Annotated in this window: 58 protein-coding genes (2 of these 58 only partly in view); 28 read left to right on the plus strand and 30 right to left on the minus strand. The window is 69.9% G+C overall.

The genetic code is table 11. The features are described from left to right. The 5 genes from AWC02_RS13050 to AWC02_RS13070 form a co-directional block, all read left to right on the plus strand. A protein-coding gene (locus tag AWC02_RS13050) for a neutral/alkaline non-lysosomal ceramidase N-terminal domain-containing protein (protein WP_085129178.1) crosses the window boundary here: on the plus strand, nt 1-1,349 show its 3' portion. 607 nt of this gene lie to the left of the window's left edge; the window shows 1,349 of its 1,956 coding nt (coding positions 608-1,956); the start codon falls outside the window, past its left edge; its stop codon occupies nt 1,347-1,349. Between the two features lie 97 nt (nt 1,350-1,446). Continuing rightward, nucleotides 1,447-1,893, plus strand: a complete 447-nt coding sequence (locus AWC02_RS13055; protein ID WP_085129179.1) for an STAS domain-containing protein — start codon at nt 1,447-1,449, stop codon at nt 1,891-1,893. Nucleotides 1,894-2,000: 107 nt separating this feature from the next. After that, nucleotides 2,001-2,552, plus strand: coding sequence for a phosphatase PAP2 family protein (locus tag AWC02_RS13060; protein WP_085129261.1), 552 nt, complete (start codon nt 2,001-2,003; stop codon nt 2,550-2,552). Beyond that, nucleotides 2,506-3,252, plus strand: coding sequence for a peroxide stress protein YaaA (yaaA, locus tag AWC02_RS13065; RefSeq protein ID WP_085129180.1), 747 nt, complete (start codon nt 2,506-2,508; stop codon nt 3,250-3,252). Before AWC02_RS13060 ends, yaaA begins: the two co-directional genes overlap by 47 nt. Before the next feature lie 17 nt (nt 3,253-3,269). Then, complete coding sequence (locus AWC02_RS13070; RefSeq protein WP_085129181.1) at nt 3,270-3,920, plus strand: M15 family metallopeptidase; 651 nt, start codon at nt 3,270-3,272, stop codon at nt 3,918-3,920. Here AWC02_RS13070 and AWC02_RS13075 read toward each other — a convergent pair. Continuing rightward, entirely contained in the window at nt 3,913-4,230 is a 318-nt protein-coding gene (locus AWC02_RS13075; RefSeq protein WP_085129262.1) for an MTH1187 family thiamine-binding protein, read from the minus strand. The genes AWC02_RS13070 and AWC02_RS13075 overlap by 8 nt on opposite strands. A 53-nt stretch (nt 4,231-4,283) precedes the next feature. Here AWC02_RS13075 and dtd point away from each other — a divergent pair, with 53 nt between their 5' ends. Beyond that, complete coding sequence (dtd, locus tag AWC02_RS13080; protein ID WP_085129182.1) at nt 4,284-4,715, plus strand: D-aminoacyl-tRNA deacylase; 432 nt, start codon at nt 4,284-4,286, stop codon at nt 4,713-4,715. Nucleotides 4,716-4,762: 47 nt separating this feature from the next. Continuing rightward, complete coding sequence (locus tag AWC02_RS13085) at nt 4,763-5,191, plus strand: DUF2834 domain-containing protein (protein WP_085129183.1); 429 nt, start codon at nt 4,763-4,765, stop codon at nt 5,189-5,191. Between the two features lie 26 nt (nt 5,192-5,217). On the opposite strand, the gene AWC02_RS13090 is transcribed toward AWC02_RS13085, so the two are convergent. From AWC02_RS13090 to AWC02_RS13105, 4 genes are all read right to left on the minus strand, one after another. Beyond that, nucleotides 5,218-6,606, minus strand: coding sequence for a lipase maturation factor family protein (locus tag AWC02_RS13090; RefSeq protein WP_085129263.1), 1,389 nt, complete (start codon nt 6,604-6,606; stop codon nt 5,218-5,220). A 90-nt stretch (nt 6,607-6,696) separates the two neighbouring features. After that, the gene (locus tag AWC02_RS13095; RefSeq protein WP_085129184.1) at nt 6,697-7,971 is read right to left on the minus strand and encodes a competence/damage-inducible protein A; all 1,275 of its coding nucleotides are present in this window, start codon (nt 7,969-7,971) and stop codon (nt 6,697-6,699) included. Nucleotides 7,972-7,993: 22 nt separating this feature from the next. Further along, the gene (locus AWC02_RS13100; protein ID WP_085129185.1) at nt 7,994-8,497 is read right to left on the minus strand and encodes a hypothetical protein; all 504 of its coding nucleotides are present in this window, start codon (nt 8,495-8,497) and stop codon (nt 7,994-7,996) included. Nucleotides 8,498-8,626: 129 nt separating this feature from the next. Then, complete coding sequence (locus tag AWC02_RS13105) at nt 8,627-8,863, minus strand: hypothetical protein (protein ID WP_085129186.1); 237 nt, start codon at nt 8,861-8,863, stop codon at nt 8,627-8,629. Nucleotides 8,864-8,980: 117 nt separating this feature from the next. Here AWC02_RS13105 and AWC02_RS13110 point away from each other — a divergent pair, with 117 nt between their 5' ends. Continuing rightward, a complete protein-coding gene (locus AWC02_RS13110) occupies nt 8,981-9,772 on the plus strand; it encodes an HAD family hydrolase (RefSeq protein WP_085129187.1) in 792 nt (263 codons plus the stop codon). Nucleotides 9,773-9,914: 142 nt separating this feature from the next. Next, nucleotides 9,915-11,045, plus strand: a complete 1,131-nt coding sequence (locus AWC02_RS13115) for a nitronate monooxygenase (protein WP_085129188.1) — start codon at nt 9,915-9,917, stop codon at nt 11,043-11,045. On the opposite strand, the gene AWC02_RS13120 is transcribed toward AWC02_RS13115, so the two are convergent. The 7 genes from AWC02_RS13120 to AWC02_RS13150 form a co-directional block, all read right to left on the minus strand. Then, complete coding sequence (locus AWC02_RS13120; RefSeq protein WP_085129189.1) at nt 11,023-11,496, minus strand: hypothetical protein; 474 nt, start codon at nt 11,494-11,496, stop codon at nt 11,023-11,025. The genes AWC02_RS13115 and AWC02_RS13120 overlap by 23 nt on opposite strands. Continuing rightward, nucleotides 11,493-12,770 (minus strand): DUF58 domain-containing protein, encoded by a 1,278-nt coding sequence (locus AWC02_RS13125; RefSeq protein ID WP_085129190.1) that lies wholly within the window; start codon nt 12,768-12,770, stop codon nt 11,493-11,495. Before AWC02_RS13125 ends, AWC02_RS13120 begins: the two co-directional genes overlap by 4 nt. Then, nucleotides 12,767-13,738, minus strand: a complete 972-nt coding sequence (locus AWC02_RS13130) for an AAA family ATPase (protein WP_085129264.1) — start codon at nt 13,736-13,738, stop codon at nt 12,767-12,769. The genes AWC02_RS13125 and AWC02_RS13130 overlap by 4 nt, the downstream gene beginning before the upstream one ends. Before the next feature lie 8 nt (nt 13,739-13,746). Further along, complete coding sequence (locus AWC02_RS13135) at nt 13,747-14,235, minus strand: hypothetical protein (protein WP_085129191.1); 489 nt, start codon at nt 14,233-14,235, stop codon at nt 13,747-13,749. After that, nucleotides 14,232-15,143, minus strand: coding sequence for a DUF4129 domain-containing protein (locus AWC02_RS13140; protein WP_237160461.1), 912 nt, complete (start codon nt 15,141-15,143; stop codon nt 14,232-14,234). The genes AWC02_RS13135 and AWC02_RS13140 overlap by 4 nt, the downstream gene beginning before the upstream one ends. 159 nt (nt 15,144-15,302) lie before the next feature. Further along, nucleotides 15,303-16,322, minus strand: a complete 1,020-nt coding sequence (gene gnd, locus AWC02_RS13145) for a phosphogluconate dehydrogenase (NAD(+)-dependent, decarboxylating) (RefSeq protein ID WP_085129193.1) — start codon at nt 16,320-16,322, stop codon at nt 15,303-15,305. An 87-nt stretch (nt 16,323-16,409) separates the two neighbouring features. Next, on the minus strand, nt 16,410-16,832 hold the full coding sequence (locus tag AWC02_RS13150; RefSeq protein WP_046317755.1) for a hypothetical protein: 423 nt from the start codon (nt 16,830-16,832) through the stop codon (nt 16,410-16,412). A 122-nt stretch (nt 16,833-16,954) separates the two neighbouring features. On the opposite strand from AWC02_RS13150, the gene AWC02_RS13155 reads away from it, so the two are divergent. Continuing rightward, nucleotides 16,955-17,515 carry a YceI family protein gene (locus AWC02_RS13155; RefSeq protein ID WP_085129194.1) on the plus strand — a complete coding sequence of 187 codons (561 nt, stop codon included), beginning with the start codon at nt 16,955-16,957 and terminating at the stop codon, nt 17,513-17,515. A gap of 1 nt (nt 17,516) precedes the next feature. Here the strand turns inward: AWC02_RS13155 and AWC02_RS13160 are convergent, their stop codons facing one another. Continuing rightward, nucleotides 17,517-18,584 carry a DUF7159 family protein gene (locus AWC02_RS13160; protein WP_085129195.1) on the minus strand — a complete coding sequence of 356 codons (1,068 nt, stop codon included), beginning with the start codon at nt 18,582-18,584 and terminating at the stop codon, nt 17,517-17,519. Between the two features lie 346 nt (nt 18,585-18,930). Between AWC02_RS13160 and AWC02_RS13165 the strand changes: the two genes are divergently transcribed. Both AWC02_RS13165 and AWC02_RS13170 read left to right on the plus strand, forming a co-directional pair. Then, the gene (locus AWC02_RS13165; RefSeq protein WP_085129196.1) at nt 18,931-19,914 is read left to right on the plus strand and encodes an esterase family protein; all 984 of its coding nucleotides are present in this window, start codon (nt 18,931-18,933) and stop codon (nt 19,912-19,914) included. 112 nt (nt 19,915-20,026) lie between these two features. Beyond that, complete coding sequence (locus AWC02_RS13170; RefSeq protein ID WP_419179253.1) at nt 20,027-20,485, plus strand: SRPBCC family protein; 459 nt, start codon at nt 20,027-20,029, stop codon at nt 20,483-20,485. A gap of 5 nt (nt 20,486-20,490) precedes the next feature. On the opposite strand, the gene AWC02_RS13175 is transcribed toward AWC02_RS13170, so the two are convergent. From AWC02_RS13175 to bfr, 3 genes are all read right to left on the minus strand, one after another. Beyond that, entirely contained in the window at nt 20,491-22,254 is a 1,764-nt protein-coding gene (locus tag AWC02_RS13175) for a CocE/NonD family hydrolase (RefSeq protein WP_085129265.1), read from the minus strand. A 191-nt stretch (nt 22,255-22,445) separates the two neighbouring features. Beyond that, nucleotides 22,446-22,940, minus strand: a complete 495-nt coding sequence (locus tag AWC02_RS13180; RefSeq protein WP_085129198.1) for a carboxymuconolactone decarboxylase family protein — start codon at nt 22,938-22,940, stop codon at nt 22,446-22,448. 64 nt (nt 22,941-23,004) lie between these two features. Further along, nucleotides 23,005-23,484, minus strand: a complete 480-nt coding sequence (gene bfr, locus AWC02_RS13185) for a bacterioferritin (protein ID WP_085129266.1) — start codon at nt 23,482-23,484, stop codon at nt 23,005-23,007. Nucleotides 23,485-23,891: 407 nt separating this feature from the next. Between bfr and AWC02_RS13190 the strand changes: the two genes are divergently transcribed. After that, a complete protein-coding gene (locus tag AWC02_RS13190) occupies nt 23,892-24,116 on the plus strand; it encodes a (2Fe-2S)-binding protein (RefSeq protein ID WP_085129199.1) in 225 nt (74 codons plus the stop codon). On the opposite strand, the gene AWC02_RS13195 is transcribed toward AWC02_RS13190, so the two are convergent. Next, nucleotides 24,108-24,875, minus strand: a complete 768-nt coding sequence (locus AWC02_RS13195) for an enoyl-CoA hydratase/isomerase family protein (RefSeq protein ID WP_085129200.1) — start codon at nt 24,873-24,875, stop codon at nt 24,108-24,110. The genes AWC02_RS13190 and AWC02_RS13195 overlap by 9 nt on opposite strands. Before the next feature lie 36 nt (nt 24,876-24,911). Beyond that, nucleotides 24,912-25,844 carry a hydrogen peroxide-inducible genes activator gene (locus tag AWC02_RS13200; RefSeq protein WP_085129201.1) on the minus strand — a complete coding sequence of 311 codons (933 nt, stop codon included), beginning with the start codon at nt 25,842-25,844 and terminating at the stop codon, nt 24,912-24,914. Nucleotides 25,845-25,958: 114 nt separating this feature from the next. Here AWC02_RS13200 and AWC02_RS13205 point away from each other — a divergent pair, with 114 nt between their 5' ends. Both AWC02_RS13205 and AWC02_RS13210 read left to right on the plus strand, forming a co-directional pair. Further along, entirely contained in the window at nt 25,959-26,540 is a 582-nt protein-coding gene (locus AWC02_RS13205; RefSeq protein WP_085129202.1) for a peroxiredoxin, read from the plus strand. Nucleotides 26,541-26,603: 63 nt separating this feature from the next. Beyond that, nucleotides 26,604-27,149, plus strand: coding sequence for an alkyl hydroperoxide reductase (locus AWC02_RS13210; protein WP_085129203.1), 546 nt, complete (start codon nt 26,604-26,606; stop codon nt 27,147-27,149). A 47-nt stretch (nt 27,150-27,196) separates the two neighbouring features. On the opposite strand, the gene AWC02_RS13215 is transcribed toward AWC02_RS13210, so the two are convergent. Next, nucleotides 27,197-27,655: a DUF1810 domain-containing protein gene (locus AWC02_RS13215; protein WP_085129204.1), complete on the minus strand. Its 459-nt coding sequence runs from the start codon at nt 27,653-27,655 to the stop codon at nt 27,197-27,199. A 46-nt stretch (nt 27,656-27,701) separates the two neighbouring features. Here AWC02_RS13215 and AWC02_RS13220 point away from each other — a divergent pair, with 46 nt between their 5' ends. Continuing rightward, a complete protein-coding gene (locus AWC02_RS13220) occupies nt 27,702-28,940 on the plus strand; it encodes an alpha-hydroxy acid oxidase (RefSeq protein ID WP_109560999.1) in 1,239 nt (412 codons plus the stop codon). Nucleotides 28,941-28,957: 17 nt separating this feature from the next. Here the strand turns inward: AWC02_RS13220 and AWC02_RS21660 are convergent, their stop codons facing one another. Next, nucleotides 28,958-30,439, minus strand: coding sequence for a sensor domain-containing protein (locus AWC02_RS21660; RefSeq protein WP_085129205.1), 1,482 nt, complete (start codon nt 30,437-30,439; stop codon nt 28,958-28,960). A 280-nt stretch (nt 30,440-30,719) separates the two neighbouring features. Here AWC02_RS21660 and AWC02_RS13230 point away from each other — a divergent pair, with 280 nt between their 5' ends. Then, a complete protein-coding gene (locus tag AWC02_RS13230; RefSeq protein ID WP_237160462.1) occupies nt 30,720-32,453 on the plus strand; it encodes an NAD-binding protein in 1,734 nt (577 codons plus the stop codon). A 77-nt stretch (nt 32,454-32,530) separates the two neighbouring features. Next, the gene (locus AWC02_RS13235) at nt 32,531-33,166 is read left to right on the plus strand and encodes an HhH-GDP family DNA glycosylase (RefSeq protein WP_085129207.1); all 636 of its coding nucleotides are present in this window, start codon (nt 32,531-32,533) and stop codon (nt 33,164-33,166) included. A 30-nt stretch (nt 33,167-33,196) separates the two neighbouring features. Here the strand turns inward: AWC02_RS13235 and AWC02_RS13240 are convergent, their stop codons facing one another. Further along, entirely contained in the window at nt 33,197-34,675 is a 1,479-nt protein-coding gene (locus tag AWC02_RS13240; protein WP_085129208.1) for an acetyl-CoA acetyltransferase, read from the minus strand. A 10-nt stretch (nt 34,676-34,685) separates the two neighbouring features. After that, entirely contained in the window at nt 34,686-37,052 is a 2,367-nt protein-coding gene (locus AWC02_RS13245; protein WP_085129209.1) for a CaiB/BaiF CoA-transferase family protein, read from the minus strand. A 57-nt stretch (nt 37,053-37,109) separates the two neighbouring features. Here AWC02_RS13245 and AWC02_RS13250 point away from each other — a divergent pair, with 57 nt between their 5' ends. From AWC02_RS13250 to AWC02_RS13260, 3 genes are read left to right on the plus strand one after another with little or no spacing between them, the layout of a single operon-like run. Further along, on the plus strand, nt 37,110-39,515 hold the full coding sequence (locus tag AWC02_RS13250; RefSeq protein WP_085129268.1) for a phosphoketolase family protein: 2,406 nt from the start codon (nt 37,110-37,112) through the stop codon (nt 39,513-39,515). 5 nt (nt 39,516-39,520) lie between these two features. Next, nucleotides 39,521-39,931 (plus strand): MmpS family transport accessory protein, encoded by a 411-nt coding sequence (locus tag AWC02_RS13255; RefSeq protein WP_237160463.1) that lies wholly within the window; start codon nt 39,521-39,523, stop codon nt 39,929-39,931. A 55-nt stretch (nt 39,932-39,986) separates the two neighbouring features. Then, nucleotides 39,987-40,754: a CPBP family intramembrane glutamic endopeptidase gene (locus AWC02_RS13260; protein WP_085129211.1), complete on the plus strand. Its 768-nt coding sequence runs from the start codon at nt 39,987-39,989 to the stop codon at nt 40,752-40,754. 10 nt (nt 40,755-40,764) lie between these two features. Here AWC02_RS13260 and AWC02_RS13265 read toward each other — a convergent pair whose 3' ends face one another. The 6 genes from AWC02_RS13265 to modA are packed head-to-tail and all read right to left on the minus strand — an operon-like array spanning nt 40,765 to nt 45,695. Beyond that, entirely contained in the window at nt 40,765-41,790 is a 1,026-nt protein-coding gene (locus AWC02_RS13265; protein WP_085129212.1) for a zinc-binding alcohol dehydrogenase family protein, read from the minus strand. Between the two features lie 33 nt (nt 41,791-41,823). Beyond that, on the minus strand, nt 41,824-42,117 hold the full coding sequence (locus tag AWC02_RS13270; RefSeq protein WP_085129213.1) for a GlsB/YeaQ/YmgE family stress response membrane protein: 294 nt from the start codon (nt 42,115-42,117) through the stop codon (nt 41,824-41,826). Between the two features lie 37 nt (nt 42,118-42,154). Continuing rightward, nucleotides 42,155-42,991 carry an APA family fibronectin-binding glycoprotein gene (locus AWC02_RS13275; protein ID WP_085129214.1) on the minus strand — a complete coding sequence of 279 codons (837 nt, stop codon included), beginning with the start codon at nt 42,989-42,991 and terminating at the stop codon, nt 42,155-42,157. 36 nt (nt 42,992-43,027) lie between these two features. Further along, nucleotides 43,028-44,146, minus strand: coding sequence for a sulfate/molybdate ABC transporter ATP-binding protein (locus tag AWC02_RS13280; RefSeq protein ID WP_085129269.1), 1,119 nt, complete (start codon nt 44,144-44,146; stop codon nt 43,028-43,030). Beyond that, nucleotides 44,143-44,934 (minus strand): ABC transporter permease, encoded by a 792-nt coding sequence (locus AWC02_RS13285; protein ID WP_085129215.1) that lies wholly within the window; start codon nt 44,932-44,934, stop codon nt 44,143-44,145. Before AWC02_RS13285 ends, AWC02_RS13280 begins: the two co-directional genes overlap by 4 nt. A 5-nt stretch (nt 44,935-44,939) precedes the next feature. Then, nucleotides 44,940-45,695 (minus strand): molybdate ABC transporter substrate-binding protein, encoded by a 756-nt coding sequence (gene modA / locus AWC02_RS13290; protein ID WP_085129216.1) that lies wholly within the window; start codon nt 45,693-45,695, stop codon nt 44,940-44,942. A 179-nt stretch (nt 45,696-45,874) separates the two neighbouring features. Here modA and AWC02_RS13295 point away from each other — a divergent pair, with 179 nt between their 5' ends. Beyond that, nucleotides 45,875-46,546 (plus strand): SDR family oxidoreductase, encoded by a 672-nt coding sequence (locus AWC02_RS13295; RefSeq protein ID WP_085129217.1) that lies wholly within the window; start codon nt 45,875-45,877, stop codon nt 46,544-46,546. Nucleotides 46,547-46,654: 108 nt separating this feature from the next. Beyond that, a complete protein-coding gene (locus AWC02_RS13300; RefSeq protein ID WP_085129218.1) occupies nt 46,655-48,040 on the plus strand; it encodes an NAD(P)/FAD-dependent oxidoreductase in 1,386 nt (461 codons plus the stop codon). 97 nt (nt 48,041-48,137) lie between these two features. Here the strand turns inward: AWC02_RS13300 and AWC02_RS13305 are convergent, their stop codons facing one another. Continuing rightward, nucleotides 48,138-48,551, minus strand: a complete 414-nt coding sequence (locus AWC02_RS13305; protein ID WP_085129270.1) for a PaaI family thioesterase — start codon at nt 48,549-48,551, stop codon at nt 48,138-48,140. Between the two features lie 137 nt (nt 48,552-48,688). On the opposite strand from AWC02_RS13305, the gene AWC02_RS13310 reads away from it, so the two are divergent. The 3 genes from AWC02_RS13310 to gndA are packed head-to-tail and all read left to right on the plus strand — an operon-like array spanning nt 48,689 to nt 51,563. Continuing rightward, entirely contained in the window at nt 48,689-49,105 is a 417-nt protein-coding gene (locus AWC02_RS13310; RefSeq protein WP_085129219.1) for a BlaI/MecI/CopY family transcriptional regulator, read from the plus strand. A 14-nt stretch (nt 49,106-49,119) separates the two neighbouring features. After that, nucleotides 49,120-50,058 carry a M56 family metallopeptidase gene (locus AWC02_RS13315; RefSeq protein WP_085129220.1) on the plus strand — a complete coding sequence of 313 codons (939 nt, stop codon included), beginning with the start codon at nt 49,120-49,122 and terminating at the stop codon, nt 50,056-50,058. Between the two features lie 56 nt (nt 50,059-50,114). Then, nucleotides 50,115-51,563: an NADP-dependent phosphogluconate dehydrogenase gene (gndA, locus tag AWC02_RS13320; protein ID WP_085129221.1), complete on the plus strand. Its 1,449-nt coding sequence runs from the start codon at nt 50,115-50,117 to the stop codon at nt 51,561-51,563. 4 nt (nt 51,564-51,567) lie between these two features. On the opposite strand, the gene AWC02_RS13325 is transcribed toward gndA, so the two are convergent. Next, nucleotides 51,568-52,452 carry an alpha/beta fold hydrolase gene (locus AWC02_RS13325; RefSeq protein ID WP_085129222.1) on the minus strand — a complete coding sequence of 295 codons (885 nt, stop codon included), beginning with the start codon at nt 52,450-52,452 and terminating at the stop codon, nt 51,568-51,570. Nucleotides 52,453-52,736: 284 nt separating this feature from the next. Here AWC02_RS13325 and AWC02_RS13330 point away from each other — a divergent pair, with 284 nt between their 5' ends. Both AWC02_RS13330 and AWC02_RS13335 read left to right on the plus strand, forming a co-directional pair. Next, complete coding sequence (locus tag AWC02_RS13330; RefSeq protein ID WP_085129223.1) at nt 52,737-54,173, plus strand: GuaB1 family IMP dehydrogenase-related protein; 1,437 nt, start codon at nt 52,737-52,739, stop codon at nt 54,171-54,173. Nucleotides 54,174-54,252: 79 nt separating this feature from the next. Continuing rightward, on the plus strand, nt 54,253-55,265 hold the 5' portion of the coding sequence (locus tag AWC02_RS13335) for a hemolysin family protein (protein ID WP_085129224.1). The gene runs 334 nt beyond the window's last position; the window shows 1,013 of its 1,347 coding nt (coding positions 1-1,013); it begins with the start codon at nt 54,253-54,255; the stop codon falls past the right edge of the window.

Raw genomic sequence — 55,265 nt, forward strand, 5'->3', positions numbered from 1 at the left:
CCACCCACGGCACGTCCATGACCAACCGCAACACCTTGATCAGCGGGGACAACAAGGGGTATGCGGCCTACCAGTGCGAGCGCCTCGACCACGGCGTCGACTACCTGTCGCCGGCCCCACCGGATTTCATCGCGGCCTTCGCCCAGACCAACTCCGGGGACATGTCGCCCAACCTCAACCACCGCCCCGGCAGCGGCCCCACCGAGGACGAATTCGAGAACACCCGCATCATCGGGGGCCGCCAGGCCACCGCGGCCACCGAACTGACCCGCGGGCACGGCACCGAGGTGACCGGCGGGATTGACTTCCGCGCCACCTATGTGGACCTGACCGACTTCGAGGTGCGGCCGGAATTCACCGGGGACGGCCGAGCCCACCGCACCGGTCCCGCGTTGGCGGGGACGTCGTGTCTGGCCGGCACCGACGAAGGCGCCGGGCCGCTGTATCCGCTGTTGAAGCAGGGCCGCAACCGTCTTTTCGACGGACTGGTGGCCAACACGGTTTTCCGCCTCTCGCCGCGACTGCGCGACGCGCACGCCCCCAAGGGCGCCGTGGGTCCCGGGATCCGGCTGAACAAGGCGTTGTCGCTGCTGATGCCCGAGGGCGGCCCGGTGCAGCTGCTGCGCATCGGTCAGCTGTATCTGATCGGCATTCCCGCCGAAGTCACCATTGTGGCGGGCCTGCGGCTGCGCCGCACCGTGGCCGAGATCGTGGGCGCCGAGCTGCGCGACGTGCTGGTGGCCGGCTACAGCAACGGCTACCTGCATTACGTCACGACGCCGGAGGAATACGACGAGCAACGTTACGAAGGCGGCAGCACCCTGTTCGGCCGCTGGGAGCTGCCGGCCCTGCAGCAGGTGGTGGCGGAACTGGCCACCGCGATGCGCGAGCAGCGACCCGCCCCCGACGGCAGGCGGCCCGCCGAGCCGTCCCGCCGCCGGCGCTCACGGCGCCGGCTTAAGCCCGATGCGCCGGCCCCCGGCCAGCGGTTCGGCGACGTCGTGGCGGCCCCGGAGCGCGAATACCGGCCCGGGGCCACGGTGTCGGCGGTGTTCACCGGCGCCTACCCGAACAACGACCTGCATCGCGGCGGCACCTACGTGCGGGTGGAGCGACAGACTGCCGGAGGCTGGGACACGGTGGCCGACGACAGCGACTGGTCGACGACGTTCCGCTGGCGCCGCAGCGGACGGCGCGGGTCGACCATCACGGTGACCTGGACGATCCCCGACGATGTCGCCGGTGGGCGGTACCGCCTGCGCTACGACGGCGACGCGCGGGACGCCGATGGGCACATCACCGCGTTCACCGGAGTCACCGACCCGTTCGATATCTCACCAAAGCGTTAATCGGTCGCCCAAGACGCCTTAACTTCGCCGCATACCGTCGGAAACATCGAGGTCGGCGCACCCGCCGACAGCGATCCACAGGAAGGTGGGGGCTGGTATGGCAATCGACATCACCACTCGGGGCGCGGCACGGATCAACCCGGTCGTCGAGTGCGGCGGAGCACAGATTCGAGCGCACTACCGTCACCTCGCGACGGTGATCACGGTCCGGGGCCGGATCGACGCCACCAACGTGGACCAACTCAGCGAACACGCCCGGCGATTCGTCCTTGCCAACGAAACTCTGGTGCTGGATCTGAGCGGCGTCACCTCGTTCGCCGCCGCCGGCATCTGGTTGCTGTGCGTGCTCGACGGCGACTGCCGCGCCGCCGGCGTCGAGTGGACTCTGATCGAGAGCTCTTCGGTGCACGAACTGCTCGGCGACTTCGACGAGGACGCCATGTTCCCGACGTCGCCCTCGGTGGACCAGGCGCTGCACGCCCTTGCCGACGGCAACGACCAGCGCCGTCAGGCGCTGCTGCCCCTGTTCGAGAAGTCGGCCTGATCCGACCCGCCTGAGCCGGCTCCCCGGAGCACGGGTCCCCCAGAGATAGGTCTGCAGAGATAGGTCGTCGTCTCGCCACCGCGCTGCGCTGGTGGCCGTTGGCCGGTGTGCTGGCGACCTTGGCACTGGGCGCGGCAGTGGGGCGCGGGTCGACGCCCTTCGACAGCTGGTTCAGCCGCGCCACCGGCGCACTGCTCGGCGCACAGCCCCGATGGATGTTGGTCTTCACCAGCGGATGGCTGGTCCTGGCGGTGTCGCTGGCCAGCGTCGCGGTGGCCCTGTATCGCCGGCAGTGGGTGCTGGCAGCGGCGGTGCTGGCCTGCCCGCTGGCCGCGACGGCCGTGACTGCGGCGCTCAAGCACGTCTTCGACCGGCGCAACGGGCCCTACCTCGAATACCCCAGCGGCCATACCGCGCTGTTGGTGTCGGTGCTGGGCATGATGGTCGTGGTGGCAGCCGTGCGGCAGTGGGCGCTGCTGACCGCCGCGGTGGTGAGCCTGCTGGGCATGCTGGGGCTGGTGGCCTGCGGTTACCACTTCTTCACCGACACGGTGGGGGCGGCGATGCTCGCCACCGCGCTGGTCGGCGCAACGGCTCGGTTAACGTCTGCCTGTGATCGTGCTGCTGCCCCCATCGGAGACCAAACGTGCCGGCGGTGACGGCCCACCGTTGCGCCTCGAGGCCCTGGCTGCTCCGCAACTGAACGACACGAGAGCCGAACTCCTCGAGGCGCTGGTCGGCCTGGCCGCCGACCCCGACGCCAGCCGCAGCGCCTTGGGGCTGTCGGCGTCGCAGGACGCCGAGATCGAACGCAACGCCGCGCTCCGGCTCGCTCCCACCGCGCCGGCGATCAACCGATACACCGGCGTGCTTTACGAAGCGCTCGACGTCGACTCGCTGCGCGGTGCGGCAGCCGCCCGGGCCGCCGCGCGGCTGGCTGTCGGCTCCGCCCTGTTCGGACTGCTGCGGGCCACCGACCCGGTGCCCGCCTACCGGCTGTCGGCGACGTCGAAGCTGCCCGGACGGCCGGGGCTGACCAAACTGTGGCGCCCCGTGCTGGAGCCGGTGCTGGCCGAGATCGCCGAAGCCCAGCTGGTGGTCGACCTGAGGTCCGGGTCCTATGCGGCGCTGGCCGCCATCCCCGGAGCCGTTCGTGTCGACGTGATCGCCGAGCACCCCGATGGCCGGCGGGTCTCGGTGAGCCACTTCAACAAGGCCCATAAAGGCCGGCTGGCGCGGGCCCTGGCCACCACCAGGACCGAACCGCAGGACGCTTCGGCGGTCGCGACGGTGGCACGCCGGGCCGGGATGCGGGTGGAACGCGAAGATCGGCGGTTGACGATTGTGGTGCCGGCCTGAGGCGCGACAATGGGCGCATGCGCAGTCTGCGGATGATGATCGTCATGGCGATGCTGCTGACCGGTGCCTCGGGTACCGCGACCGCCGATCCCGGGACCGAGGTGTCGCCGGCGGCCCGCGCGGCCGGATTCGTCGACGTGCGCAGCGCGGTGCCCGACGCGATCATCGATCTGCGTTACGCCACCGCGAACAACTTCGTCGGGGAACGCCTCTACCCGGCCAACGCCCGGTGTCTGGTGCACGAATCACTGGCCCCGGGACTGGCGACGGCGGCAGCCGCGCTGCGCAGCCGGGGCCGGACCCTGGTGTTCTGGGACTGTTACCGGCCGCACCAGGTGCAGGTGCGGATGTTCGAGGTGGTGCCGAACCCGAACTGGGTCGCCCGGCCCGGCACCTTGGCCCGCAGCCATGAGACCGGGCGCTCGGTCGACGTGACGACCGCCGACGCCCACCGTCGGCTCTCGGACATGGGCACCGGGTTCGACGACTTCTCCCCGAACTCCGCGGCTTTCGCCGAGGGCATCAGCGCGCGTGCCGCCGCCGAGCGTGCCCTGCTGCGGGATGCGATGCGCGCCGGTGGCCTGGACTACTACGCCGGCGAATGGTGGCACTTCAACGGACCCGGCGCCCAGGTGGGGCGGCCCATCCTCGACGTGGCGGTCAACTAGGTTCCGGCGGTGTCGCCAGGTGGCGCTCCACCGATTCGACCTTGGCGGTCATCGCATCCACCGCGCCGTCCCGCCAGTCGGCTTTGATGACGGTGCTCACCCGAGGTGAGCGCGCCGCCACCGCTTCAACGGCCCGCTGCACCACCGCCATCGCCTCGGCCCAGCTGTCGCTTTCGATCACGGTGAACATCGCATCGGTGTGGTTGGGCAGACCGGACTCCCGAACGACCCGGACCGCTTCGGCGACGATCTCGCCGACTCCCTCGCCCACTCCCAACGGCGTCACCGAGAACGCCACGAGCACCGACACCGCGATCACCCCTCCTTGCCCCCGCTGCAGCGAGCCTACCTAGCATCGAGGCCGTGCGAGTTCTGGTTCAGCGGGTCCTGTCAGCCCGGGTCAGCGTGGACGGTCGCACGGTCGGGGCGATCGATCCACCGGGCCAGGGCCTGCTCGCCCTGGTTGGCGTGACCCACACCGACGACGCCGCCATAGCGCAGCGCCTGGCCGAAAAGCTCTGGCAATTGCGCATTCTCGACGATCAGAAGTCCGCTGCCGATGTCGGCGCACCGATTCTGGTGGTCAGTCAGTTCACGCTGTACGCCGACACCGCCAAGGGCCGGCGCCCGTCGTGGAATGCGGCCGCGCCGGGCCCGGTCGCCCAACCGCTGGTCGCCGAGTTCGCCGCGGCGCTGCAACGTTTGGGCGCGCAGGTGGCGACCGGGCAGTTCGGGGCGCATATGCAGGTGGAGTCGGTCAACGACGGTCCGGTGACCGTCCTGCTCGAACTGTGAGCCACAAACCGCGATACGCCAGGCCCGGCGGACGCTAACGTGGCCGGATGACTACAGCAGCAAAGGTCCGTTGCGCCGTCTACGCGGTGATCGCCGTCGCCGCGTTGGTGGCCACCTGGACGCAGAACCTGGCCTACAACGGCGCCGACACGTCCTTCTCCCGGTTCCTGCCCGACACCGCGGTCACCGCCGCGTCGCGCTCGATCACCGCCGACATCCTGCTGCTGTTCCTGGCCGCGGCCATCTTGATGGTCACCGAAGCCCGCAAACACAACGTGCGGTATGTCTGGGCCTACATCGTCGGCGGATTCCTGGTGGCGATCAGCGTGACCTTCCCGCTGTTTCTGATCGCCCGCGAACGACGGCTGGCGGCCGAGGACGCGCAGGCGCCGCAACTGGGTGCGGTCGACAAGGCACTGCTGGCCGTGGTCACGCTGGTGCTGGTGGGAGCCACCGTATGGGTCGGGGCGCAATAGCCGGCTGATAGGTGTGCGGCAGCCGGTCAGCCCCTCAGCGATACCGGCGGCCGGTAGACGCCCACCAGGCTGCGATGCCACCATGCCCCGTCGCGTCGCCGCTCGGCCCAGGTGGTGAAGCGGTAGTCGTAGAGCAATATCCGCACGAAGTGCGGCGGGGTGTCGGGAAACGGGTTGCGTCCCAACAGGCGCAGGGTGTCGCGGTCATTGCGCAGCAGGCGTTGCAGCAACGCCTCGCACCACGGTTGCCCGTACCGGGGCGAGAGCGCGGCGAACCACATCAGCCAGTCCAGCCGGAGGTGGTACGGCGCCCACTGGCGTGGGCATCGCTGCACCGCACCGGGTTTTCCCTTGAACTGGTATTCCCGCCATGCGGTCCGTTCGGTGAGCGCGGCGTCGGTGGTCCCCTCGATCACCAGTTCTGCACGGAAGCGCCCCACGGTGCCGAACGCACCGTAGGTGTTGACCAGATGCAACGGATTGAAGCTGGCATTCATCCGCTGACTCCGCGACGCCATGTTGCGCACCGGCCAGTAACTCAGTATCAGCGTGGTCGCGGCGAACGCCATGACCAGGCCGGCGAACCACAGCGGGGCCTGCGGCATCGGCGGCGGCTGCAAGTCCGCAATCCGTTCGGTGAACCACGCCTGGTCGACGGCGCTGGCGGCAAGCACGATCGTGATCCAGTTCAGCCAGGCGAAGTTTCCCGAGGCCACCAGCCATAGCTGGGTGACGATGATGATCCCGGCGGCTACTCCGGCGATGGGCTGGGGGGCGAACAGCCCGAACGGGACCACGAGTTGAGCGACGTGGTTTCCCGCTGCCTCGATGCGGTGCAGCGGTTTGGGCAGGTGGTGGAAGAACCAGCTCAACGGCCCGGGCATCGGCTGGGTCTCGTGGTGGTAGTACAGGCAGGTCAGGTCGCGCCAGCAGGAGTCGCCGCGCAACTTGATCAGCCCCGCACCGAACTCGATCCGAAACAGCAGCCACCGCGCCAGCCACAGGACCAGCACCGGTGGCGCAACCCGGTCGTTGCCCAAGAACACGGCCAAGAGCCCGCATTCCAGCAGGATCGACTCCCAGCCGAACGCGTACCAGGTCTGCCCGACGTTCACGATCGACAGGTACAGCGCCCACAGCGCCAGCCAGATCACCATCACCGCCCACAGCGGGACCAGCTCCCCGGCGCCGGCCACCAAGGCTGCGGCCACGCCGGCCCCAAGCCAGCACAGGCCGGCGAAGAGGCGATCAGAGTAGTGCAGATGAAAGAGGCTGGGGGCCTGCCGGAATGAGCGCCGGCGCAGGTACCGCGGGACCGGCAGCATGCCGTGTTCCCCGATCAGGGCGCGAAACTGGCGGGCGGCGGCCACAAAGGCGATGACGTAGACGGCCGCGATGCCGCGTTCGAGCACCATGCGGCCCAGCCAATACCCCGAACCGTTCAGCCACGTGTTCACACCTGCAACTCCTCGGTGTGATGTTCATACCACCGGGGGCGGCAGGAGTCAGCCGTTTGACAGTGCGCGGTAGAGCAGATGCATGGCTACCGTCGTCGAGCGTTCCCGCACGTCGGCCCGCTCCCCCGGCAGTCGGGTCGTCCGCGTGATCTTGCGGCCGTCGCCCAGCGCCACGCAGAAGCACACGGTGCCCACCGGTTTGTCCGGGGTCCCGCCGCCGGGCCCGGCGATGCCGGTGATCGCCACCGCGGTGTCGGCGCCGAAGCGGCGCAGGGCGCCGGCGGCCATGGCCTCGGCGACCGGCTCGGACACCGCGCCGTGTTCGGCGATCAATGCCGCATCGACCCCGAGCAGTTCGACCTTCGCCTCGTTGGAATAGGACACGACCCCACCCGCCAGATAGCCCGAGGCGCCGGGCGGGTCGGCCAGGCGCCCCGCCAGCAGGCCGGCGGTGCAGGACTCGGCGGTCGCGATCTGTCTGCCGGCCAGTGCCGACGCCACCAGATCGTCGATCTGCAATCCGTCCTCGGAGAAGATCGCCCCGCCATGGCGCTCGCGCAACAGTTCCAGCAGCTGCCGGTAGGCCTCGGCCGCGTCCGGCTCGTAGCGCGTGACGATCTCCAGTTCGCCACGACGCAGGCAGGTGGTGATCTCCAACCGGTAGAAGCCGGGGATGGTTTCCTGGGCGTGCCGCAGGGTGTCGGCCAGGCCGGACTCCGGTAAGCCGAACATCCGGATCGTCTGCTGGGCGTAATGCGTGCGTCCGGCGATCGCCTGTTGGACTGCCGGGGTCGCTATCGCCTTGTGCCACATGGGTTGTAGCTCGCGCGGCGGCCCCGGCAGCACCATCACCGTCGGTGTGCCGGGAACCACCACGCCGGGCGCGGTGCCCACCGGGTCCAGGATCGTTGCCCCCTCCGGGACCATCGCCTGCTTTCGATTGGCCGCCCGGACCGTCGCGAAATCGGGGGCACCCGGACCGCTGTACCGCGCCATCATGGGCTTGATGATGTCGGCGATCCGGGCTTCCAGAACCTCGTCGAGCACGATGTCGCGGCCGCAGAACCTGGCCACCGTCTCGACCGTCAGGTCGTCGGCCGTCGGCCCCAGGCCGCCGCTGGTGATGATCAGGTCCACACCCTCGGCGGCCAGGAACCGCAGCTGGCTCTCGATGTCGGTGGGCCGGTCGCCGCAGATCGTGATGTGCGCCAACTCGACTCCCAATTCCAGGAGCCGGTCGGCCAGCCACGGTCCGTTACGGTCGGCCACCCGTCCGGTCAGTACCTCGGTACCGGTGACAACGATTCCTGCGCGTGCGCTCACCGGTCCGAGATTACGCAGTGCCTCAGGGCAGACCCGGAATCAGGACGACCTCCATGGGCGTCACCGGTGCGACCGGAGCCGTCGGCAGGTACCCGCTGGGCGCGAATGCCGTCGGTGCAGCCGCGACCGGTGTCGGGCCGAAGTTGGGCAGCGGGAAGGGCAGAACCGAACTCAGGCTCGCCGGCAGGTTCGAGATTCCGGGCAGGCCCGCGGCGGAGGTCGCCTGGCTGGCCGCGGTCGACGCGGTCGATGCCGGCGGCACGTTGAGGGTCGCGGTCGCCAGGGGCGCCTGGCCCGGTGCCGTGGGCGGGGCGAGCGTGGTGCCGCTGAGCGCCGATGTGGTGGTCTGCAGCAACTGCTGCGGGAGGCTGGTCGAGGTCGCGACCATCTGCTCGACCACCCCGGCCAGTCCCGGGTTGATCGGCACGGCGTCGGCGGTGGCGGTGGCGCTGGACGCCAGCGCTCCCAGGAACAGTCCCGCGGCGGCGCCGGCGGCGACGGTCAGGTACTTACGGACTCGTGACATGGCTTCTCCCCAATCCCGATTTACAAGGTCGGGACAGAAGTTAGCCGTGTGAAAAATGTTGCTCGTGTGACACGAGGGGCGTTTATGCAACCGATGCGAACCGGAGTCGCGGCGGTTACCCGGCCCGCGTCAGCGTCCCAGCCAGCTCCGGACCTTCGCCAGGTCGGTGGTGTGAACGAGCAGCACGGCGTCCTCGTAGTGGGACCCACCGTTGAGGATGTTGTCGTCGCGCCAGATGGCGTGGACGTGGTAGATGCCGCGGTTGTAGATATCGACCCGCTCGCGCCGGGTACGCCGCCAGCCTTGCTGTGCTGCCGTCTCCGACAGGGCTTCCCGCGCGTCGGTCGCGATGGTCTCACTGGTCATGGAGCCGACTCTCTTTTCGCATAGACCAACCACGCTATCAGCTGAGGTGCTCAGCATCGTTTTCCCACGGCGCCGGACCTGCCGGCCGGCCGGGGGCAGAACGTACCATCGACGGCGATGACCGCAGCAGCCAGCGATCTGGTCGCCGAAGTCGCCCGGGCCGAGCCGGGCGCCCGCGTCGGGGCGTTCTTCGACCTGGACGGCACGTTGGTGTCCGGATTCACCGCCACCGCCCATGCCGGCGACCGGATCCGCCGGCGCCAGGCCCGCGCCGGCGAGGTGCTCGGCGTCGTCGAGGCGGCTGTGCGCTACCGCCTGGGCCGCATGCAGTTCGAACGCCTGCTGGTACGGGCCGCAGGTTATCTGCGCGGCGAGTCCATCGACGAACTCAACGATGTCGGCGCCCGGCTCTTCGCCGACCACATCACCAGCCGCATCTACCCGCACATGCAGGAGGTCGTGCGGGCGCATCAGCTCCGCGGCCACACCGTCGTGCTGAGCTCCTCGGCCCTGACCATCCACGCCGAACCGGTGGCGCGGTTCCTGGAGATCGCCCATGTGCTGTGCAACCGGTTCGAGCTCGACGAACGGGGCCTGCTCACCGGTGACATCGTCAAACCCGTGGTCTGGGGCCCCCAGAAGGCGGCCACGGTGCAGTCGTTCTGCGCGGGAACCGGGATCGACCTGGCCCGGAGCTTCTTTTACGCCGACGGCGACGAGGACGCGGCGCTGATGTCGCTGGTGGGCCGCCCGCGGCCGGTCAATCCCCGTCCCCGGCTGGCCGCGCTGGCCACCGAACACGGCTGGCCGGTGCTGCGCATCCCCGGCCCGAGCCGCCCCGGCGGGCGCTCTGTGCTGCGCGCCGCCGGCTTCGGGGTCGCAGTCCTGCGCGCGCTCTCCCCGCGCTGAGCGGCCCGATGACCCGCGACACGATTGCCGGTAGTCTGAGGTTTCCCCAGCGCAGCTAGGCCCGACTGGCCCCGCGATGCCTGAATCTGATAGTTAATTAGAACACGTTTCACTTCGATCCCGCCCCCCTAAGGAGTAGGTAATGCACACTCCCCTCTGCGACGAACTCGGCATCGAGTTCCCGATCTTCGCTTTCACGCACTGTCGCGACGTTGTCGTGGCCGTGAGTAAGGCCGGTGGTTTCGGGGTGCTGGGCGCGGTGGGCTTCACGCCGGAGCAGCTGGAGATCGAGCTGAACTGGATCGATGAGAACATCGGCGACCACCCCTACGGCGTCGACATCGTCATCCCGAACAAGTACGAGGGCATGGACTCCGGCCAGTCGGCCGACGACCTGGCCGAATCGCTGCGCAAGCTGGTGCCCCAGCAGCACCTCGACTTCGGCAAGAAGCTTCTCGCCGACCACGGCGTGCCCGTCGAGAACGCCGACGAGGACAGCCTGCAGCTGCTGGGCTGGACCGAAGCCACCGCCACGCCCCAGGTCGAGGTCGCGCTGCAGCACCCCAAGGTGACGATGATCGCCAACGCGCTGGGCACTCCCCCGGCGGACATGATCAAGCACATCCACGAGTCGGGCCGCAAGGTCGCCGCGTTGTGCGGTTCGGCGTCGCAGGCCAAGAAGCACGCCGCGGCCGGTGTGGACATCATCATCGCCCAGGGCGGCGAGGCCGGCGGGCACTGCGGCGACGTGGGCTCGATTGTGCTGTGGCCCGAGGTCGTCAAGGCGGTCGCGCCGCTGCCCGTGCTCGCGGCGGGCGGCATCGGCAGCGGCCAGCAGATCGCTGCGGCCCTCGCGCTGGGGGCGCAGGGCGCGTGGACCGGCTCGCAGTGGCTGATGGTCGAGGAATCCTCGAACACCGAGGCCCAGCACGCGGCCTACATCAAGGCGGGCAGCCGCGACACCGTCCGCAGCCGGTCCTTCACCGGCAAGCCGGCCCGGATGCTGCGCAACTCCTGGACCGAGGCGTGGGAGGCTCCCGAGAACCCCAAGCCGCTGGGCATGCCGTTGCAGTACATGGTCTCCGGAATGGCCGTGCGCGCCACGAACAAGTACCCCAACGAGAGCGTCGACGTCGCGTTCAACCCGGTCGGCCAGGTCGTCGGTCAGTTCACCAAGGTGGAGAAGACCGCGACCGTCATCGAGCGGTGGGTCCAGGAGTACCTCGAGGCGACCAGCACTCTCGAAGCCCTCAACGAGGCGTCGGGCGCCTGACCGGGTCCGGCCCGGCAAGCAGAAACGGTTGCGCCGCAAGGGCGTAAAGGCCGAAAAGCACGAACGGCGCCAGCAGCGGTAGCCACGGCAGCCGCCACGGGAACACCGTCGCGACCAATCCCGCGACGGTGAACCCGAGGGCGAACGTCACCGTGGCCGGGGTCATCGGGGCGCGGTGGCGCAACATCAGGTAGCCCACCGCGCTCAGACCGGTGGCCGCCGCCCACACGCTGGGCGCATCGGTGATCGCGATCGCGGCGACGGCGAGCAGCACGGCACCTGTCGCCGCCGCACGCCACCGCAGGCCCAACACCACGGCGCCGGCCACCGGCAACACCGTGGCCGCCGCCATGCCGGACGCGCTCAACCCCGCCAGGGCGGCCATCGCCAGCCCGCACACGCAGGCCAGCACCGGCGGCGCCGGGCCGCCGGCCTCGCCGACGGGCGTCATCGCCGCACCGCCGCAGACCGGCGGTGCTGCGTCGCGAGCCGCATGGCCTGCTCCAGTGGCTCCTCCCGCGGCCAGGGGGCGACGTCGACGCCGATGGTGGCCATGTCCCGGTACATGGTGGTGCGCTGCAACGCCCAGATCCGGTCCACCAGGGGATCCAGTTCGTCCTCGAAGGGCGAGCCGGGCAGCACGTCCACCGCAAGGACGACGTGCCCGCGTTTGCGCAGATCGGTCAGCGCCAAAGCGAATTCGGTGTCGAGCAACGTGGAGAACGCGATGATCAGAGCACCCGCCGGCACCGCCGCCCGGGGTGCCAGCGTTCCGGTGGTCGACTCGACGCCGTCGCCGGCGCCCAGGACCGCGTCGACGATGCGATAGAACTGGCGCTGGCCGATCTCCGCCCCGGCCCAGCGGGGGTGCCGGCCGCCGAGGATAACGACCCCGGCACGGTCTCCGCTGCGCAGTGCGGTCTGGACCACCTGCGCAGCGCCCAGCACCGAGCGTTCGGTCGCCTCGGTCGCCGGCCCGGCGGGCTGGGGGTAGGAGTCGATCAGCACCACCACGTCCGCGCCGCGATCGGTCAGTCGCTGCGTCACATGCAGGCTGCCCCGGCGTGCGCTGACCGGCCAGTTCACCGAGCGCAGCGGGTCGCCGGGAACGTAGGCGCGGATATCGGCGTATTCCACGCCGCGGCCCGGGTGCCGGGTCAGGTGGGTCCCCACCCGGTCGAGGAGATCGCTGTGCGGAACCGGTGTGGGCTGCGGCGGCGCCGGCGGGAACACGGTGACCTCGGCGACGTCGACGGTCGCGGCGCCGGCCAGCAGCCCGCCCCGGCTCACCATCGACACCGTGGCGCGAATCGGATAGCGGCCCCAGCGTGCGGCCGTGGCCAGCACCGATATCCGGCACCCCGGCCCCGTCGTGGACACCGTGCTCGCCAGGGAGATCGCCGGATGCGCCGAGACCACCACGCGAAGCCACGTCGCCTCGGCGTCGGACGCGGTGGCCCCGAGGGTCAGTTCGACCGTTTCGTTCTCGAAGCAGCGGCGCGCCGGCGGCGTCGCATGGATGCGCACGACCGGAAGGGGCGGCTGTGCGTCCAGCGAGCACAACACCGCCAGCAACGGCGCGGCGAAGGCGATCAACTGCCAGCGTGCCGCACCCACCGCCGCCACCAGGGCCACCGCGGCAGCTGTCGCCAGCGCCGTGGCGAAAGGCGATGCCCGCCAGCGCAACGCGGCATCCACCACACGCACCTCGGGATCGTTCGTCACGACGGCGCAGCCTCCGGGGTCCGTGGCACCGGGAGCCGCCGCAGCAGGTCCTCCACCACGTCGGTCCCCTGGACGCGGCGCACCCACATCTCCGGCCGCAGCGTGATCCGGTGTGCGATCGCCGAGGTGGCCAACGCCTTGACGTCCTCGGGAATCACGTAATCGCGGCCGAGCAGCAGGGCACGTGCCCGGGCCAGCTGAACCAGATCGAGCTCCGACCGCGGGCTGGCGCCCACCGCCACCTGCGGATGACGCCGGGTTCCCGTGGCCAGCGCAACCACGTAGCGCAGCACGTCGTCATGCACACTGACCTGCTCCACCGATTCGCGCATCGCCACCAGCTCGTCGGCGTCGACGACCTTGCGCACCGTCGGCAGGGCGGCTCCGCGGTCCAGGCGCCGGCGCAGCATGGCCGCCTCCCCCTGCTCGGACAGGTAGCCCAGGTGCAGTCTGATCGCGAACCGGTCCAGCTGCGCCTCCGGCAACGGGTAGGTGCCCTCGTACTCGATCGGGTTGTCGGTGGCCAGCACGATGAACGGCGTCGGCAACCGGTGCGTGGTGCCGTCGATGCTGACCTGGCCTTCGGCCATGGCCTCCAGCAGTGCCGCCTGGGTCTTGGGTGGCGTCCGGTTGATCTCGTCGGCCAGCACCAGATTGGTGAAGATAGGGCCGCGCCGGAATTCAAAACGGCCCGTGGACATCTCGTAGACGGTGGTGCCGAGCAGGTCGGCGGGCAACAGGTCGGGGGTGAACTGCACCCGAATGAAGTCCAGCCCGAGTGCGGCCGCGAACGACCGGGCGATCAGCGTTTTGCCCAGGCCCGGCAGGTCCTCGATGAGCACATGACCACCGGCCAGCACCGTGGTCAGGATGAGCGACAGCGCCGAGCGCTTGCCCACCACCACGCGTTCGATCTCATCGAGCACCGCGGTGCAGCGCTGCCCCGTGGTGGCCGCGGCACCCGACAGCCCGGTGCTCACCCCTGCTCCAGCCGGCACAGGATCTCCTCCAGGACGGCACGGCCGGGGCCGGGGCCCGCGTCGGCCCTCGGGGCGACGTTGCTGGGATCGACCCAGGGCCACAACTGTGCACCGAACAGCAGCCCCCCGGTGGCCGCGAACGCCACGGGGTCTTTGAGTCTGCCCTGCCCACTGGAGATCTCGAAGCGCCGGGCCAGGATCGGTCGCCAGCGCCGGTCCCAGTCGGCCCTCGTCGACTCCGCCCAGCGGATTCTGGCCTCGGTACCCGAGCGCCACCGTCGCAGTGCCTCGCCGGGCTCGTCGATGGCAGTCGGCGGCGCCTCCGCGGGCGAGCCGCCCTCGATCAGCCGACGCCGGGCCCCACCCATCAGCAGTGCTGCCGCCAGCGCCGCCGCCCACAGCACAAACTGATGCCGATGGGTCATCAAGGCCACCACCTCAGCGCCGGCGATCAGCGGGAATCCTTGCAGAAAAAGCATTTTCATCTCGGCCTCCGCAGTTCTTCGAGAACCATCCGCAACGCGTCGACGGCGTCGGCGCGGTGTTGCTCGGTCATCTGGTGCGCACTGAAACGCGCCTCGGCGAACAACGCCACCAGCCGGGCGGCGTTGTCCGGCGCCAAGGCATGGTGGGCGACGGCACGAGCGAGCACTTCAGTAGGTGTGTCGAACGCTCGGGGGGCGATATCGGGATCGGCACCGAGGTGGCGTTCCATCTCCGTGTAGCAGGCGATGATCGCCGCCCGCGGCTCTCGGCTGGGGTCGATGATGCGCGCCAGGCCGAGTTCGGCTGCACGCACCAGTGTTTCGCCGGTGCTCGCAGCGCTCCCCACCGTCGCAAGCACCGTGCTCTGCGGTGGCGCAGCGGGGCGGGGGCGGTTGCGTGTGGCGACCACCGCGGCGGCGACCAGGGCCGGCACCAGGGTCAGCAGGGCCAGCAGATAGGCGCTTCTACCGCCCGGCGGTCCGCCCGATGCCGGCCGGTGCGCCGGCGGCGGATCGCTCGGCGAGCTCGAGGCGGCGTCGCCCGCCCCGGCGACCTCCACCGGAATCCCGATGTGGTGCCCCGCTCCGAATTTGGCCAGAACCACCAGCGTCAGCAGCCACAGCGCCAGCGCCGCCACGACCAGCAGCACCGCCCGCCAGACCGGACCCCGCCCCCCCACGAAGGCCAGCGGTACCGGACCGGCAGCGCCGGGCTGAGAGCGCCGGTGACGCGTCCGGTGCACGATGGCGAGCACGATGACGGCGCCGGATACCGCCAGCAGGCCCGCCAGGACGATCGCCTCCACCGCGCCCGCGGATTCGGCCCGCCGCGGTCCGCGCTCGGCGCCCGGTAGGTAGCCACGGGTGGTCGCCCCCGCCGCGAGCAGCAACACAGTCAGGGCGATCACCCGCACGGTCGTCCTGTCGGCCCTTGCGGCGACACCAGTCACCTGGGTCGCCCGCCGTTGCCGCGGCATTCCCCATACTGGCACGCCCGGGCAGGCCCCGGCCAGGACGCCGCGAAGGACCGCAACCGGCGGCCCGGACTGCGCGTCGCTGCGCAGCGCTCAGGAGGACTCCTCGTCGTGACCGCCGAACTGCTTGCGCATCGCCGAGAGCACCTTGGCGCCGAACTCGAACAGCTGGCGCGAGGAGAATCGCGCGTAGAGCGCGGTGGTCAGCACCGGCGCGGGCACTGACTCATCGATCGCGGCGATGACGGTCCAGCGGCCCTCGCCCGAATCGGACACCCGGCCGGCGAACTCCGCCAGATCCGGTGATGTATGCAAGGCGTCGGCAGTCAGGTCCAGCAGCCACGAACCGATCACGCTGCCCCGGCGCCACACTTCGGTGACCTGCTCGATGTCGATGTCGTAGCGGTAGAACTCCGGATTGGCCAGCGGCGCGGTCTCGGCGTCACCGGGTTGGTTCTGCGCGCCGATGTCGGCGTGGTGCAAGATGTTCAGTCCCTCGGCGATCGAGGCCATCATCCCGTACTCGATGCCGTTGTGCACCATCTTCACAAAGTGCCCCGCCCCCGTCGGGCCGCAGTACAGGTAGCCGTTCTCCGCCTGGGTGACCGGCCCGTGGCGCCCGGGTGTGCGCGGGGCGCAGTCCACTCCCGGTGCCACCGTGGCGAAGATCGGCTCGGCGTGGTCGAACGCGGCTCGATCTCCACCGATCATCAGACAGTAGCCGCGCTCGCGGCCCCACACGCCGCCGCTGGTGCCGCAGTCCAGCAGGCGAATTCCCTTGGCGGCCAAAGTCTTTGCGTGCGAGATATCGTCGCGGTAATAGGTGTTGCCACCGTCGATCACGACGTCACCGTCCGTCAGCAGACCGGTCAGCTCGTCGATGACACCCGTGGTGATCGCACCGGCGGGCACCATGACCCACACCACCCGTGGGGCCGGCAACTGTGCGGCGAGTTCGGCCAGGGAGTGCACCCCGGTGGTGTTGGGTTCGTCGGCCAGGGCACGGACCGCGTCCGGGTTGTGGTCGTAGACGACGCATTGGTGGCCGCCGTCGACCATTCGCCGGACCAGGTTGGCGCCCATCCGGCCCAGGCCGATCATCCCCAGCCGCATGGTGCGCTGGTGCCTACCGGCTGTCATCCCATCGAAGCTAGCCGCCCAGTCTGGGCGGAAGCTGATCGGCGGATGCGCCGGGTTCGGTCAGCCGACCGGGGCGATTCCCGGCGGGAAGTAGGGGCCGATGCCGCCGGTGTAGATCCCGGGCTGCCAGCCGCGTGCCCCCAGGCACAGCAACGGCAACCCATCGGGCGACTGCGCCGCCGACTGCGGGTTGGGGCAGGGCGAACCGATCTCCTGCACCCCGTAGAGCGGGTAGGAGATCTGCCAGAAGCCGGTGTCCTTGGGCGGCCACTGGTTGGCGATGAAGTGGCATGCCAAGGCTTGACCGTTGGGGCCGTGCCCGTAGATGAAGCGCTCCCAGCTGAAGCACGCGTCACCCTGCCGCTGCCCCTCGGCCATGCCCGGTACGTCGCCGGGGTAGGCCACCGCGTCCGGTGCGGCGCCGACGGCGACCACTCCCGCAGCTCCCGCCAGGAGAGCAGCTGCAGCTAGTTCACGAATCATTGTTCGCCCTCAGTCCGTCGATCCAGGCCGGTGTTCCTCGCGTGAGAGCCTAACGGGTGAGCGTCGCACCCCATCAGGAATCCGTCCGGAAGCCCTCAGGCCCGGGCGCTAAAGTGCCGCGGATGACCGCAACACAGTGGCAGCTCGACGCATCGGACGGCCAGCTGCTGGTCCACACCGACGTTGCGGGCCGGGCGTCCAAGATGGGACACCGGCTCACCATCGCCATGGAGCGCTGGCAGGCGAGCGTGTCGTGGTCCGGCGAGTCGCCCACCGGCGTGGATCTGGTTGTCGAGGTGGATTCGCTGCGGGTGTTGCAGGGCGCAGGCGGCGTGACGCCGCTGACCCCGCCGGAGAAGACGCTGATCCGCAGTAATGCGCTCAAGTGCCTGTCCGCCGACAAACACCGGCAGATCCGATTCGTCTGCGATGACGTCGAACCGGCCGGCGACGGCTACCGGCTGTCCGGGACGCTGGAGATCAACGGGCGGCGCAAGCCGCACGTCGTCGCTGTCCGGGTGGCCCCTGAGGACGGTTCCTGGCAGGTGAGCGGCGACACCAAGGTGCGCCACAGCGACTTCGGGGTGCGGCGCTATTCGATGTTGATGGGGGCCATGCAGGTCGCCGACGAGGTGACGGTGTCCCTGTCGGTGAGCATCGCCGACCCGACGCATCGAGGGTGACTCAGCGCCCGGATGGGCCGAAGACGTGGTCCCGAACGCGCTCCAGCAGGGTCGGGACGCCCCCGGGCTCCGACAGGTCCGGACCGATCTCCGAGGCGTCCCACAGCGAACCGAACTCCGCGTCCTCGGTCTCGACCGGTGCGGCCGGTGGGGGTGGCAGCGCCGGGATCGCCGCCGGCGCCGGGGCGGGCACGATGACGCGGGCCACCGTCGCACGCTGGGGCGCCGGCAGATCCGGCGCTGACCTGTCGGGGCCCAGTTGCAGGCTCAGGGCGGCCGCCAGCGATGCCACCAGGGTCACCGTTCCCACCGCAAGCATCAGCAGGGCTGCTGCGTAGGACAGCGAGCGGGGCCGGCGCCCGCGCAGGGATCCGGCCGTCACTCCGGCGGCCGGAGCGCCCAGCGGAGTCGAGGCCAATTCGGTGTGCGGGGCCAAGGCCTGCGCCGCGCCACGCGCCAGCGCCTGAATCGCGCCGCCCTGAACGAAAACCGGCATCCCGAGGTGGGACTCCAAGCGCCGCCCCAGCCGGTCCATACCCCGCACCGATCCGGCGACCATCAGCGTCTCCGGCCGCTGACCGTCTGAGGCCAGCCTCTCCCCCAGCCAGCCGGCGACCTGGTCGAAGTCGGTGACCGCATGCGAGTCGACCACCGGGTCCGGGGCTCCCGGACGCGCGGGCAGGACCAAGGTGGCCAACCCGGGTTCGACGACGCAGACCGCAGCCGCCTCCAGGTCGCCGGCCAGCGAGGCAGCCGCCAGGCCGTAGCGCACCGGCACCACGTGATCGCAACCGGCGTCGGCAAGCGACTCCAGCAGTAGCGCCGCGGCGACGGCCGCCTCGTCACTCCAGGTGACCGCCACGCCGCGCAGGCGATCGCCGCGGGCGGCCAGCATGGTCCGTACCCGGGCGGCCACCGCCGACGCCTGTGCGGCAAGGTCGACCGGGTCCGGACCGGCATCGCCCCCGTCGACCCAGACCTCTTCACCGATCCCCGGGCGGTGCGAGCCCGCGGCCGTGACCCAGCCGATAGTCGACGGGGTGACCGCCAGCCCCAGTACGGTGTCCAAAATCGCGCGCCCCAATCGGTCCCGACCTGCGCTGTCACGGCCGCTGCCGGAGCCCCTCGCCGCGCCCACGGGCGGGACCGGCTCGGCGGCAACAGCGGACAGTCGACTGCTCAGTGCAGTGTTTTTCTCGGCTTATCGGAGGGCAGCCTACGCGTGTCGTGCTGCATGTTCTAGCCGGGTACCGGCCCAAAATCGGGTATGCTATGGAGCGAGTCGATCCCGGGAACGGCCGCTTGAGTTGCGAAATGCGGCCGTTGCTGCATGTGAAGGACCGATCCGAAGTGGTGGCGCACAGCGTCGCGATCGTGAGAGTGACCGTTCCACAGTGAGACGACAAGGGGCAGGAATGACAGACGTGACCAAGGGATTGCGCTGGGCACGCCGACTTTTGGTCGGCGCGGTAGCTGCCGCAGCGTTGCCGGGCCTGATCGGCCTGACCGGTGGCGAGGCAACCGCATCGGCGTTCTCGAGGCCGGGTCTGCCGGTCGAGTACCTGCAGGTGCCTTCGGCGGGAATGGGCCGTGACATCAAGGTCCAGTTCCAGCCGGGCGGTTCGGGCTCACCGGGCCTGTACCTGCTCGACGGCATGCGAGCCCAAGACGATTACAACGGCTGGGACATCAACACCCCCGCGTTCGAGTGGTACTACCAGTCGGGCATCTCGGTGATCATGCCGGTCGGCGGTCAGTCCAGCTTCTACAGCGACTGGTATCGCCCGGCGTGCGGCAAGGCGGGCTGCTCCACCTACAAGTGGGAGACCTTCCTGACCAGCGAGCTGCCGGCCTACCTGGCCTCGGAGTACGGCGTGAGCCAGAGCCGTAACGCCGCGGTCGGTCTGTCGATGGCCGGTGCGTCCGCGATGACCCTGGCGATCTACCACCCCAACCAGTTCGTCTACGCCGGTTCCCTGTCGGGTTACATCAACCCGTCCGATGGCAAGAGCTGGATCGGGCTGGCCATGGGTGACGCGGGCGGCTTCAAGAAGGAAGACATGTGGGGCCCCGACGAGGACCCGGCATGGCTGCGCAACGACCCGACCGTCAACGTCGGCAGGCTGGTGGCCAACAACACCCGCCTGTGGGTCTACTGCGGAAACGGCCGCCCGAACGAGTTGGGCGGCGACAACCTGCCCGCCACGTTCCTGGAGGGCAACTTCATGATCGGGCAGAACAAGAAGTTCCAGGAGCTCTACACCGCGGCCGGCGGCAACAACGCAATCTTCAACTTCCCGGACTATGGCACCCACAGCTGGGAATACTGGGGCCAGCAGCTGCAGGCCATGAAGCCCGACCTGCAGAGCCACCTGGGCGCCAGCGGCGGCGGCAGCTAGCAGCTGTCCATCGCGGCGGTCTTACCACTGGGTCCCATCCGATTTCGGATGGGACCCAGTGCTTTTCCCGCAAGGGTTACCCCAGCCCGCCGGACATGATTGGATGGGGCGCATGCAGGGTTCTGCGACAGTTCATATGGCTGCCCCGGCTGAACGGATCTGGGAGCTGGTGGCCGACGTCCGCAACATCGGCAAGTTCTCCCCGGAGACCTTCGAGGCCGAATGGCTCGACGGTGCCGACGGCCCCGCGGTGGGCGCCCGTTTTCGCGGCCACGTCCGGCGCAACGGGATAGGTCCGGTGTACTGGACGACCTGCCGGGTCACCGAGTGCGAGCCCAACCGGGTGTTCGGGTTCGCGGTGCTCGCCGGTGACCGTGCGGTGAACCGCTGGCGCTACGAGCTCATCCCCACCGCCGACGGCACCGACGTCACCGAGTCATTCCGGTTGGCCGATTCCTTGCTCACCACCGTCTACTACTGGCTGTTCGGCGGTTTCCTCAGGCAGCGCAACAACATTCGCGACATGCGGCGCACGCTGGAGCGCATCCGCGACGTCGCCGAACAGCCCTAGCGGTCTCAGTCCAGACTCTCCGGGTCGGCCAGCGGCAACACCAGAAACGACGGCGTGGGCCCGCCCTGGTGCACCTGGTAGAGACCACCGGCCAGTGCGCGCCGGGTGGGCACGTTGGGGACCAGGTGCGGAAAGTCGTAGGTGGTCAATGTCAGCCGCAGCCGGTGCCCCGGTGTGATCAGGGCCGCGGTCGGGAAGATCTCGATGTCGTAGCGGGTCAGCTGTCCGGGGTCCACCGGCGCCACCGCGTCCCGGGTGCTGATGTGATGCGGGCGCAGCACCGTGCCGTCCGGCAGATACCAGGTGCGGGCGGGGTCCAATTTCCGGTGTGAGCCCAGCAGCGCTCCCATGGTCAGCGGCCGGCATGCGCCCTCCGGCGCGACGTCGTCGAGGTGGGCGACCCACAGCGTCTCGGTGGTGTCGGCCGTCGCCTGCACACTAAGTGTGATCGGCCCGGCCAGCAGCGTCGGCGAGTCGAAGGGCTCCGTCGTGTAGGTCAACGCGCCCCGGTGCAACCGGCTGTTGTCCTGGTCGTAGCGGGTGCGGCCGCCCGCCGATGCGGTGACGTAGCTGTTGAGTCCCAGCGACCACTGTTCGAGGCTGCGTCCCGACACCGGGCCGCGCGAACGGTAGGTCAGCTTGGCCACGGTTTGCTCGGCCGGGGCGTCGTCGGCCAGCCGGCCGTCATGGGCCAGGTAGAGCCGCCTCGGTTCCGCTTCGGGAATCGGGTATTGGCCGGTGTGATACCACCGGCGGTCGCCGATCGCCTGGAAGGTGAACGGTGATCCCGAGATGGCCGCCGTCTCATCGTCTTTCAGCCAGTAGTCGAACCAGCGCAGCTGCAGATCCTGCATCTGCAGACCATCGAAATCCGACACGTGATACCACGGCCCCATCAGCAGCCGGATCCGGTCGACGGTCGGCTGGCCGGGCTCCATCGGAGCGCTCGCGGGGCGACCGACGCTGGAGTTCTGCAGCGCGGCGTAATTCAGCGGCGCACCCCGCTGGAAGGCATCATGCCAGCCGCCCACCAGAAAGACCGCGACGTTGTTGGCGGCGATCGCGGGCAGTAGCGGGTCGGACCGCATCCGGTCCCACACCGGTCCGTCGTAGGCGGCCTCGCCGCCGGCACTCACGTCGGCGATCAACGGCCAGAAGTAATTTCGCTGGTCTTTGCCACGCTGCCGCACGGCGGCGAGCCCGCCGGCACGAGGCCGCTCGTGCCCACCTCGTGCGAGGAATTCCAGTGTCGGATTGATGACGTTGAGCATCGAGTACACCGCGCCGTAGCCGCGCACCGCCGGCATGTGGGTCGCGCCGCCCATCGTCGCGACGTCCCGGTAGAAGTCGTTGGCGGCCATCACCGGGAAGATCGCCTTGAGCGGCGAGTCCGGGCCCACGGAGGCCGCGGTGAACAGCTGGTTGATCGCCAGGTAGGAAATACCGAACATGCCGACTCGGCCGTTGGAGTTCGGCAGCTTCGCCGCCCAGGCGACCAGCTCGGCCCCGTCTCGGGCCTGGTCGGGACCGAACATCTCGAACGATCCGCCGGATACCCCGGTGCCGCGGACGTCGACCATCACCTCGATATAGCCCCGCCGGATCAGGCGCGGGGTCGGTCCCCCGCCGATCTGGGCCGCCGGCGGCGGGGCCAGCTTGCCGTACGGGGTCAGCGACAGCAGCACCGGAAACGGCCCGGGGGCGGGCTGTCCCGTCTCGGGCACGGTGGGGTAATGCACGTCAGCCCGCAGCACCACGCCATCGCTCATCTCCACGGCCAGATTGCGCCGCACACCGACGCCATATTCGGCGGGACGCGGAGTCCACTCGGGACTCAACGGCGAGGAGCTGTACTTACGCTTCCTGGGCGCAGCGGCCCGGCGCGCCGCGATTCCCGCAGCCCCGACCGCGGCGACAGCGGCCAACGCCAATCCTGCCTGGCGTGACCGTCCCGGGCGCCTCAAGCCCGGCTCGGCAGCGTCAGCGTGCACGCCTGCCCGATATCGAGGGTGCGCAGCAGCCGGCCCATGCCCAGCCACAGCGCACACGACAGCGCAAGGTCGGCGAGCAGCTCGTCGCTCAGGTGCTCGGCGCACCGCGACCAGAACTCTTCGTCGTCGCGCAGGCCGGTGTGGTCTGTGGCGAACCGGTGGGCGAACTCGGCGGCGATCCGCTCCTGGGGGCTGAACCCCTCCCAGGTGCGCCACTGGGCCGCGTGCTCGTAGAGATCCTCGCTGACCCCGGCCGCGGGGCCGTCGGCGTCACGGGTGTTTTCGCAGACCGTGCACTCGTTGTCCAAGGCGATCACTATCCGGGCCAACTCCCGGGTGCGCAGCGGCAGCCGGCCGCGAGAGTAGACCGCCGTGCTGAAACCGCCGATTCCCGCGGCCAGTTCGGGCGACTTGACCATCCAGCCCATCACGTCGTCTGGGGCGAAATCCCCGATTCGGCTCATACCTTGGGATACTAGCGGGTCGCCGGTGCGCCGAGGCCGCTAAAACGTCCTGTCCCCGAGGACCTCACGAGGGCGGGCGGGAGACACACTGCGCGGAGTACAGCGCCTCGCCGAGCTTGTCCATCAGCTCCAGCTGGGTTTCCAGATAGTCGATGTGGGACTCCTCGTCGGCGAGGATGGTCTCCAGGATCTGGGCGGTGGTGCTGTCCTGCTTCTCCCGGCACATGACGATGCCCGGCCGCAACCGATTGAGCACGTCGATCTCCAGCGCCAGGTCGCTCTCGAACTGCTCGCGCAGCGTCTGGCCGATACGCAGCGAGCCGATGCGCTGATAGTTCGGCAGGCCGCCGAGCACCAGGATCCGGTCGGTGACCGACTCGGCGTGGCGCATCTCCTCCATCGACTCTTCGCGGGTGTGGCCGGCCAGCTCGGTGAAACCCCAGTTGTCCTGCATCTTGGCGTGCAGGAAGTACTGGTTGATCGCGGTGAGTTCGCTGGTCAGCTGCTCATTGAGCAGTCTGAGAACTTCGGGGTCGCCTTGCATGATCTCTCCTCTGCCATGAAGAACCTCGCCGGTTTCGGCCGCGACGGAGGGGGCTTGGGTCATCGCCGCAACGCGCACATTCAATCTAATGCAGACGGTGCGCCGCAGGGGCATGTTTACCCGCGTCCGGGCGCGTCTCATCGCCGCACCACCTGGGCGCCGTCGGGGCGAACTCTTGGTCATCGCCGGTTAACCGACTCGTGCAAGGTGCGCTTTACTTAGGTTAGACTCTACTAACATCGGGCTCGCTTCGCCCGATAATCGCGCAAACAGTCGACGATGGACATGAGGTGATGACGCTGCTGGAATTCGAGGGTGCAGCGCGTGCACAGCAACGGCTCGACCACCCGGACAAGACCGCGATCGATCCGCCGGCGCCGGCCGGCGAGGGCCGGTAGGGCGAGCGCATGTACGTATGCCTGTGTGTCGGAGCCACCAATCAGATGGTGTCGGACGCCGTCGCCGCCGGGGCGTCGACGTCGAAAGAGGTAGCCGCGATGTGCGGCGCGGGAGCCGACTGCGGCCGGTGCCGCTGCACCGTTCGCGGCATCATCCAGGCGGCCCTGGCCGCTGCCGACCAGGATGCGTTGCGCGGCCTCGCGCTGGACATCAGCCCCGTGGGATCACGCTGAGCCGCCGCCCCGCCGGCCGCTGAATTCGGCCAGCGCGTCGGCGTTGGCCTGGCCACCCAGCAGTTCGGCGAAGAACCCGTTCTCGCGTTCGACAGCCTCCAGCGTTGCGGCCCGGGCCGGCTCGACCATCGCCGCCTTGACCGCCATCAGACTTGAAATGGGCCGGGACGAAAGCACTTCGGCGTGCCTGCGGGCCTGCACCAGAAGGTCGTCCGGTTCGCACACGGCAAAGACCAAGCCCATCCGCCGCGCCTCGTCGGCGTTGATCCACTCCGAGGACATCAGCAGCCAGGCCGCGTTCTGCCTGCCGATCAGCTGCGGGAGCAGATACGACGAGCCGGCCTCGGGGGCCACGCCCAGACTGGTGAACGGGCACTTCAGTCGTGCTGTCGAGGACATGAACGCCAGGTCCGCGTAGCCCAAGATGGTGGCTCCGATGCCCAGACCGAGGCCGTTCACCGCACAGATCAGCGGCTTGGGGAACCGCCCCAGCGCCGCGATGAGACCGCGGAAACCGTGCTTGCCCGGCACGAAGTCCGGGTCGGTGACCATCGCCTGCATCTCGGCAAGGTCGGTCCCGGCGCTGAACGCCCGCCCGGCACCGGTGATCAGCACCACCGCCACCTCGGGATCGTCCGCGGCGGCCAGCAACGCCTCGGCGGTGGCGTCGTAGAGCGCCTCGTTGAACGCATTGAGCGCCTCGGGACGATTCAGCGTCAGGGTGCGTACCCGGTTCTGGTCTTCGATCGTCAGGATCACCCGTGCAGCCTAAACGGCCCGTGCCCGCCACTGCGCTCAGAGCAGATCGACCCGATGACCGGCCGCCACCACCTTGCCGATGATGCCTGCCAGTCGCCGATAGGACTCTTCGCGACCACTGGAGGAACGAAAGACCAGCCCGATGCGCCTGCCGGGCTGCGGCGGCGCGAAATGGGCCAGCGCCAGGCCGTTGCGTTCGGCCTCCACCGCCACCGCCGTCTGCGGGATCAGGGTCACCCCCAGCCCGCCGTTCACGCACTGGACGGCGGTGGCCAGCGATGCCGCGCGCGTGGTCGCCAATTCCGCGCGCACCCCGGCGTTGCGGCAGATCTCCAGCGTCTGGTCCCGCAGGCAGTGGCCCTCGTCGAGCAACAACAGCGGCAGGTCGGCCAGCGCGGCCGGCGGCAGTCGGCGCTTGCCGGCCAGCGCATGCCCCGGCGGCAGCGCCAACACGAAATCCTCGTCGTATATCGGGATTTCGGTCATTGCGGGCACCTCGGCCGGCAACGCCATCACGGCCGCGTCGACGGCACCCTCGCGTAGCCCGGTGAGCAGTCGCTCGGTCTGATCTTCGATCACCCGCAGGTTGAGCTCCGGCAGTTCCTCGGCCAGGCCGGCCAGCACCGCGGGCAGCACGTACGGCGCCACCGTGGGGATCAGGCCCAGCCGGACCGCGCCCTGCAAGGGGTCGGCCACCCCGGCGGCCGCCGCGGAGAACTGTGCCGCCGCGTCGAGCACCGCATGAGCGTGCGGCAGCAGCTGCTGCCCCTCGGCGGTCAGGAAAACCCGCCGGGTGGAGCGCTCGATGAGTTGCACCCCCAACCCGGCCTCCAGCGACGACAGGGCCTGCGAGAGGGTGGACTGGCTCAGGCCCAGCCCGGCCGCCGCGAGGCTGAAGTGGTGCTTCTCGGCCACGGCGGCGAAGGCCCGCAGGCCCGCCAGCGTGGGCTGATAGCTTGCATCGGTCATGCCGATAATTATAGTGCGTAGTATCACCTTTCATTTTTAATTTGAATCGGGCACCATGGAGCATGCGGGCGCCCACCGCGCCCCGACGGCACATATCTCACACAAAGGAGTGTCATGGCACTGTTGACTATCGGCGACCAGTTCCCGGCCTACAAGGTGACCGCCCTGATCGGGGGCGACCTGTCGAAGGTGAACGGGCCCGATGAGCTCTTCACCACCATCACCAGCGACGACTACGCCGGCAAGTGGCGCGTGGTGTTCTTCTGGCCCAAGGACTTCACCTTCATTTGCCCCACCGAGATCGCGGCGTTCGGCAAGTTGAACGACGAGTTCGCCGACCGCGACGCCCAGGTTCTCGGCGTCTCGACCGACAACGAGTTCGTGCACTACAACTGGCGCGTCACGCACGAGGACCTTAAGACGCTGCCGTTCCCGATGCTGTCGGACCTCAACCGCGACCTGGTACGGGAGACCGGCGTGCTCAACTCCGACGGGGTCGCCGACCGGGCCACCTTCATCATCGACCCCAACAACGAGATTCAGTTCGTCTCGGTGACGGCGGGATCGGTGGGCCGCAACGTCGACGAGGTGCTGCGGGTGCTCGACGCCCTGCAGTCCGACGAGCTGTGCGCGTGCAACTGGAAGAAGGGCGACGCGACGCTGAACGTCGGCGAGCTGCTCAAAGAATCTCTGTGATCGGAGCCGGATGAATCGCGCTCGCGGTGATGTCGGGCGCCAGGATGAGGAGGAACAGCGCCAATGAGTATTGAGAATCTCAAGAACGCGATCCCGGAGTACGCCAAGGACCTCAAGCTCAACCTGGGTTCGATCGCCCGCAGCACTGTCCTGAACGAGGAGCAGCTCTGGGGCAGTCTGCTCGCCAGTGCCGCGGCCACGCGCAACGCCACGGTGCTGGCCGAGATCGGTGCCGAGGCCGCCGACAACTTGTCGGCGGAGGCCTACCAGGCCGCCCTGGGCGCCGCCTCGATCATGGGTATGAACAACGTGTTCTACCGTGGGCGGCACTTCCTGGACGGCAGCTATGACGACCTCCGGCCCGGGTTGCGGATGAACATCATCGGCAACCCGGGGGTCGACAAGGCGAACTTCGAGCTGTGGAGTTTCGCGGTCTCGGCGATCAACGGCTGCCAGGCGTGCGTTGCCTCCCACGAGCAGGTCGTGCGAGAGGCGGGCATCGGACGCGAAGCGGTACTGGAAGCGCTCAAGGTCGCCTCGATCGTGGCCGGAGTGGGGCAGGCGGTCTTTGCCGCCGCCGCCGACCCGGCCGCCTCGCCGGCGGGCTGATGCCGATCGGCGCGCGCCGGGTAAGCACCCGGCGCGCGCCGTAGGCCTCAGCTGTCCAGCCGCGCCAACCGTTCCACCGTCACCGGGTCCTCCTGCCCGGCGAAATAGCGGTCCAGCACCGCGTGAACCTCGCTGCACGCGCACCTGCCGACGTGCCCTCCGCCCGCGCAGGCCCGGCCGAACAACGTCATCGACGACCGAAGCTTGAGATCGTCGGGCCGGCCCAGAATCTCCTCGATGGACTCACCGCGCACCGCGCCGATCAGGCCCGCACATTCCTGCAGGCGCGGCCCGAGCACGTCGTGAGCCAGGTAGGCCCGTGCCTCGGCCGCCGACCCGATCCCGTAGCGCCGCGCCATCGCGCTGGTGCCCAATCCCGCCAACTGCGGAAACACGAACCACATCCAGTGGCTGCGTTTGCGGCCGGCGCGCAGTTCGGTGAGCACGGTGTCGTACACCCCGGCCTGCGCGTCGACGAAACGCTGTAGCCCGAAGGTGTCGGCCATGCCCCAACCGTGGCACAGTTCGAGTGCGGCAGTAAAGGAGTCAGCGATGTCGGCGACACAGCGGCGGTTCCCCAGAATAGGCGAGCTCGCCCCCCTGATCCGATTGCGCAGACCGCGGTTGAACCGCACCGCGCGCCGCCTCGAGCGTGCGCTGACCGTCGAGGACCTGCGGGACCTCGCCAAGCGGCGCACACCGCGGGCGGCTTTCGACTACACCGACGGCGCCGCCGAAGACGAGATCTCGTTGGGCCGCGCCCGACAGGCCTTCCGCGACATCGAGTTCCATCCCGCCATCCTGCGCGACGTCACCAGCGTCGACACCACCGCCAGCGTGCTGGGGGCGTCGGTCGCGTTGCCGTTCGCGATCGCACCCACCGGCTTCACCCGGCTCATGCACACCGCGGGCGAACTGGCCGGTGCCCGCGCGGCCGCTGCCGCGGGCATCCCGTTCTCGCTGTCCACCCTCGGCACGGCCTCCATCGAGGACGTCGCGCAGGCCGCCCCGACAGCGCGCCGCTGGTTTCAGCTGTACATGTGGCACGACCGCGATCGGTCGATGGCGCTGCTGCGCCGCGCCGCCGACGCGGGCTACGACACCCTGATGGTGACGGTCGACTGCCCGGTCGCGGGGGCACGCCGGCGCGACACGCGCAACGGCATGTCGATTCCCCCGGCGCTGACGCCGCGGACCGTCGCCGACGCCGCCCTGCATCCGGCCTGGTGGTTCGACCTGTTCACCACCGAGCCGCTGTCCTTCGCCTCGCTGGACCGATGGTCGGGCACCGTCGCGCAGTACATGGACTCGATGTTCGACCCGAGCGTGACCTTCGACGACCTGGCGTGGATCAAATCCCAATGGCCGGGCCGATTCGTCGTCAAAGGCATTCAGACCGTCGCCGACGCCCGCACCGTGGTCGATGTGGGCGCAGACGGCATCGTGCTGTCCAACCACGGCGGCCGCCAGCTCGACCGGGCACCCGTGCCGTTTCACCTGCTGCCCGAGGTGGCCCGCGACGTCGGACGTGACACCGAGATCCTGCTGGACACCGGCATCATGAGCGGCGCCGACATCGTCGCGGCGGTCGCACTGGGCGCACGGTGCACCCTGATCGGCCGGGCCTACCTCTATGGCCTGATGGCCGGCGGACAGGCCGGCGTGCACCGGGTGATCGACATCCTGGCCGAACAGATCCGGCGCACCATGCGACTGCTCGGCGTCCGCGATCTGGCGGAGTTGTCCCCGCAGCACGTGACCCAGCTGCAACGGCTGGTACCCCGCCGGTAACGCCGCCGGGCCGCCCTTCAGAACGCGGGGGCTCGCATGACCAGCGCGGCGATCATGTCGGTCAGCACACCCGCCTCGCCGGCGATGTGCGACCCGCAGGCCTTGACGTCGATCACCGTGTCCGCCAACGCATTGAGCACCCGCTGGCAGCTGTAGCCCCCGGAGTCCAGGGTGTAGGTCTGCGACATCCGCGGCGCATCGCCGACCTCGTCGCCGATGGTCCAGGTGTAGGTGTTGTTGTCGGGGTAGGTCACGGCGACCGTCTGGCCCACACAGGACCGCCACCTGGCCAGCGATTCCTCGGCGAACGCCGCCGCCCGGCCGGACTTCGACGCGAACACCACGATGTCCTGGTCGACGAAGTTCCGGCCGTTGACCCCAGCCCGTTGCAGCCCGCCGGGTTCCTCGAGCACCTTCCACGCCGCCCGCTGCGGCTCACTGCCCTGGTAGACCTCTTCCAGACCCGGGTACAGCACGCCCAGGCACTGTGGCGCCGTCGCCGTGATCGCTCCCCTGGGCTTGAGGGATTCCAGATCGGCCTCCACCGTCTGCATCCCCGGCGTGGCCATCGCGGCCCGCACATCCTCGTCGGCGGCCAGGGGCGCAGCGGCCTGCTCCGGCCCGGTGCGGGTGAGTCCGAACGCCAGCCCACCCGCGGCCACCACCGCCACGGCCGCGCCCGCCACCAGAACCTTCTTGGCCGACCAGCGCCCCCGTCGCCGTCCGGGCTCCTCAGAATCCGCACCGCCGCCCCCGGCGGGAGGATCCGGCGGGGCCGGCCGGGCGACCACGGGCCGCGGGCCGGTCACGGGTGCCGCCGCCATCCCCACCGTCTCGGCGGTGAAGCTCGGCTCGTTGGCGGCCAGCACGGCATCGACATCGGCGCGGGTGCGCACGGTGACGTCCGGCCGGTCCCGCAACCGGCACAGCAGCGCGAGGATGTCATTGCGGACGGTCGGGTCGTGACAGTCCTCGTCGAGCCGCGACCGCAGTTCCAGAACGAGTTCGGCCTGCTTGCGGTAGCTCAGCTCGGGTCCGGACAGTTCCGAGGAGAGCCGCATGAGGTAGGCGAAGGGCACCACCGGTTCCTCCGGCAGCGGCCGGGGCAGCGGGACGGCCCGCCGCGACAGGCTTCGCAGCGCGGCGGTCAATCGGGTGTTGGCGGCGATGTTGCGGGTTCGGTAGTCGATGATCTGGGTCGCGGCGACGGGGGTGACCCGCACACTGTCGACCGGCCCGATCTGCACCGGCAGAACCGGCCGGTACAGGGCGCGCGCGTAGGCCAACTCCGCCTGACAGGGCTTGGACCGCAACGAATTATTGGACAACGCGACAATAAACACCGAACAGCAGCGGATCCGGTCCAGGATCGTCTGCCACCACGCCTCGCCGCCACCCAGCTCTTCGTCCAGCCACACCCGCTGGCCGGCGCTGCGCAGGTCACAGACCAGCGGATCGACCAACTCGCGATCCTGGCTGGCGTAACTGACAAACAGCATGGTCCTCTCCGGGGCTGGTAGGCACAGCGCCGAATCACCGCGGCAGACGCCCAAGACATGACCAAAGTCCCATGTCGGAAGTCCCGCTTCGGGGTTAGTGTACGAGGATTCGGGGTTAGTGTACGAGGAACAGTGCGCTTTCGCGATGGGCCGACCGACCTGGGAGGAGGCGCGGGAGGAGACGAGCCAGATGGCAAGTCCTGGCGCACAACCCGCTCGGCCGGTCGAACCGCGGCGCGATATGCCGCCAGAAACGCTGCCGCACAAGCTGTTGACCGGTTTGACCGACCCGCATTGGTACTGGCTGTTGATCCCGGCCGGCATCGCTGCGTTTGCCTTGGGGCTGTGGGGCTATGGATCCTATGGCGGCGGCGAGCATTCCCCCTCCGACGTCGTCTACGGCGCGGTCAAACTGTTCTTCCTGCACGCGGCTCCGCAGCCGGAGAGCCACGTCGGCCCGGCGCTGGACATCGCCCGCTTCCTCGCACCCGTGGTTGCCGGATGGGCCGCGCTCATCGCGGTGGTCTCGCTGTTTCGGGACCGGGTGCAGCAGTTGCTGATTCCGTTCAGGCATGGGCATGTGGTGGTCTGCGGTCTCGGTTATGCCGGGTTCGAGTTCGTCCGCAAGCTGCGTGCCGCGGGCTATCGGGCGGTCGTGATCGAATCCGACGAGACCAACCCGCGCATCCCGCTCTGCCGCAACTGGGGGTTCCCCGTGGTGATCGGAGACGCACAGCTCGGGCCGACACTCGAATCAGCCGGACTGCGGCGCGCCGCCCGGCTGCTCGCGGTGACCTCGGACAGCGTGGTCAACACCGAAATCGTCCTGCTCGCGGGCCGATTGGCCAAGGACACGGCGAAGAAGAAGGCGCACATGTTCGGCGGGCGCTCACGCGCACACCAGCTGCGCTGCCTGGCGCGCATCGAGCACCCCGGGCTGTCGGTGCTGTTGCGGCTCGCGGAGTCCAATCGCGGCGACGAGCAGTCAATCGTCGACTTCTTCAACATCGACTCCCTCGGCGCTCGCCTGCTGCTGGCCCAGCATCCGCTGCGGACCGCGCAACCGCCCCACATCGTGGTCGCCCACCTCGGCGGTGTGGGCGCCGGATTGGTGTTCCAGGCCGCCCGCCACTGGCACGACACACGCGCCGACAACCAGCCACTGCGCGTGACGGTGCTCGACGACCACGCCGCCGACACGGTGGCCAAGCTGACAGCGGACTACCCGGCACTGGACGAGGTCTGCGAATTCCGTTGCAGCACTGCATCGGTGCGCGATATCGAGCGGCTGACCCAAGACGCGTCCTACCCGGTGACCCAAGCGTATGTGACCGGTTACCACGACGAACGCAACGTCGAGTCGGCTTTGAACCTGCGCCGTGCCCTCGACAGCACCGTGCCGGTGGTCACGGTCATCTCGCGCGCCTACGGTGTCGCCGAACTTCTCGAGGAGCAGGCGGCCCTGGGCGGCGCCGCGATCTCGGTGTTCCGGACCCTGCGGGAGACCTGCAGCGTAGAGCTGATCGAAGGCGGGTCGCTGGAGACCGTTGCCCAAGAAATCCACCGCCGCTACTGCCTGATGCAGCCCGCGGGCGCACCGGCGCCACCAGCCTGGCCGGAATTGCCGGATCCACTCAAGGACTCCAGTCGTGCTCAGGCCCGGCACATCGGGGTGAAGTTGCGCAGCATCGGGTGCGTCATCGCCCCGCTGCGCAACTGGCACGCCAAGGACTTCCAGTTCACCGACGACGAAGTGGACACACTCGGCACCATGGAACACGACCGCTGGATGCAGGAGAAGCTCGCCGCCGGCTGGACTCTGGGCGCCGAGGACCCCTTACGCAGGAAAGACCCGCATCTGGTGCCGATGGCGCAGCTGCCGCCCGATATCGCCGAGGTGGACCGGATTTTCGTGCGGGCCATCCCGGAGATGCTGGCAGCCGTCGGGCTGGAGGTCGTCGACGTGACGCAATCGGCTGGGCGGTATCCGGCGCGCAGTCTGTCCGGCCAGTAACGGCCGTCTTCTCCGCCGCCGGGCCCAGGGGGTCCCGCCGGGTTTCTGGGGTCTCGAGGCCGGGTATAGCCGCAGCCGTGACCACTCACAAGGAGCTTGTGCGCCGGTTGTTGCGGCGGGCGGGCACCACCTACGCCCAGGAGGCCGGCATTCGGCTGCGCAATCAGCCGATGCCGCTGTTCCAGCTGCTGATGTTGTGCATGCTGGCCAGCAAGCCGATCGACTCCGCCGTGGCAGCCCGCGCGGCCCGCGAGCTGTTCAGGAATGGATTACGCACCCCGCACAAAGTCCTCGAAGCCGACCGGCAGACCATGATCGACGCCATGGGACGGGCTCACTACCGCCGCTACGACGAGAGTTCGGCCACCATGCTCGCCGAATTGGCGGAGGCGACACAGACCAACTACGGAGGCGATCTTCGGCTGCTCGCCGAACGCAGCGGGCGCGACGTCGAGGCGGCCACCGAGGCGCTGAAGGCCTACAAGGGGATAGGCGACGTGGGCGCGAGCATCTTTCTCCGGGAGGCCCAGGACGTCTGGCCGTGGGCGCGCTACACGTTCGACGAGCGCGCACTGGAAGGGGCACGCGAACTCGGACTCCCCACTGACCCAAACGAACTCGGTGCGCTGGCCCAGGGCCGCAACGCCGAACTCGCAGCGGCACTGGTGCGCTACTGCACCGACCCAGACATCCGGGCGCAACTCGACGAATGACGGGGCGGCGAAAACACGTCGCCCGCCGAACTATCGCAGCGTCGCCGTACCGTCCTCGTGCACGTCGACCGCGGCACCGGCGATGTCTTCGTCCACGGTCCTCTGGGCGGCATCGCGGTCCCGGACCACCGCCAGCGTGCGCGCCCCCTCCGGGGTGCGGACCGCCAGGAACGCCTGCTCGGGGCGGCCGTCGCGATCGAACGGTGTGGTCCACGACTCCACTTCGCCGGTTCCCTGCCACTGCACCAGCGACGCCCGAGTGGCTTGCGCGTCCACCTCGGGTTGCACATCCTGCCAACGGAATCCGGCCGCCGGGGGTTCGGTTCCGTAGACACCGAAGCTGTGCTTGGTCAGGTAGCCGCCGTTGGCGGTGATCAGGCCGCGCCGCCCCGGATTGGCCACCAGCAGCTCGGCCATCGTGGCGATCGAATGCATCACATAGTTGTTCCACGGCCCACCGGCAAAGGTGAGGCCACCGGTCACCGTCAGCGGCCGGGCGGGGTCGTCGGTGGGCAGCCCCAGTTCGCGCGCGGCGACCTGGACCGCCGACGGGAAGCACGAGTACAGGTCGACGTAATCGATCTCGCCGACCTCCGCGACACCGGCCAGCTCCAGTGCCCGGGCCCCCGCGATCCGGATCGCCGGCGACCGGTGCAGTTCGGCACGCTCGGCGACGGCGTAGGTGTCGTGGGCGTCGGTGCCGGCGTGCGGGAAAACCCACTTCTCGGCCGGGACACCCAGGTCGGTGGCGGTCTGGACCGAGGTCAGCACCAGCGCCGCCCCCTGATCGACCATGTTGTTGGAGTTCATCAACTTGGTGTACGGGTAGCTGATCATCCGGTTGGCGGGACCGGGCTGCCAGATCTCCTCGGCGCTGACCGGCTGCCGGATCCAGGCGTGCGGGTTGTCGACCGCCACCGCATTGAACCGGGACCACAGCTCACCGATCCGGCGGCGGTGGTCGTCGACCTTCTCCCCCGCGGCGATACGCAACGCCTGCTCGAACAGCGGGTAGACGTAGGCGGGCCGGTCCAGCCCGATCCGCTCCTGGTCCGGGCCGACCATCGGCACGTCTTCGCCGTCGCACTGGGCCAACGGGACCGTGTCGTCCTGCTGCGTCCAGGACAGCCGCTCGCCGGCCCGCCGCAACCTGGTCCGGGTACGCCAGGTCTCACCGCCGGTCACCAGCACGACTCCCGCACGGCCATCCTGGATGTCCAGGCAGGCCTGATTCACCAGGGACTGCGGCACGTTGCCGCCCACCGGGCTGTACCGGGTGGCGGCGCGCTGCGCACCGATCCGCTGGCCCACCAGCGCGCCCGGATCGCGGTAACGGGCCGAGAGCAGGTTGACCACCCGGATCGAGTCGACGGCGCTCAGCACCCGATCGTCCGCGGCGCGCCGCGCCGCCGCCGCCATCAGGTCGACGGGCTCGACGGGCTCGGAGTCGTCGCGATGGTTGATCTGGCCGTAGCCGATGAGCACCGGGGTCCGGGGGTCGACAGACATGGCCGTAAGACTAATCGGCGGCGAAAAGCACTCCGTCGGCGATCAGCTTGTCGGTCTCGTCGTCCTCGAGCACGAGCACCGCGCGGCAGATCTCCCGGGTGTCCTGCCCGGGCAGCGGCGCAGGACGCTGCAGCGCCGGCGGAATGTTGCGGTACGGCGCGGGACCGGTCTCGGCCGGCAACGCCTGCTCGATCAGCGGGTGGGTCATGGGCGCGAACACCGACCGGTGAGCCAGCTGCGGATCATCGGCGACATCGGGCGGCCGGTTCATCGGCGCGGCGGGCACCCCGGCGGCCTGCAGGAGCTCCCCCACCGCCGCGGGCGGCTGAGCCGCGGTGTGGCGGCCCAACACGGCCGCCAGTTCGGCGTGGTGAGCGGCCCGCGCCGCGCCGGTGCCGAAACGGTCGTCGGCGGCCAGCGCCGGATCGTCGAAGGCGGTGGCGACAGCCCGCATATCGGCGTCGGTGCGAATCGAGATCACACACCACTCGTCATCGCCGGCACACGGGCACACCAGGTCCACCGCGGTGTCGGGCTGCACGGCCTGGCCCGCGGCACGGGCGACGTAGCTGGTGTCGAGCTGATTGACCGCGGTCTCGGCCTGCGACACGTGGACGTGGCTGCCCGTCGCGGTGCGCCGGGCCCCGATCAGCGCCGCCAGCGCCCCGATGGCCGCGACGCGGGCCACCACGTGATCGGGAAAGACCGTGGTCGCGTCGTAGAACGGGTGCCGCTGGGCGTCGCCCTCGTCGTCGGTGGCGGTCCACAGCGCGGTGATTCCGGTGGTGGCCCGCACCAGCGGCCCATAACCCATACGGTCGCTCCACGGGCCCGTCTCGCCGAAGGCGCTGCTCTCGGCAAGGACGATCCGTGGATTGAGTTCGCGCAGCACCTCGTAGGAAAAGCCGAGGGCGGCCAGCGTGCCCGGTTTGAAGTTGGCCAGCACCGCATCGCCGGTACCGACCAGGCGGGCGAAGATCTCTTTGCCGGCCGGACTGCGCAGATCCAGGCCGAATCCCGAGTTGTTGCGGTGCGTCCAGGCGAACGACTCGCTCATCGCCTCGCCCGGCCGCGCCTGCCGAAGCCCGTCCGGGTAGGCCGGGCTCTCCACCTTGATGATCTCGGCACCCATGTCGCCGAAGAGCCGGCTGGCCTCGCCGCCGGCCACGATGACCCCCAAGTCGACGATCCGCACTCCCTCGAAGGGCCGGGCGCCGACGGCGGTGTCGGACGCCGGCCCGGTCGAGGGACCCGTCAGCCATTCGGCGTCGGCGTCGCCGCAGGCCGGCGCCGGCGACCGGAAGCCGGCCCGCTGGTCGTCGACCACGTAGTAGCCGGTGGGTATCGCCGCGGACAGCCCCGGCGCCAGCTCCGCCCGGGTGACCGCCTGGGCGGCCACGAAGTGCTCCTGCTCGAGCACCTGCGCCGGGTCCCCCACGGCGGCGATCGGCACACCGCGCGACTGCCCGGCTGCCACCAGATCAAGCATGTCCTGGTCGGCGAACAGCTGACGGATCAAGGCGCTGATCTGCGGCCAGACGGCGAACCGCTCGCCGATCACCCCGAATTTGGGGTCGGCGAACTCCGCGGGCTCGCCCAGCCAGCTCCACAGCCCGCGCCACTGCCGCGGCGACATCACGCAGAGCCGGACGTAGCCGTCGCGGCACGGCAGGATGGGGTATGCGTCCTGGTTGCGGGGCCGCCCACGCCACCGGCGCGAGGTGCGTTGCGCGGCCGCGGCCTGGCCGTGCGCCCCGAACACCGGGTCGAGCACGGTGACCACCGCGTCGTACCGGGAAAAGTCGATGTAGTCCCCGGTTCCGCAGCGCAACCGGTTGTAGTACGCGACCAGGACCGCCCAGGCCGCCTGCACCGCCGCGGTCGCCGAGGCGATCCCCGCGGGCGGCAGAACCGGCGTCCCCGTGGTGGGACCCGACCGTGACAGAGCTCCCGAGAGCGCGTAGAGCACCGCGTCGGTGGCCTGCCACGACGAGCGCGGCCCGCTCTGCCCGAAATCGGTGACCGACATCGTCACCAGATGGGCGAAGCGATCGGCCAGCTCGGCGCACGAGGTGCCGAAGTCGGCGGCCCGACCGGGCCGGCCGCTGTCCACCACGATGTCGGCGGTGGCCACCAGCTCGGCGAACCTGCGGCGGTCTCGATCCTGCGCGGGATCCAGCACGACGCTGCGCTTGTTCGCGTTGTGCAGCGCGAACGGAATGCTCACGCCGTCGAGCAGCGGCGCAGCAGTGCGCGCCGGACTGCCGCTGGGCGGCTCCACCTTGAGCACGTCGGCTCCCAGGTCGGCGAGCAGCCGGGTCACCGCGTCGGCGTCTGCGCCGGCCAGGTCCAATACACGAACAGCATCCAACAACACGCTGACAGGGTAATGAACCGGTTGCCGGGGTCCGGGTTCGGCGGGACAATCGACAAGATGAGTGCAACCGACGTCACTCCATCCGCACCTGCACTCCCCGACGATGAACTGGCCCGCCTCGATGCCTACTGGCGGGCCGCGAACTATCTGTCGGTGGGCCAGATCTATCTGCTGGACAATCCGCTGCTGACCGAACCGCTGCTGCCCGAGCATGTCAAACCCCGGCTGCTGGGGCACTGGGGCACCACACCCGGCCTGAACCTGCTCTACCTGCACCTGAACCGGATCATCCGCGCGCGCGACGCCAACGTCATCTTCATCACCGGCCCCGGCCACGGCGGGCCGGCCCTGGTCGCCAACGCCTATCTGGAGGGCACCTACAGCGAGGTGTACACCGGTATCGGCCACAACACCGACGGGCTGCGGAAACTGTTCCGGCAGTTCTCCTTTCCCGGCGGCATCCCCAGCCACGTGGCCGCGCAGACGCCGGGCTCCATCCACGAGGGCGGCGAGCTCGGCTATTCGTTGGTGCATGCCTACGGCGCGGCCTTCGACAATCCGGACCTGGTGGTGGCATGCGTCATCGGCGACGGCGAGGCGGAGACCGGCCCGCTGGCCGCCGGCTGGCACTCGAACAAGTTCCTGAACCCGGCGGTGGACGGCGCGGTGCTGCCCATCCTGCATCTCAACGGCTACAAGATCGCCAATCCCACGGTGCTGGCCCGTATTCCGCACCCGGAGTTGGAGGCACTGCTGCGCGGCTACGGATATCGGCCGATCACCGTCGCCGGCGACGATCCGGCCCTGGTGCATCGATCACTTGCGGCCGCCCTCGAGGACGCGTTCGACGACATCGCGGCGATCCAGCACACCGCGCGCGCCGGCTCCACGCCGACGCGGCCGGTCTGGCCGATGATCGTATTGCGCACCCCCAAGGGCTGGACCGGGCCGAAGACGGTCGACGGCCAGCAGGTGGAGGGAACCTGGCGCGCCCATCAGGTGCCGCTGGCGCAGACCCGCACCGACCCCGGTCACCGCCGCCAGCTCCAGCAGTGGATGCAGAGCTACCGACCGGAGGAGCTCTTCGACGCCGCCGGCCGCCTGCGGCCGGAGCTGGCGGCGCTGGCGCCGCGGGGCGAGCGCCGGATGAGCGCCAACCCGCACGCCAACGGCGGGCTGCTGCTACACGACCTGGACCTACCCGACTTCCGCGACTACGCGGTGCCGGTGACCCGGCCCGCCACCGAGATCCACGAGGCCACCCGCGTGCTCGGCACTTTCCTGCGCGACGTCATCGACCGCAACCGCGATCGGTTCCGGTTGATGGGTCCCGACGAGACCGCATCCAACCGGCTCTCGGCGGTCTTCGGCGCCACCGATCGGGTCTGGCTGTCACCGACCGAACCGTGCGACGACCATCTGGCCCCCGACGGCCGGGTCATGGAAGTGCTCTCCGAGCACCTGTGCCAGGGCTGGCTCGAGGGTTACCTGCTGACCGGGCGACACGGGCTGTTCAACTGCTACGAGGCATTCGTGCACATCGTCGACTCGATGTTCAACCAGCACGCCAAATGGCTGGCCGTCAGCCGCGAGCTGTCGTGGCGTCGGCCGATCGCCTCGCTGAATTACCTGCTGACCTCCCATGTCTGGCGTCAGGACCACAACGGGGCGTCGCACCAGGACCCGGGATTCATCGATCTGGTGGCCAACAAACGGCCCGAAGTGGTGCGCGTCTACCTGCCGCCGGACGGCAACACGCTGCTGTCGGTGGCCGACCACTGCCTGCGCAGCCGCGACTACGTCAACGTCATCGTCGCCGGCAAGCAGCCGGCCCTGGCGTACCTGGACATGCCCGCGGCGGTGGCACACTGCACCCGCGGGCTGGGGATCTGGGAGTGGGCGGGCACCACCGCCGGTGAGCCGGATGTGGTGCTGGCCTGTGCCGGGGACATCCCGACCCTGGAGACGCTGGCCGCGGCCGACATCCTCTACCGCGAGCTGCCCGACCTGGCCGTGCGCGTGGTGAACGTCGTGGACATCATGCGCCTTCAACCGGTATCGGAGCATCCGCACGGCTTGCCCGACAACGAGTTCGATGCCTTGTTCACCCGCGACAAGCCGGTGGTCTTCGCCTATCACGGCTACCCGTGGCTGATCCACCGGCTCACCTACTCACGGGCCAACCACGATCAGATGCATGTGCGCGGCTACCGCGAACGCGGCACCACCACCACGCCGTTCGACATGGTGATGCTCAACGACCTGGATCGCTTCCACCTGGTGATGGACGTGATCGACCGGGTGCCCGGCCTGGGCGGTCGCTGCGCGGTGCTGCGCCAGCAGATGGTCGACGCCCGGTTGGACGCTCGGCGCTACACCCGTGAACACGGCGAGGACGATCCGCGCATCACCAACTGGACCTGGCGATCGGGCGCAGATCGCGAAGGCGGCGAGATAAGGTGACGGCCATGACCGCTCACCCCGCACCCGTCCGGATGCTCCGCAAGGCGACGTCGTTGCTGTTCGGCGCCCTCGTCGCGTCGGCCGCGATCGCCGGTGCGGGGGCGGCGGGCGCCACGCCGGACCACACCCGGGTGCCGGTCCGCTACGACCTCACCGGCACGGGCGTCGCCGGCTACATCACCTACCAGGGTCAAAGCGGTCAGGCCCACGCCACCAACGCCGCGCTGCCGTGGTCGATCCAGCTGACCGGATCGATGACCAACGCGACCAGCCCCTCCTCCTACTCACTGAGCGCCCAGAGCGCCGGGCCCGGCTCGCTGACCTGCACGATCAGCGTCAACGGCAAGGTCGTCAGCCAGCACAGCGCCAGCGGGGCTCCGGCGCGGGTGTTGTGCGAGACCCACGGCCCCAGGTAGTACCGCGCGTCACGACGCCGCCCCGGCCGCGCCGCCGCGGGTAGAATTTCGACCAATGTCTGCTCACGAGTTCGCGGCACCGGGGGGATGGCACCCCCTGGTGGGGCACTTGTCGGCGCTGAACCGGTTTCGTGCGTTCGTCGACGTCGCCGTCGTGGTGGTGGTGCTGGCCCTGGCCAATGTGATCGCGCACTTCACCACGCCCTGGGCCGCCGTCGCGACCGTCCCGGCGACCGCCGTCGGCCTGATCGCGCTGGTCCGCTACAGCGGCCTGAGCTGGACCGAACTCGGCCTGGGGCGCGCGCACTGGCGATCGGGGCTCGGCTACGCGCTGGCCGCCGTGCTGGTGGTGGTGTCGGTGATCGCGGTCGGGGTGCTGCTGCCGGTGACCCGGCCGATGTTCTTAAACAACCACTACGCCACCCTGTCGGGCGCACTGGTGGCATCCATGGTGGTCATTCCGTTGCAGACCGTCATTCCCGAGGAGTTGGCGTTCCGCGGCGCGCTGCACGGGGCGCTGCACCGGGCCTGGGGTTTTCGCGGGGTGGCGGCGGCCGGTTCGCTGTTGTTCGGGCTGTGGCACGTGGCCACATCGCTCGGGCTGACCAGCAACAACGTGGGCTTCACCCGCATCTTCGGGGGCGGCTTCCTCGGCATGCTCGCGGGAGTGACGCTGGCGGTGCTGGCCACCGCGGCCGCGGGATTCGTGTTCAGCTGGCTGCGGCGGCGCAGCGGCAGCCTGATCGCACCGATCGCGCTGCACTGGTCGCTCAACGGGGTCGGGGCGCTTGCCGCCGCCCTTGTCTGGCAGGTGTCGTCCTAGCCCGGCGACCCTACACCACCAGTACCGCTGCCCCTGCGATCCGGCCCGCGCCCAGGTCCTCCAACGCCCGGTCGGCGGCGTCCAGCGCGTATATCGGCGTGGTGACATCGATGTGGTGCTCGGCGGCGAAGTCCAGAAAAGCGCGGGCGTCCGCACGGGTGTTGGACGTGACCGACCGGATCTGACGCTCCCGAAACAGATGACGCTGGTAGTTCAGCGGCGGAATGTCGCTGAGGTGGATTCCGGCGATCGCGCAGGTGCCGCCGGCATCCAGAGCCTCGCAGGCCGGCAGCACCAGCTCCCCGACCGGAGCGAACAGGATCGCCGAGTCCAGCGGTACCGGGGGCGGGTCGGCGGCGCCCTGCACCGAGGCGACGCCGAGCTCTATCGCCAGTTCCCGTGCCCGTGCGCCACGCGTCATCACGTGCACCTCGGCGCCGCGGGCAAGCGCGACCTGGGCAGTGATGTGCGCGCTGCCGCCGAACCCGTAGATACCCAGCCGACCGCCCGGCGGCAGGTCCGCGCGCTGCAACGAGCGATACCCGATGATCCCCGCGCACAGCAGCGGCGCCAACTCGGTGTCGCTGTATCCGGCGGGCAGATGATGCGCGAAGGCCGCTGGCACGGTGGCGAATTCGGCATATCCCCCGTCGTCATCCCAGCCGGTGTAGCGGGAGTGCGGGCACAGGTTCTCATCGCCTCGGCGGCAGAAACGGCAGGAGCCGCAGGTATGCCGCAACCAGGCGATTCCGACCCGGTCGCCCACCGCGAAGTCGGTCCCGGCGTCGGCCCCCACCTCGACGACCTCGCCGACCACCTCGTGGCCGGGGATCACCCCGCGACGGTGCACGGGAAGGTCGCCTTCGGCGACATGCAGGTCGGTGCGGCACACGCCGCAGGCGTGGACGGCCACCAACAGCTCCGAGGGCTGCGGTCGCGGCACCGCGGTGCTGACCCGCTCCAGTGGCTTGCTGTCTATCGGGCCGGGCCGCTGCACGCGCCAGCCCAGCATCTCCCCGGCCACCCTCGACGCCATAGTCCTATGGTGCGCGTCGGACCGCGCTCACGGCTACCTGCGGCGGATCAGTCCGACCACCCACAACAGGACGATGGCCCCGCCGAGGGAGACGGAGAAGGTGAACCACCGGCGGCCGTCCTCGACGTCGACACCGAACCAGCCCAGCAGCATCCCGCCGATGAAGCCGCCGATCACGCCGATGGCGATGTTGAGCAGGATGCCCGATTCGCCGCGCTTCATGATGCGGTTCGCCAGCCAGCCCGCGATGCCGCCGATCAGAACGTAGGCCAGCCAGCTGACCGACGTCGGCGGGGTCAGCGCAGCAGCGAGATAGCTTCCGGCCATAGCGGAATCCTCAGGTCGGTGCTGTGATTCGCGGGGATCAGGCGGCGGGCGCGGCGGGCGCGGGCTCCGCGGGAACCGCGGGACCGGGCGGCGGGGCGACCGCCGGCGGGCCGGGAACCGAGCCGGGGACCTGCTCGGCGGGCGGCGGCGCCAGGGGCCGGATGGATTCGGCCAGCGCGATGGCCGCGTCGGTGTCCACCGGGTTGTTGGCGGTGCCCAGCCACACCACGAACCAGCGCTCGGTCTGCGGACCGGCGGCGTCGCCGGCCGGCGGTACACCGATCACGCCGCTCCAGATCTGGCCGACGGGCTTGGCGGGATCGGTGAACTTGACCTCGTAGTAGGAGGCGCTGCCGGTCAGGCCGCCCCCGTTGAGCGGGGCGCTCACCTGGTTGGCGCGCGTACCGGGGTACGGCATGAAGAACTCGCCCATGTCCGACCCCAACCGGGTGGCGGCCTTGGCGTTGTCGGTCTCGGCACTGGCATACAGTCGCTGGTCGAGCTTTCCGAGCACGATCCGGGTGTCGTTGGCCACCGGCGCCGGCTGGCCCGGCAGCATCGGGTCACCGGTCTTCTTGCTCAACAACGACGAGCCGTACTCAAGGTGGGTGGTGTCGGACTGCACCCAGCCGGCCGGCAGCACGAAGCTCAGCCCGCCCGCGACGTCGTCGACACGGCCCAACTCGGGGGCGGCCGGCTCGGCGGCGGGCGCCGGGGCGTTCGGGTCTGCGGGCGCGGTGTCCGCGCTGGGGGCGGGAGGCGGCGGGACCGGATCCGCGTGTACCGGCGCCGCGACCGCGAATGCCAATGCACCGGCGAGCGCGGTCGCTGCCATCGCCCGGATGCCCCGTGAGGTCAGGTCCACCTGCTTCATGGCAGAAAAACTACCGTGTTGCCATCGGTACGCAAGTTACGCCGCACCAGGGTGTGTCGCGCGCAGCGTCACCTCCTGGGCTTTGACCCCGAACCAGACGGTCTCCCCCGGCGCCAGGCGCAGTTCAGCCGCCGCATCCGCGGTGATGTCCGCGGCCAATCCCGGCGCTCCATCCGGCTGATCGACACCGCGGACCGACACCGTAGCGCCCCGCACCTCGAGCCCGGCCAAGGTCACCTCGATCACATTGCGCGGGCTACCGGGTCCCGGACGCTCGCGGTAGACCGCCACCGCCTGGGGTGCACTCACCGCGACCGCCGGCCGGCCCGGTTCCACCCCGTCGCCGGGTTGGCCGCGCCAGGTGTCCCCCCAGCCGGTGTGCAACACGCCGGCGTCGTCGATGACCCCGGCGACCAGGTTGAATCCCGCGATCTGGGCGCCGAACCGGCTCCGCGGTGCGGCCAGCACCTCGGCGGTGCGGCCGATCTCGGCGACCCGGCCCGATTCGAGGACCAGCACGCGGTCGGCCAGCGCGAAGACGTCGAGCAGGTCGTGGGTGACCAGCACGGTGGTGCGCCCGGCGGCGCCGAGCACATCACGCAGCACGCTGCGCACCGCGGACGCCGCGCCGACGTCGAGTCCGGACAGCGGCTCGTCGAGCAACAGCACCTCCGGTTCGGCGGCCAGGGCCCGCGCGATCGCGACCCGCTGCGCCTGTCCCCCGGACAGCTGGTGCGGCCGCCGCCCGGCCAGTCCCTCGGCGCCGACCGCTCGCAGCCACGGCGCCGCGACCGCATGCGCACCCGCCCGGCGCCATTGCGGGCGGCACCGGGGGCGCTGCGCGCCGAACGCCACGTTGGCCGCCACGGTCAGGTGCGGAAACAGCAGCGGGTCCTGCAGCAGCAGGCCGATCCGCCGCGCGAAGGCGGCCACCCGCACCCCGGCTCCGGTGTCGGTCAATATCCGGTCCCCCGCCCGCACCAGCCCGTCATCGGGCTGCACCAGACCCGCTATCACGTGCAGCAGCGTGGACTTTCCCGCCCCGTTGGGTCCCAGCACCGCCAGAATCTCGCCCGGCGCCAGATTCAGGCTGACGTCCAGGCCGCGCTCGGCAACCACCGCGCGCACGGTGAGCCCCACCGCGTCGGCGCTCATCGGACGCGGACCCACTGCCGGGCGCCCAGCACCCCCACCACCACCGCGGCAACGGCCACCAGCAACAGCGACATGGCCGCTGCGGCCTCCGCGTCGGACACCCGCTGCAGGTAGATGGCCAGCGGCAGGGTCCGGGTGACCCCTTCGAGGGAACCGGCAAAGGTCAGCGTCGCCCCGAATTCGCCGAGGGAGCGGGCGAACGCCAACAGGGACCCGGAGACCAGGCCGGGGGTCAGCAACGGCAGCGTGACGCGCCACCAGACGGCGCTGGGCCGGGCGCCCAACGTGGCCGCCACCAGCTCGTAGTCGGCGCCGGCCGTCCGCGCCGCACCTTCGAGGGCGATCACCAGGAACGGCAGCGACACGAACGTCTGTGCCAGCACCACCGCGGTGGTGGTGAAGGCGATGTGGACCCCGGCCGCTTCCAGGTACCGGCCCAGCAGTCCCAGCCGGCCGAAGGCGTACAACAGCGCGATGCCCCCCACCACCGGCGGCAACACCAGCGGCAGCAGCACCAGCGGTCGCAGGATGCGCACCACCGCCGCGCGACTGCGCGCCAGTACCAAGGCCATCGGCACCCCCAGGAGCACGCACAGCGCGGTGCTGGCCGCCGCTGTCCGCAGGCTCAGTTGCAGTGCGGTGGTGGCCGACGGGCTGCTGATCAGTGACCAGAAGTGCGGCCAGTCGACTTTGGCCGCGATCCCGGCCAGCGGCAGCACCACGAAAGCCGCGCCGAGGGCGGCGGGCACATAGACCCAGCCCGGCAGGTCATCCGGCCGGCCGACCATGCCGCTCAGGGCTTACCGAAGCCGGCTGCGCGCAGAATCGTGCGTCCCGTGTCGCCGGTGACCAGGTCCACGAAGGCGCGGGCCTGCCCCGCATGCGGTGTGTCCCGCAGCACGGCGATCGGATAGGTGTTGACCGCCCTGGCGGCCTCGGGGAACTCCACGGCGCTCACCTTGTCCCCGGCGTGTTGCGCCTCGGTGCGGTACACGACACCGGCGTCGGCCTGCCCGGTGGTGACCTTGTTGAGGACATCGGTGACCGAGGGTTCCTCGCTGACCGGGTGCAGCGCGACCCCGGCGACCTCGGCGACGGTGCGGGTGGCCGCCCCGCAGGGCACCGGCACCTGGCACACCACCACCGACAGCCCCGGAGCGGCCAGGTCGGCCAGGGAGCCCACGGCATGCGGGTTGCCCGGCGCCGTCACGATCACCAGCGTGTTCGTGGCGAACGGCACCGCCGCGCCGTCCAGCAGGCCGGCCTGCGCGATGTTGTCCATCTGGGCGGTGTTGGCCGAGGCGAAGACGTCGGCGCGAGCGCCCTGCACCAGTTGGGTGGCCAGGTCGGATGACCCGGCGAAGTTGAAGGCCACCGTCACGCCCGGGTGCTCGTCGCCGAACCGTGTGGCGATCTCGGTGAAGACCGGCTCCAGCGAAGCCGCGGCGAACACGGTGATCGACGGCGCCGCGGGGCCGGAACCGCAGGCGGTCAGGCCCCCCACCAGCATGGCGGCCACCGCACCGCACACCGCCCTGCAACGCCGCATAGCACGCAGCCTAACGGCGACAGCAAGCCCGATGCGCCACCGCGACGCGGGTCGCCGCGCCCGCTGCACCGCACGCTGCCCGGACTGTGGCCGGATTGTGTCTGTGCCGAGTTCCGGCTCAGCGCCGCCAACCCGCTACTGTCCAGTAACATAGCTGCGAACACGAGGAGGACCTACCGATGGATGTGCTGGTCACCGGTGGTGACACCGAATTGGGTCGCGTCATCGCCGAAGGTTTCAGCGAGGCCGGCCACAAAGTGACGCTCGCGGGCCTGCGGGGCCCCGAACTCGAGGTGGCCGCCAAGGAACTCGACGCCCAGGCCGTCGTCTGCGACACCAGCGACCCGGCCAGCATGGCGCAGGCCCGCGGGCTGTTCCCGCACCATCTCGACACCATCGTCAACGTCCCGGCGCCCCAGTGGCAGGGCGGCGATCCGCGCGGCTATTCGCTGGCCGATCAGGCCACCGCGTGGCGTAGCGCGCTCGATGCCACCGTGCTGTCCGCCGTGCTGACCGTCGGGACCGTGGGCGATCATCTGCGCTCGGGCGGAGCCATCATTTCGGTGCTGCCGGAGAACCCGCCGGACGGCAGTGCCGAGGCCGCCGTCAAGGCCGCGCTGTCGAACTGGACCGCCGGGCAGGCCACCGCTTTCGGCACCCGCGGAATCACCGTCAACGTGGTCGCTGCCGGCGACGGCGCCCGGCCCGGCTATGACGGGCTGACCCGCGTGCCGCCCAGCGGCGCCGCCGAAATCGCCCGTCTGGCGGTGTTTTTGACCTCTCCGGCGGCTCGGCATATCACCGGCCAGACCTTGCATGTCGGCCGCGGAGCGTTGGCCTGCTTCGGCTGACCCCAACCGGAGTGGTTAATCCCACAACCAGCAGATGCGGTGACCGCCTTTTAGGTCGACTAGCGTATTAGGGGAACGCAGTCACCGTCGAGGAGCAACCGGATTCCCATGAGCGCCCAGCCTGAAGTCACTGCGCCGCAGAGCCGACGCCACCAGGTCGTCATCATCGGCTCAGGATTCGGCGGGTTGACCGCGGCCAAGAAACTCAAGCGCGCCGACGTCGACGTCAAGTTGATCGCCCGCACCACCCACCACCTGTTCCAGCCCCTGCTGTACCAGGTGGCGACCGGAATCCTCTCCGAGGGCGAAATCGCGCCGTCCACGCGCGTCGTGCTGCGCAAGCAGCGCAACGCGCAGGTGCTGCTCGGCGACGTCACCCGTATCGACCTGGCGGGCAAGTTCGTCACCTCCGAGGTGCTCGGCCACACCTACGACACCCCGTTCGACAGCCTGATCATCGCGGCCGGCGCCGGGCAGTCCTACTTCGGCAACGACCATTTCGCCGAGTTCGCGCCCGGCATGAAGACCATCGACGACGCCCTGGAGTTGCGGGGCCGCATCCTGAGCGCCTTCGAGCAGGCAGAGCGGTCCCGCGACGCCGCCCGGCGGGAGAAGCTGCTCACCTTCACGGTGATCGGCGCCGGTCCCACCGGGGTGGAGATGGCCGGGCAGATCGCCGAACTGGCCAACTACACGCTCAAGGGCGCGTTCCGCAACATCGACTCCACCAAGGCGCGGGTGATCCTGCTCGACGCCGCTCCGGCCGTGCTGCCGCCGATGGGCGAGAAGCTGGGCCGCAAAGCCGCCGAGCGGCTGGAGAAGATGGGCGTGGAGATCCAGCTCGGCGCCATGGTGACCGATGTCGACCGCAACGGCCTGACCATCAAAGACTCCGACGGCGTCATCCGGCGCATCGAGTCCCAGTGCAAGGTGTGGTCCGCCGGTGTCTCCGCCAGCCCGCTGGGCCGCGACCTGGCCGAGCAGTCCGCGGTGGAACTCGACCGCGCCGGCCGGGTCAAGGTGCTGCCCGACCTGTCCGTGCCGGGTCACCCGAACGTCTTCGTGGTCGGCGACATGGCCGCCGTCGAGGGCGTTCCCGGGATGGCTCAGGGCGCTATCCAGGGCGCCAAGCACGTCGCGAGCACCATCAAGGCCGAACTGGGCGGCGCCAACCCCGCCGACCGGGAACCCTTCCAGTACCTGGACAAGGGCTCCATGGCCACCGTGTCCCGGTTCTCCGCGGTCACCAAGATCGGCCCGCTGGAGTTCAGCGGCTTCCTGGCGTGGCTGGCCTGGCTGGGGCTGCACCTGATCTACCTGGTCGGGTTCAAGAACAAGGTCAGCACCCTGCTGTCCTGGAATGTCACATTCCTGAGCACCCGCCGGGGCCAGCTCACCATCACCGAGCAGCAGGCCTTCGCCCGCACGCGCCTCGAGCAGCTGGAAGTGCTGGCCGCCGAGGCGCAACGCGGCACCGAACGCGCGGTCAGTTAGCTGGCGCTCAAGCAGGCGGAGCCGGGCGTAGCAGGCCTGCCGCGTCAGCCCGGCAGGTTGCAAGCCCGGCGGAGCCGGGCGCAGCAGGCCTGCCGCGTTACCCCGGCAGGTTCTGCAGCCGGACCTGCCCGCGCGCGACCACCCGGTCGTCGGCGTCGGTGATCGTCACCAGCCACAGCTGCTGACGCCGGCCGCGATGAATCGGAGTCGAGGCGGCGTAGACCGTCCCGGAGGAGACCGCCCGCAGAAAGTCGGTGTTGTTGTTGACCCCGACGACCGTGGCCATCGGTTCACCGCCGTCGCGGTTGAGCCAGGCATGTGCGGACACACTGGCCACACTTTCGATCATCGAGCAGTAAACACCGCCGTGCACGATGCCCGCCGGCTGACACAGTTTGGGTTGAAGCTCCAGGCTGGCGCGCGCGCCGTCCGGCCCGACATCGGTGTAGACCAGGCCTATCTCGCTGTCGAACGGCGCGGAGAAGGTGGGCGGGAATCCGGTGGGAGCCATGTGATCGTTGTACACGACGGCGCCCCGGCGGCCCGTCGCCGTCCCGGTAGCTCCCAGCAGGCCCTCAGGTTTGGATACGACACGCGGTAGTAATTGAGGGTAGGCTTGCTCCGTTGCCCGGGGAGTTGATAACAGACATGGCGAAGCAGACCCATCTAGGGGACTTGGAACGAGCGGTGATGGACCACCTGTGGTCGTCGCCGGAGTCCCAGACGGTGCGCGAGGTCCATGAGGCGCTGTCGGCACAGCGCGAGTTGGCCTATACGACCGTGATGACGGTTTTGCAGCGGCTGGCCAAGAAGAACCTGGTGTCGCAGATCCGCGACGACCGCGCCCACCGCTACACACCGGTCCGCGGCCGCGACGAACTGGTTGCCGGCCTGATGGTCGAAGCCCTCGATCAGGCTGCCGACTCCGGCGACCGCCGGGCCGCGCTGGTGCATTTCGTCGAGCGTGTCGGCGTGGACGAGGCACAGGCACTGCGGCGCGCGCTCGACGAACTCGAGGCCAAGGAGCGCGGCCGCCTCCCCGGTGGCGGCCGACCCGCCTCCTGAGGGAGACTGGCAGCGTGTCCGCGCTGGCGTTTTCCCTTCTCGCGCTGTTGCTCATAGGTCCGGTTCCGGCCCTGTTGGCGCGCGCTGACTGGCCGCTACGCGCACCGCGGGCCGCGCTGGTGCTCTGGCAGGCCGTCGCCCTCGCCGCAGTGCTGTCGGCCTTCAGCGCGGGACTGGCCACCGCGACCCGGCTGCTGATGCCGGGCCCGGACGGCCGCCCCACGTCGACCATCCTCGGCTCGGTCGACCGCCTGGGGTGGCCGCTGTGGACGTTCTACGTCGCGGTCTTCGCCCTGACGCTGATGGTGGGCTTCCGGCTGGCCTGGACGGTGCTGCGGGTCGCCATCCGCACCCGGCAGCGCCGCGCTCACCACCGCATGCTCGTGGACCTGGTGAGCGTCACCGACCGGCCGCCCGCGGTGCGCACCAGCGGCCTGCGGATTCTGCAGGTGATGCAGCCGCTCGCCTACTGCCTGCCCGGCGTGCGCAGTCGGGTGGTGCTCAGTTCGGGCACGCTCGACGTGCTCACCGACACCGAGTTGGCCGCCCTGCTCTGCCACGAGCGGGCACACCTGCGCGCCCGGCACGACCTGGTGCTCGAGGCGTTCACCGCCGTGCACACCGCATTTCCCCGGTTCGTCCGCAGCGGCAGCGCGCTGGACGCGGTGCGGTTGCTGATCGAACTGCTGGCCGACGACGCCGCCGTTCGGGTGGCGGGCGCTCCTCCCCTGGCCCGGGCCCTGGTGACCTGTGCGTCGGCCAACGTGCCGGCCGGTGCACTGGCGGCCGGGGGCACCCACACGGTGTTGCGGGTCCAACGGTTGTCGGGGCGAGGCAACAGTCCGGCCCTTGCCGCTGCCGCCTATTCGGCCGCAGCAGGGGTGCTGACGGTGCCCACGGCGGCACTGGCGGTACCGTGGCTGACCGAGCTGCACCGACTGATCGTGGGGTAACCCGCGCCGCCCCGAAAACCGGGCATCGCATTCACCTACCACCGAAAGGCGAACATATGAGCGCGTCGGACGTTGTCGGCACCGCCCAGATCGGCGTGACCGGACTGGCCGTCATGGGATCCAACATCGCGCGCAACTTCGCCCGGCACGGCTACACCGTGGCACTGCACAACCGTTCGGTCGCCAAAACCGACGCCCTACTGCAGGCCCACGGGTCCGAGGGCAACTTCGTCCGCAGCGAGACGATTCCGGAATTTCTTGCCGCCCTTGAGAAGCCCCGCCGGGTGCTGATCATGGTCAAGGCCGGCGACGCCACCGACGCGGTCATCAACGAGCTCGCCGATGCGATGGAGCCCGGCGACATCATCATCGACGGCGGTAACGCGCTCTACACCGACACCATCCGGCGGGAGAAGGCGATGGCCGCGCGCGGCCTGCACTTCGTCGGGGCCGGTATCTCCGGCGGCGAGGAGGGCGCGCTGAACGGACCGTCGATCATGCCGGGCGGCCCCAAGGAGTCCTACGAGTCGCTGGGCCCGCTGCTGGAGGAGATCTCCGCCCACGTCGACGGGGTGCCCTGCTGTACCCACATCGGGCCCGACGGCGCCGGACACTTCGTCAAGATGGTGCACAACGGCATCGAATACTCCGACATGCAGCTCATCGGCGAGGCCTACCAGCTGCTGCGCGACGGTCTCGGGCTTTCCGCACCGCAGATCGCTGAGGTGTTCACCGAGTGGAACGCCGGCGATTTGGACAGCTACCTGGTGGAGATCACCGCCGAGGTGCTGCGGCAGGTGGATGCCAAGACCGGCAAGCCGCTGGTGGATGTGATCGTCGATGAGGCCGAACAGAAGGGCACCGGGCGCTGGACGGTGAAGTCCGCTTTGGACCTGGGAGTGCCCGTCACCGGCATCGCCGAGGCGGTGTTCGCCCGGGCGCTGTCTGGCTCGGTCGCCCAGCGCCGCGCCGCGGTGGGCCTGGCCGCCGGCACCCTGGGCGCGCGCCCGTCGGACGCGGCTCAGTTCACCGAAGACGTCCGCCAGGCCCTCTACGCCTCCAAGATCGTCGCTTATGCGCAGGGCTTCAACCAGATTCAGGCCGGCAGCGCCGAGTACGGCTGGAACGTCGCGCCCGGCGACCTCGCCACGATCTGGCGGGGCGGCTGCATCATCCGCGCCAAGTTCCTCAACCGGATCAAAGAGGCCTTCGACACCGATCCCGAGTTGGTGAGCCTGCTCGCCGCGCCGTATTTCCGCAGCGCGGTGGAGGACGCCATCGACTGCTGGCGCCGGGTGGTGGTGACCGCGACACAGCTGGGCATCCCCGTCCCGGGCTTCGCCTCGGCGCTGTCGTACTACGACGGGCTGCGGACCGAACGGCTGCCGGCCGCCCTGACCCAGGCCCAGCGGGACTTCTTCGGCGCCCACAGCTACGGCCGGGTGGATGCGCCGGGCAAGTACCACACCCTGTGGAGCGGCGACCGCAGCGAAGTGCCGGTCTAGGCGGCTAAACCAGCAGCCGCAGTACCGCCTCGGTGAAGGCCCGCGGGTCCTCGATCTGCGGATAGTGGCCCAGCCCGGGCAACTCGACGACCTCGGCGGCGGGGCGTAGCTCGCGCAGCCCGTCCAGCACGTTGGTGGTCGCGACCGGGTCGCGCAGGCCCCACACGAAGCCCAGCGGTTTGGGCCAGTCCCGCACCGCGCCATGCCAGCGCTGCGCGTAGCGCACCCGCTCGTTGAGATAGGCCGAGAGCAGGTGCATGATCCGGTTTCCGCCGTTGTGCGCCAACAGCGCCCACTGCGCGGCGCCTTCCTCGGCGGTCAGCGGATGATCCGGGCTGAACAGCCGGCCGAAGCCGCGGACGAAGCCGCGCTGATTGGGCAGCAGGGCCGCGATGGCCCCGAAGGGGCTGCGCAGCAGCTTCTGGCTCGGCCGCAGGCTGGCCCGCTCCAGGATCACACTGCCGTTGGCCAGCACCGCGCGACGCAGATCGAAGCTCAGCGTGCCGTCGATGTCGCGGGCCAGCAGTTCGGTGGTCACCGACGTGCCCATGTCGTGACCGAGCAGCACCACCGGACCGGTGGTGTTCGATGCCACCACCTGCTCCACCAGGTCGGCCTGTTCGAACAGGCTGTAGCGGTGCGGGCGCGGCTTGTCCGACAGCCCGAACCCGAGGAAATCCATGGTCAGCCAGGACCGGCCGGCCAGCCGCTGCACCATCGCGCGGTAGTCATAGGAGCTGGACGGAAAACCGTGCAGCAGTAGCACGGTCGGCCCGTCCCCCTCCCCTGATCGGACGAACACCCGACCCGCGGTACTACTCATCCAGCGGCCGCCGTCTTGCCACTCCCGCACACCGGCGGGCAACGCCGTATTTTTCATCGCGGTCATTCTGCGACACCTGGCGGACCGGCACGCGCAGATCGGCCGGCGACGCGCCGGACTCCTTCGCCGACCGGCCGCTCGCGCCGGGGCCCGCGAAGGTCCGGGGACGGAGTCATTCGGGCGGCGACGCGCGGGCTGCGGCGTCAGGTGGTGCGGGTGCTCGCGCTGGCGGTAGCGTGGCTGACCGGACCGATACGCTGTGGCCCGGCGGGTGCCGGAGTCCGGCGCACGACGTGTGGAGGCGAACAGATGGGCTCGTCGGAACCCGATAATCCGGTGGTGGCAACCCGATGAGGTTTGCCAGCGGATACGACCCGTCCCACGACCTGACCTACAACGACGTCTTCATCGTCCCCAACCGCTCGTCGGTCGATTCCCGCCTCGACGTGGACCTGTCCACCCGTGACGGTTCGGGCACCACCATCCCGGTGGTGGTGGCCAACATGACCGCGGTGGCGGGGCGGCGGATGGCCGAGACGGTGGCCCGGCGGGGCGGGATCGTGGTGCTGCCGCAGGATCTGCCGCTCGACGCCGCCGGCCACACCGTGGCCTTCGTGAAAAGTCGCGACCTGGTCGCCGACACGCCGGTGGTGCTGTCCCCCGACGACTCGGTCTCCAACGCGATGGCGTTGATCCCCAAACGCGCCCATGGCGTCGCGGTGGTGGTGGTCGACGGCCGGCCCACCGGCTTGGTCACCAAGGCGTGCTGCGAGGGGGTGGATCGCTTCACCCGCGTTCGCGACGTCGCGGTGTCCGATCTGGTCGAAACACCGGTCGGTACCGATGCCCGCACGGTGTTCGACCTGTTGGAACACGCGCCGGTCGGTGTGGCGGTACTGACCCATTCCGACGGCACCCTGGCCGGCGTGGTGACCCGCACCGGGGCGATCCGGGCCGGGATCTACACCCCCGCCACCGACGCGGCCGGGCGGTTGCGCGTCGCCGCGGCGGTCGGCATCACCGGCGACGTCGCCGCCCGAGCCGCCGCGCTGCTGTCGGCCGGGGTGGATCTGCTGGTCATCGACACCGCGCACGGGCATCAGGAGAAGGCGGTGCAGGCCATCCGCGCCGTCGCGGCCCTCAAGCCGGCCGTGCCGCTGGTGGCCGGCAATGTGGTGTCGGCGCAGGGCACCCGCGACCTGATCGCCGCCGGAGCCGACATCGTCAAGGTGGGCGTCGGTCCCGGCGCCATGTGCACCACCCGCATGATGACCGGAGTGGGCCGCCCCCAGTTCTCTGCTGTCGTCGAATGCGCCGCGGCGGCAAGCGAACTCGGCGCCCACGTGTGGGCCGACGGCGGCGTTCGCCATCCTCGCGACGTCGCGCTGGCCCTGGCCGCGGGTGCGTCGAACGTGATGGTCGGTTCCTGGTTCGCCGGCACCTACGAATCCCCCGGCGAGCTGATGTTCGACCGCGACGGCATGCCCTACAAGGAAAGCTACGGAATGGCTTCCAAGCGGGCGGTCGCCGCGCGCACCGTTGCCGACAGTGCGTTCGACCGCGCCCGCAAAGCACTGTTCGAGGAGGGCATTTCGACATCGCGCATGGCGGTGGACCCCGAGCGCGGCGGCGTCGAGGATCTGCTGGACCACATCACCTCCGGACTGCGCAGCACCTGCACCTACGTCGGGGCCGCCAATCTCGCCGAACTTCACGAGCGGGCGGTGCTCGGGGTGCAGTCGGCGGCGGGCTTCGCCGAGGGCCATCCGCTACCGTTCGGCTGGTGAGACCGATGGGTCCGGGCACACAGCTGGGCTGCCGCGCACCGCATGGCGCGCGCGGCGGCGACGATGCGGGGACGCCGCCATGAGCCTCGCCGTCACACTGGCCAGCCTGCTGGCGTTCGCGGTCCTGACCTTGGGCACCGCGGTGTTCGTGGCCGCCGAGTTCTCCCTGACCACCCTGGAACGCAGCGTCGTGGACGCCAACGCTGCGCGTGGTGGCCGCCGCGACGCCTACATCCAAGACGCCCACCGCACGTTGTCCTTCCAGCTGTCCGGTGCCCAGTTGGGCATCTCGATCACCACACTGGCCATGGGCTACCTGGCCGAACCGGTGCTGGCCCGGTGGCTGCGCCCCCCGTTGACGGCGGTGGGCCTGTCCGACCGGGCGGCGTCGGGCGTCGCGCTGGTCGCTGCCCTGGTGATCGCGACGTCGGTGTCCATGGTCTTCGGCGAGCTGGTGCCCAAGAACCTGGCCGTGGCGCGACCGCTGCAGACCGCCCGGGCGACGGCCGGCCCCCAGCTGTTGTTCTCCCGGGTGTTCGCGATCGCGATCAAAATGACCAACGGCACAGCCAACCGCATCCTGCGACGGTTGGGGATCGAGCCCGCCGACCGGCTGGCGTCGGCGCGCTCCGCGCGTGAGTTGGCTTCGCTGGTGCGCAATTCGGCGCGCAGCGGTGCCCTCGATCCCGCCACGGCCGCGTTGGTGGAGGGTTCGCTGCGGTTCGGCGCCCTGACCGCCGAAGAGCTGATGACGCCGCGGTCCAAGATCGTGAGCCTGCAGGCCGGTGACACCGTCGCCGACCTGGCCGCAGCCGCCATCGACACCGGTTTCTCGAAGTTTCCGGTGGTCGACGGCGATCTGGACGCCACGGTCGGCATCGTCCACGTCAAACAGGTGCTGGCGGTAGCCGTCGCCGACCGGGCATCGACCCCGCTGCGGGTCGTGACCACGCCGGTCGCGGTGGTGCCGTCGACCCTCGACGGCGACGCGGTGATGGAACAGATCGCCGCCAACGGCCAACAGGTGGCCATGGTCGTCGACGAATACGGCGGCACCGCGGGCATGGTCACCGTCGAGGACCTCATCGAGGA

Source organism: Mycolicibacter engbaekii (assembly GCF_002101585.1).
Classification (GTDB): domain Bacteria; phylum Actinomycetota; class Actinomycetes; order Mycobacteriales; family Mycobacteriaceae; genus Mycobacterium; species Mycobacterium engbaekii.

Excerpts from the sequence above, each read along its gene's own strand:
- AWC02_RS13055 (WP_085129179.1), top strand. The coding sequence starts at position 1,447 with ATGGCAATCGACATCACCACTCGGGGCGCGGCACGGATCAACCCGGTC.
- AWC02_RS13070 (WP_085129181.1), top strand. The coding sequence starts at position 3,270 with ATGCGCAGTCTGCGGATGATGATCGTCATGGCGATGCTGCTGACCGGT.
- AWC02_RS13085 (WP_085129183.1), top strand. The coding sequence starts at position 4,763 with ATGACTACAGCAGCAAAGGTCCGTTGCGCCGTCTACGCGGTGATCGCC.
- AWC02_RS13090 (WP_085129263.1), bottom strand. The coding sequence starts at position 6,606 with ATGGTGCTCGAACGCGGCATCGCGGCCGTCTACGTCATCGCCTTTGTG.
- AWC02_RS13100 (WP_085129185.1), bottom strand. The coding sequence starts at position 8,497 with ATGTCACGAGTCCGTAAGTACCTGACCGTCGCCGCCGGCGCCGCCGCG.
- AWC02_RS13105 (WP_085129186.1), bottom strand. The coding sequence starts at position 8,863 with ATGACCAGTGAGACCATCGCGACCGACGCGCGGGAAGCCCTGTCGGAG.
- AWC02_RS13110 (WP_085129187.1), top strand. The coding sequence starts at position 8,981 with ATGACCGCAGCAGCCAGCGATCTGGTCGCCGAAGTCGCCCGGGCCGAG.
- AWC02_RS13115 (WP_085129188.1), top strand. The coding sequence starts at position 9,915 with ATGCACACTCCCCTCTGCGACGAACTCGGCATCGAGTTCCCGATCTTC.
- AWC02_RS13120 (WP_085129189.1), bottom strand. The coding sequence starts at position 11,496 with ATGACGCCCGTCGGCGAGGCCGGCGGCCCGGCGCCGCCGGTGCTGGCC.
- AWC02_RS13135 (WP_085129191.1), bottom strand. The coding sequence starts at position 14,235 with ATGAAAATGCTTTTTCTGCAAGGATTCCCGCTGATCGCCGGCGCTGAG.
- gnd (WP_085129193.1), bottom strand. The coding sequence starts at position 16,322 with ATGCGGCTGGGGATGATCGGCCTGGGCCGGATGGGCGCCAACCTGGTC.
- AWC02_RS13150 (WP_046317755.1), bottom strand. The coding sequence starts at position 16,832 with ATGATTCGTGAACTAGCTGCAGCTGCTCTCCTGGCGGGAGCTGCGGGA.
- AWC02_RS13155 (WP_085129194.1), top strand. The coding sequence starts at position 16,955 with ATGACCGCAACACAGTGGCAGCTCGACGCATCGGACGGCCAGCTGCTG.
- AWC02_RS13165 (WP_085129196.1), top strand. The coding sequence starts at position 18,931 with ATGACAGACGTGACCAAGGGATTGCGCTGGGCACGCCGACTTTTGGTC.
- AWC02_RS13170 (WP_419179253.1), top strand. The coding sequence starts at position 20,027 with ATGCAGGGTTCTGCGACAGTTCATATGGCTGCCCCGGCTGAACGGATC.
- AWC02_RS13175 (WP_085129265.1), bottom strand. The coding sequence starts at position 22,254 with ATGAGCGATGGCGTGGTGCTGCGGGCTGACGTGCATTACCCCACCGTG.
- AWC02_RS13180 (WP_085129198.1), bottom strand. The coding sequence starts at position 22,940 with ATGAGCCGAATCGGGGATTTCGCCCCAGACGACGTGATGGGCTGGATG.
- bfr (WP_085129266.1), bottom strand. The coding sequence starts at position 23,484 with ATGCAAGGCGACCCCGAAGTTCTCAGACTGCTCAATGAGCAGCTGACC.
- AWC02_RS13190 (WP_085129199.1), top strand. The coding sequence starts at position 23,892 with ATGTACGTATGCCTGTGTGTCGGAGCCACCAATCAGATGGTGTCGGAC.
- AWC02_RS13200 (WP_085129201.1), bottom strand. The coding sequence starts at position 25,844 with ATGACCGATGCAAGCTATCAGCCCACGCTGGCGGGCCTGCGGGCCTTC.
- AWC02_RS13205 (WP_085129202.1), top strand. The coding sequence starts at position 25,959 with ATGGCACTGTTGACTATCGGCGACCAGTTCCCGGCCTACAAGGTGACC.
- AWC02_RS13210 (WP_085129203.1), top strand. The coding sequence starts at position 26,604 with ATGAGTATTGAGAATCTCAAGAACGCGATCCCGGAGTACGCCAAGGAC.
- AWC02_RS13215 (WP_085129204.1), bottom strand. The coding sequence starts at position 27,655 with ATGGCCGACACCTTCGGGCTACAGCGTTTCGTCGACGCGCAGGCCGGG.
- AWC02_RS13220 (WP_109560999.1), top strand. The coding sequence starts at position 27,702 with ATGTCGGCGACACAGCGGCGGTTCCCCAGAATAGGCGAGCTCGCCCCC.
- AWC02_RS21660 (WP_085129205.1), bottom strand. The coding sequence starts at position 30,439 with ATGCTGTTTGTCAGTTACGCCAGCCAGGATCGCGAGTTGGTCGATCCG.
- AWC02_RS13240 (WP_085129208.1), bottom strand. The coding sequence starts at position 34,675 with ATGTCTGTCGACCCCCGGACCCCGGTGCTCATCGGCTACGGCCAGATC.
- AWC02_RS13250 (WP_085129268.1), top strand. The coding sequence starts at position 37,110 with ATGAGTGCAACCGACGTCACTCCATCCGCACCTGCACTCCCCGACGAT.
- AWC02_RS13255 (WP_237160463.1), top strand. The coding sequence starts at position 39,521 with ATGACCGCTCACCCCGCACCCGTCCGGATGCTCCGCAAGGCGACGTCG.
- AWC02_RS13260 (WP_085129211.1), top strand. The coding sequence starts at position 39,987 with ATGTCTGCTCACGAGTTCGCGGCACCGGGGGGATGGCACCCCCTGGTG.
- AWC02_RS13265 (WP_085129212.1), bottom strand. The coding sequence starts at position 41,790 with ATGGCGTCGAGGGTGGCCGGGGAGATGCTGGGCTGGCGCGTGCAGCGG.
- AWC02_RS13270 (WP_085129213.1), bottom strand. The coding sequence starts at position 42,117 with ATGGCCGGAAGCTATCTCGCTGCTGCGCTGACCCCGCCGACGTCGGTC.
- AWC02_RS13275 (WP_085129214.1), bottom strand. The coding sequence starts at position 42,991 with ATGAAGCAGGTGGACCTGACCTCACGGGGCATCCGGGCGATGGCAGCG.
- AWC02_RS13280 (WP_085129269.1), bottom strand. The coding sequence starts at position 44,146 with ATGAGCGCCGACGCGGTGGGGCTCACCGTGCGCGCGGTGGTTGCCGAG.
- AWC02_RS13285 (WP_085129215.1), bottom strand. The coding sequence starts at position 44,934 with ATGGTCGGCCGGCCGGATGACCTGCCGGGCTGGGTCTATGTGCCCGCC.
- modA (WP_085129216.1), bottom strand. The coding sequence starts at position 45,695 with ATGCGGCGTTGCAGGGCGGTGTGCGGTGCGGTGGCCGCCATGCTGGTG.
- AWC02_RS13295 (WP_085129217.1), top strand. The coding sequence starts at position 45,875 with ATGGATGTGCTGGTCACCGGTGGTGACACCGAATTGGGTCGCGTCATC.
- AWC02_RS13300 (WP_085129218.1), top strand. The coding sequence starts at position 46,655 with ATGAGCGCCCAGCCTGAAGTCACTGCGCCGCAGAGCCGACGCCACCAG.
- AWC02_RS13305 (WP_085129270.1), bottom strand. The coding sequence starts at position 48,551 with ATGGCTCCCACCGGATTCCCGCCCACCTTCTCCGCGCCGTTCGACAGC.
- AWC02_RS13310 (WP_085129219.1), top strand. The coding sequence starts at position 48,689 with ATGGCGAAGCAGACCCATCTAGGGGACTTGGAACGAGCGGTGATGGAC.
- gndA (WP_085129221.1), top strand. The coding sequence starts at position 50,115 with ATGAGCGCGTCGGACGTTGTCGGCACCGCCCAGATCGGCGTGACCGGA.
- AWC02_RS13325 (WP_085129222.1), bottom strand. The coding sequence starts at position 52,452 with ATGACCGCGATGAAAAATACGGCGTTGCCCGCCGGTGTGCGGGAGTGG.
- AWC02_RS13330 (WP_085129223.1), top strand. The coding sequence starts at position 52,737 with ATGAGGTTTGCCAGCGGATACGACCCGTCCCACGACCTGACCTACAAC.